The sequence below is a fragment of the uncultured Arthrobacter sp. genome (assembly GCF_902805515.1).
Lineage (GTDB): Bacteria > Actinomycetota > Actinomycetes > Actinomycetales > Micrococcaceae > Arthrobacter_D.
This window is the reverse complement of sequence record NZ_CADCTE010000039.1, coordinates 1-50,664: the sequence shown is the minus strand read 5'-3', so window position 1 is coordinate 50,664 and position 50,664 is coordinate 1. Positions and strand designations below refer to the sequence as shown.

The following is a 50,664-nucleotide window of genomic DNA, read 5'->3' as shown; positions in this document are numbered from 1 at the left end:
TCCGCCGCCGGACCCGCCGCCGGATCGGCCGTCCGGTCCCTGGCCGCGGGGCGCGCGGCACGCCGGCGGGCCCGGAGCGTGCGGGCCGGTGCGCTGGGGCTGGCCGTCGTCGTCCTGTTCGCCGTCTCGGTGCTCCTTGGCTCCTACACGGTCACCGTGCCCGACTTCTTCAGCATCCTCGGCGGGGCGCAGATCCCCGGAGCCAGCTTCATCGTGCTCGAGAACAAGCTGCCGCGTGCCCTGATGGCCGTACTCGTGGGGATCGGCTTCGGCATGGCCGGAACGATCTGCCAGACTCTGCTCCGCAACCCCCTGGCCAGCCCCGACGTCATCGGCATCAGTTACGGGGCCAGCGCGAGTGCGGTGACGGCCATCGTTCTCTTCGGAGCCTCCGGGGCGGCGGTGTCCTTCGCCGCGGTGGCGGGTGGCCTGGGGGTGGCTGCCGCCATCTACCTGACCGCACGGCGAGGTGGCCTCGGCGGGTACCGGCTGATCCTCGTGGGCATCGCCTTCGCCGCTGTCCTCCATGCCCTGGTGAACTTCCTGCTGACCCGCGCCGATCTCCGGACGGCCGCCGAGGCGCTGGTCTGGCTCACCGGATCCCTGAATTCAAGCAACTGGGACCGGGCCGTCCTGCTCGGGGGCGCCCTGGTGCTCCTCGTCCCCGCCGCCCTGGTGCTCTCGCGCCTCCTGCGGCTCCTTGAGCTTGGCGACGACGCCGCCGCCGGGCTTGGTGTGCGGGTGGAGGTTTCCCGGGCCGCCCTGATCCTCACCGGCGCCTGCCTCGCCGCCGTGTCCACCGCCGCGGCCGGCCCGGTGGCTGCCGTTGCCTTCCTCTGCGGGCCCATCGCCCGGCGCCTCGTCGGCGGGCCGCCCTCCCTCGCCCTTGCCGGCCTGGTGGGCGCCGTCCTCGTTTTGGCGGCCGACTTCGCCGCAGCCAACCTGATCCCCGGCACCTCCCTTCCGGTGGGTGTCCTCACCGGGGCCCTCGGGGCGCCGGTCCTGCTCTGGCTGCTGATATCCGTAAACCGATCCGGCCAGGGAGGCTGACATGGCTGATACCCCGCGAGAACCCTCCACCCTTGAGGCGCGCTCCATCACGCTCGGCTATGACGAGCGGACGGTGGTGGACGGGCTCACCGTGGCGCTGCCTCCGGGCAGGGTCAGCGTCATCGTCGGCGCCAACGGCAGCGGAAAATCGACGCTGCTGCGGGGCCTGGCCCGGCTGCTCAAGCCCTCGGGCGGGTCGGTGCTGCTCGACGGGCAGGACATCCGCTCCCTTCCCTCCCGTGCCGTGGCCCGCACCATCGGGCTGCTGCCCCAGGCGCCCGTGCCCCCTGGTGGGATCACCGTCGCGGAACTCGTCGGCCGCGGCCGCTACCCCCACCAGGGCTGGTTCCGTCGGTGGACCCCCGGGGACGACGCCGCCGTGGCCGAGGCCCTGCGGGTGACGGACACGCTCTCCTTTGCGGACCGCTCCGTTGAGGAGCTGTCCGGGGGCCAGCGGCAGCGCGTCTGGATCGCCCTGGCACTGGCCCAGCAGACCGACATCCTGCTCCTTGACGAGCCGACCACCTTCCTTGACGTCGCCCACCAGATCGAAGTGCTCGACCTGATCACCGACCTCAACCGGGGCTCCGGCACCACCGTGGCCATGGTGCTCCACGACCTCAACCTCGCGGCCCGCTATGCCCACCATCTGATCGTGCTCAAGGACGGGCGCCTCGCGGCGCAGGGCCCGCCGGCCGCCGTCGTCACGCCCGGGCTGGTGCACGAGGTCTTCGGCCTGCAGTGCACCGTCATCGCCGACCCCGTTGCGGGGACCCCCCTCGTGGTCCCGGTGGGCCGCCACCACACCGCGCCCGTGCCCGCCGGGGCCGGCGCCGGGGCGGCGTCATGACCGAAACCACGCGGCGCCCGGCCCGGACCGCGCCCGCGGTTCCCCCGGTGCTCGCCTTCGACGTCGAGGTGAAGAAGGTCCAGAGGATCGGCGCGAACTTCCAGCGCGTCACCTTCGGCGGAGAGAGCCTGCGGGACTTCGGCGTGAACGGGCCGACCTGCGACCTGCGGATCAAGGTGATCGTCCCGCCGCCCGGCGGCGGCACCGTCGACCTCCCCGGCGAACTTCTGCGCGGGGCCGGCGACGGCTGGTACCAGCGCTGGCTCGGCCTTGACCCGGCCGAGCGCGGCGTCATGCGCACCTACACCGTTCGGGAGTCCCGCTGTCAGGGCGCCTCACCGGAAATCGACGTTGACTTCGTCCTGCACTTCGACGCGGATGGCAGCGCCGGGCCGGCCGCGCTGTGGGCGGCCGGTGCGGTTCCCGGGGCGACGCTGTGCCTGATCGGTCCGAACGCGGCGGCCGCCCGGTGCGCGACCGCCGGAGCGTACGGCGGCATCGAGTGGCGGCCCGGACTGGCGGGCTCGGTCCTCCTGGCCGGGGACGAGACCGCGGTCCCGGCCATCAGTGCAATCCTCGAATCCCTGCCGCCCGAGCTGGGCGGGCAGGCCTTCCTCGAAGTCGCCGACGCGGCGGACATCCAGCCGCTTGTCACCCCGTCCTCGGTGAAGGTCACCTGGCTCGTGCGCGGGCGCGCAGAGCACGGCGGGCTCCTGGCGCAGGCCGTGCGCCGTGCCCTTCCCCCGCCCGGGTGGGCCGTCCTGGCCGGGTCCGCCCCGGATCGGCGGGGCGCCCCCGGGCCCGAACCCGAGGAGGTGGACGTCGACCGCACCATCCTTTGGGAAACCCCGCAGGCGCTCTCCGCCGCGGCCACCTCGACCACCGAACGCCCCCCGGGATCCCAGCCCTTCTACGCGTGGATTGCGGGGGAGGCCTCGATGGTGCGGGAACTGCGCCGGTACCTGGTCCGCGACGTGGGCATCGACCGGAAGCAGGTCGCCTTCATGGGCTACTGGCGCCGCGGCCGGTCCGAATCCGCGTAGCGGCACGGCGCGTCGCCGCCGACACGCCCGTTCGAAGATAACGGAATTGTAACTTCCGGTAAAAAGAGTAAGCTTGCGTGAAGTCTCAACACCGTGTATTCCCCCTGGTCCGTACGCCGAGCCCTGTCAGCGGACCGCTCTGACCCACCTCATGACAGGGGCGGAGGACCCACTTCCCGGCAGCGCACCGCTGCCTTCGGGGTGAAGCCTCACTGCATTGAACTGTCCGCACACAGCGGACCGGATGCCCGCGTGCCCGCTTAGGGAGCATGCAGGGAGCCGGCCCTGTGCAGTGGGGCCGAGTCGACTCTTGCTCGAACCCGACAGCTAACTTCGCAGGCGTCGCAGAGAGGCATCGAACTTGACCAACCCGGCCCTGCCCGGACGCCGCCGCGCGTCCGCAGCTGTCCCCAGCGCCACTTCAGCAACACCGGCTCCCGCCGCGCGGGAAGCCGTCTCCGATTTCCCCACGCGCCGCTCTCTCCGGCCCGAGCCGCTGCCGGCCCGTCGGCGCGAACTGCGCCGCACGGAGGCCTCCGGCACCAAGCCGGCGGGCCTCCTTCCGCGGATGCGCGCCGGAGCCCTCGTCGTAGGCCTGGCCGCCGTCGGCGCGGGCCTGGTCATGGGCGCCGTCCCGGCCCCCGCCTCGATGGACACCAAGACCTCGACGGTCCAGGCCGCCCCTGCTGCGTCCCTGCCGCAGATCACTGCCGACGCCGCCGCCGACATCGACTTCAGCCGCCAGAAGGTGGCCGGCGTAGCCATGGCCAAGTCCGGCGCCAAGGCCAAGACCCTCTCCACCGGGATCGCCCGGACCGGCGACAAGCCCACCCTCGCGGCGCCCCTCGCCAACCTGAGCGTCGCCTCGACCTTCGGCTACCGTGTGAACCCGCTCGGCGGTTACGCGCCCGAACTCCACACGGGCATCGACTACGCCGGAGCGTGCGGAACCCCCGTCAAGGCCTCGGACAAGGGAGTTGTCGTCGACGCCGGCTGGCACGCCTACGGCGGCGGGCAGCGGATCGTGATCGACCACGGCAAGGGGCTCAAGTCGACCTACAACCACCTCAGCTCGATCGGCGTCAGCACTGGCCAGACCATCGCCCGCGGCGCACTGATCGGGGCCGTCGGCACCACCGGAAACTCCACCGGGTGCCACCTTCACTTCGAAGTGCTCATCAATGACGAGAAGGTCGACCCGCTGCCCTGGCTCTAGGCCGGATCAGGCCCTCCGCCGGAGGGCGCTCCGGCCGGGTGCCGGCGCGGGACGGCCCGGTTGTCCCGCCGGAGCCCGCCCCCGCTACTGCCGGCCGCCTACGGCAGGGGATTGCTGAGGATCGCCGGGTCCTTGCGGCCGTAGGGCATACGCAGCCGGAGCGATTCGGGCTTCATCTCGAAGGACATGTGCGTCGCCTTGCCCAGCGGGTCGCCGTCGAGCTGCACCTCGAGCGGCTCGTGGAGCTGCACCTCGGCCCGGCTGCACTGGTAGTACTCCAGCGAAGGGTCCTTGCCCTTGCCCTTCGCGAAGAGCTTGCCTGCCACGTTCAGCCAGCCGAACCGCCCCCGCGGCGCGACGGTCATCAGGTCAAGCAGCCCGTCATCGATCTTGGCCCCGGGGAAGATCTCGAGGCCACCCATGATCTTGCCGCAGTTGCCGCCCATCACACTGCGCAGCCGCCGGTCGAAGGGGCGTCCGCCGTCGATCGTGATGGTGGTCCGGGCCGGCTTGCCCGGAAGGTTCCGGATTCCGGCATCGACGTAGGCCAGCCAGCCCACCTTGTCCTTGAGGTCGTCACGGGTGTCCGACATGATCGCGGCGTCGTAGCCGAGGCCGGCCATGACGAGGAAGACGTGGGCCTTCTGCGCGCGGTCCACCGTGACGTGCACGACGTCGATCCTCCGTTCGGTTCCGTGGAACGCCGTATCGACGGCCTCTTCCGGGTTGTCCACGGCAATATCGAGGTTCCTCGCCAGCAGGTTGCCCGTGCCCAAAGGCACCAGGGCCATCGCGGTCCCGGTCCCCGACAGTTCCTCGGCCACGCACCGCACCGTGCCGTCGCCGCCGGCCGCGATGACGACATCGACTCCCGCGCGCAGCGCCTCCTGCGCCTGCCCGTGGCCCGGGTCCTCGACCGTTGTTTCAAGCACCAGGGGCGCCTCCCAGCCCTCTTCGGAGGAAACCCGCTCCACAATCTCCCGGGCATCCGCGCCGGTGCTCTTGATCGGATTGAGGATCAGCGCGGCCCGCTTGCCGGCACGGTCGGTGGTCGTCATGGATTCCTTTCCAGTCGCCTGTTGAGTCCCGCCTGTCACGGGTTGGCACGAGCCTACCCGGGCTGTGCCGCCGTTGGCAGACGCGATAGCCTTTGCTGATGGATTTTTCCCAGCGGTATGTTGCACTCGGCGATTCCTTCACCGAAGGGGTCGGAGACCCCGACCCGGGAAGCCCCAACGGGGTGCGCGGCTGGGCCGATCGGGTCGCGCAGCAGCTCATCCTGGCCGACGGCTCCTGGGGCTACGCCAACCTCGCCATCCGGGGCAAGCGGATGCGCCAGATCCTCGAGGAGCAGATCGACGCGGCCGTGGCGCTGCAGCCGACCCTCGTGACGGTCTACGCCGGCGCCAACGACATCCTGCGCCCGCGCGTCGACATCGACGCGTTGATGGAGCGCTACGACGCCGGAATCGCCCGGCTCGCCGCCGCCGGCGCGGCGGTCGTCGTCTTCACCGGGTTCGACTCCTCCGCCTCGGCCGTCTTTGGCCGGACCCGCGGCCGCACCGCCGTCTACAACGAACTGCTCCGCGAAATCGCCGACCAGCGCGGCGCCGACATCGTCGACTACTGGCGGATGCGCGAGTTCCGGAACTGGTCCTACTGGGACACCGACCGGCTGCACATGGCCACCGCGGGCCACCTGCTCATGGCCCGGAAGGTCCTCGAAACCCTCAAGGCCTCCCACAGCATCGACCTCCCGGAGCTCGACGCCCGGCCCGCGCTGACCCGGCTCAACCAGCTCCGGGCCGACGCCCAGTGGGCGCGCGACCACCTCTCCCCATGGGTCGGGCGGCGGCTGCGGGGAGTCTCCTCGGGTGATGGCCTCACGGCGAAGTACCCTGCGCTGAGCCAGCCCGACTGGTCCGGGGCACCTGTCCGGTGAGCCGGGTTCCGCCGCCGGCGGCGGGAGCGGGGCCGTTCCCCGGGATGTGTCAGGATGGGCCCATGGCACCGCCCCGATGGCTCACCCCCGACGAACGCCGGGCGTGGCTTGCGCTGTACGCCGTGTCGACGCTGCTGCCCGGAACCCTGGACGCCCACCTGTTCCGTGAGGCCCGCATCACCCTGTTCGACTACCACGTCCTGGCGATGCTCTCCGAGTCCGAGGAGGGAAGCCTTCCGATGAGTGAGCTCGCCGCCCGCTCCAACGCCTCCCTGTCCCGCCTCAGCCATGTGGCCAAGAAGCTCGAGGCGCGCGGCTGGCTCTCGCGCAGCCCCTCGACCCACGACGGAAGGGTCACCACCGCGGTCCTGACCGACGAGGGCATGGATGCGGTCCAGCGCCTGGCGGTGAAGCACGTCGACAAGGTCCGCGAGCTGGTCTTCGACTCCCTGGACAAGCGCGACACCGCCGACCTTGAGCGGGTGGGACGGAAAATCCTCGCCGCCATCCAGGCCGACCACTGGATCCTCGGCGAGGACGGGCGCACCTGAGGACTCCTTCCGGAGGCGGGCAGGGCGGGGGCGCCGGGCGCGCACGGCAGGAAAAAGGGTCCGCCCGCCGGTTTGGCGCTGAGCCGGACGGCACGTAGTATGGTATGGCGTTTGGTTGAGTCGCCCCCGCTCCGGCGGAAGTGACGCAGCTACCCGTAACCACCTGGAATATTAGGCCGCCGCCGGGACATCGACCCGCGGCGCCGAATCTTCACCGTCTTCCCCGCGGCGAGGCGCCTCGGCAGGTTCTCACCCTGCCAGGTCCACCTCCGGAAAGCTGCAGTAATAACGGTGTCATTACTGGTGGCGGGACGCTTCACAAGTGATTCCGTCACGATCATCTAACTGGAGGAGAGTTATGGCAGCCCACTGCCAAGTGACCGGAGCCGAGCCCGGCTTTGGACACAGCATTTCGCACTCGCACCGCCGCACGAAGCGCCGGTTCGACCCGAACATTCAGAAGAAGCGCTACTGGGTTCCGTCCCTGCGCCGCAATGTCACGCTGCAGGTTTCTGCGCGCGGCATCAAGACCATCGACGTGCGGGGCATTGACGCCGTCGTCGCCGAGATCCAGGCGAGGGGAGTGAAGCTCTAATGGCAAAGGATAAGGACGTACGTCCCATCATTAAGCTGAAGTCCACCGCCGGCACCGGCTACACCTACGTGACCCGGAAGAACCGTCGTAACGATCCCGACCGCATGGTCCTGATGAAGTACGACCCCAAGATCCGCAAGCACGTCGAATTCCGAGAGGAGCGCTAAAGAATGGCAAAGAAGTCAAAGATTGCCCGCAACGAGCAGCGCAAGCTGATCGTTGAGCGCTACGCTGCGAAGCGCCTCGAGCTCAAGAAGACCCTTGTCGACGAAAACGCTTCGGACGACGCCCGCGAAGCCGCACGCCTCGGCCTGCAGAAGCTTCCGCGCAACGCTTCCCCCGTGCGCCTCCGCAACCGCGACCAGATCGACGGCCGCCCCCGCGGAACGCTCCAGAAGTTCGGCATCTCGCGTGTGCGTTTCCGCGACATGGCCCACCGCGGCGAGCTGCCCGGTGTGACCAAGTCCAGCTGGTAACCAGCACGCAGCATCAGCAGAAGAAGCCGGTGGCCCTCGGGCCGCCGGCTTCTTTTGCGTTAATGGCCGGAATTTCAGCCAGGCCTCCCGGCAGCGCCGGTCACCCTCCAAGACGGCCCACGGGTCCCTGCAGGAGCCTTTCGGGGCCGGAATGGCCGTAAATTGGCTTAGATAAAGGCGCCGGAGCGGCGCAGTTCAGGGTTTTTTCCGCCCAAGCTGGTAAGTTTTCCGACAGGGGCTTTCCGAATACCCCGAAAGCTCGTTTCAATAACCATGTCCAGGAGGACCTAAATTGGCTAAAAACCGTAGTGAACTTGTTGCCGAGGTAGCTGCCAAGGCTGACACCAGCCAGGCTGCAGTCAACAGCGTGCTTGACGCCCTGTTCGACGTCTTCGCAGAGTCCGTTGCCAAGGACGAGAAGATCAGCATCCCGGGCTGGCTCGCCGTCGAGCGCACGAGCCGTGCCGCCCGCACCGGCCGCAACCCCCAGACCGGCGAAACCATCCAGATTGCTGCCGGCCACGGCGTCAAGCTGACCGCGGGTTCGAAGCTGAAGGCCTCCGCCAAGTAGCCTCCGCAGGATTCAGGACCGCTGCCGGACACCGGCAGCGGTCCTTTCTGATTTAAACGGGCCCGCGATTGGCCCTTGTTCTACCGGGGGTAGACAATGGAACACGTGTCAACACTTGCGAAGGACCCCCGGAAGAGCGCGGAGTCCACGGAGAGCGGAACCGGCCCGGGCTTCCTCGCGGCGGCCGGAGTCCTCGTCGTCCTGGCCCTGCTGGCCGCGCTGCTGTTCTCCGGCGCCGCCGCCGCCCGCCAGCTGGGCGACCCTGGCGCGTTAACCCGCTGGGGGCTGCCCTTCGCCAAGGCGGCGAACAACCTTGGAGCCGCCGGAACCATCGGTGCCCTCGTCTTCGCCGTCGTGATCCTGCCCCGGACCCTTGGCGGCGGCCGGCCCGGCCGCAGCGGCGCCGCCCGGGCCGAGCATCCCGCGTTCACCCGGGCCCTGGTGCTCGCCTCGGCTGCGGCGGTGCTGTGGACCCTGGGCGCCCTCGGGGTGCTTGTGTTCACCTACTCCGACGCCGCAGGGCTCCCTCTGAGCTCCGGAGAGACCTTCACCCAGGGCCTCGGCTCCTTCATCACAGACTTTGCGGCCGGCCGGGCGTGGACCGTCACCACTATTGTCGCCGCGGTGGTGGCTACGCTGACCTTCGGCGTGCGCTCCTCCGCCGGGCTCGGGGTGGCTGCCGTCCTGGCGCTGCTCGGGCTGCTTCCCGCAGCGCTCGTCGGACACGCGGCCAGCGGCGACGACCACAACGCCGCCGTGAACTCCATCGCCCTGCACCTCGTCGGGGTGTGCCTGTGGTTCGGCGGCATCATCGTCCTCGCCGTCGTCGGCGGGCGCCTCGGCGGCTCCACCCTGCCGGTCCTCAAGCGGTTCTCGGCGCTGGCCGGCTTCGCCTTCGCCCTGGTGTTCCTCTCCGGGGTCGTCAATGCCAGCCTGCGCATCACCGAACTGTCCCAGCTGAGCTCGGAGTGGGGGCTGCTCGTCACCTTCAAGGCCGTCGCCACGCTCCTGCTCGGGGGCATCGGCTGGATGCACCGGCAGTGGGTCATCCCGCAGCTCGAGGACCGGACCGGTTCGGCAGGGGCCCGGCTGAGCGCACGCCGGGTCCTGTGGCAGCTGGTCACCGTCGAACTGCTCATCATGGCTGCGGTGTCCGGCGTGGCCGCGGCCCTGGGCCGGACCGCCCCGCCCCGCGGGGAGGAACTCGAGCCCAACGCCTCACCGGCGCGCATCCTCACCGGCTACGACCTGCCGCCCGCCCCGACGGTGGCCCGCTGGTTCACCGAGTGGAGGCCGGACTGGCTGTGGATCGCCGTCGCCCTCACCCTCGCCACGGCCTACGTGCTCGGGATGGCCAAGCTGCGCCGCCGCGGGGACCGGTGGCCCGCGCTGCGGCTCGCCTGCTGGCTGACGGGCCTTCTCCTTTTGACCTACTTCACCTCCGGCGCGCCGGCGGTCTACGGCATGGTGCTCTTCAGCGCCCACATGGTCGACCACATGGCCCTGACCATGGTGGTTCCGCTGTTCCTGGTGCTCGGGTCGCCGGTCACCCTGGCCCTGAAGGCCCTGACCCCGCGCGGGGACGGCAGCCGTGGCATCCGGGAGTGGACCCTCGTCCTGATCCACTCGCGCTTCTCGCAGCTCGTCACCCACCCGCTGTTCGCCGCGGCGAACTTCGCCGGGTCGATTGTGATCTTCTACTACTCGCCGCTGTTCGGATTCGCCCTGCGCGAGCACGTCGGCCACGAGCTGATGATCACCCACTTCCTCATCACCGGGTACATCTTCGTCCTGACGATGGTGGGCACCGACCCCCTGCCCCGGCGGGCACCCTTCCCGCTGCGACTGCTGCTCCTGTTCGCCACGATGGCCTTCCACGCCTTCTTCGGCGTCGCGCTCACGGGCTCGGACTCGCTGCTCCAGGCGTCGTGGTTCGGCAGCATGGGCCGGGACTGGGGCCCCTCGGCCCTCGAGGACCAGGCGATCGGAGGAGCGGTGACCTGGGGCATCGGGGAGGTGCCGACACTGCTGCTTGCCATCGGCGTCGCGATCATGTGGTCACGGACCGATGCGCGCGACACCCGGCGCAAGGACCGGGCGGCCGACCGGAATAACGACGCCGACCTCGCCGCTTATAACAGTATGTTCGCCGACCTCGCGGCGCGCGACAATGACGGGCGTGCCGCCGGCACCCCCACTCCCACTCCCTCCAGCCCCGCATCCCGACCGACGCCAGGAGCCTCTGAATGACCGAAACCCCGATCCGTACTTCCTACCGCGTGCGGGCCTCGGAACTGGCCGGCCGCAACTGGCTCAACACCGGAGGCAGGCAGCTGCGGCTTGAGGACCTGCGCGGCAAGATCGTCCTGCTCGACTTCTGGACCTTCTGCTGCATCAACTGCCTCCACGTCATCGACGAGCTGCGGCCCCTTGAGGAACGGTATTCCGATGTCCTCGTCACGGTGGGCGTGCACTCCCCGAAATTCGAGCATGAGGCCGATCCGGTGGCACTGGCCGCGGCCGTTGAGCGCTACGACATCCACCACCCGATCCTCGACGACCCGGACCTGCTCACCTGGCAGGCCTACACCGCCCGCGCCTGGCCCACCCTCGTTGTGATCGACCCCGAGGGCTACATCGTCGCCCACCTCTCCGGCGAGGGGCATGCGGCGGGCCTCGACTCGCTCGTCAGCGAACTGGTCGAAGAACACACGGCCAAGGGAACCCTGCACCGCGGCGACGGGCCCTACGTGCCCGCCGAAAGCACCGCGGGCACCCTGAAGTTCCCGGGCAAGCTCCTCCCGCTGCCCGCCAGCGGTACCTACCTCGCCGCGGACACCGGGCACCACCGCCTCGTCGAGCTCGAAGCGGACCTCACGACGGTGCGCCGCGTCATCGGCGCCGGCACCCGGGGCGCCGCTGACGGCGACGCCGACACCGCCCGGTTCAACGAACCGCAGGGCCTGGCCCTCCTGCCCGCGGACGCCGCCGAGCGCGCCGGCTACGACGTGGTCGTAGCCGACACCGTCAACCACCGCCTCCGCGGTCTCTCCCTCAGCGACGGGACGGTCCGCACCCTGGCCGGGAACGGCGTGCAGCGGCTCCTCGACTCCGGAAACCACACGAAGCCGGGCCCGGAGCACGCGGCCGCCGAAGCGGACCAGAACGACACGCCGCGGCTGCTCGACGCCCACCTCGGCACCGACGCCCTGAACATCTCCCTGTCCTCCCCCTGGGACGTCGTCTACTCCAGCGTCCTGGGCAGGGTGGTCATCGCGATGGCCGGCACCCACCAGATCTTCACCTTCGACCCGGTCACCTCCAGCGTCGACATCCTCGCCGGCACCGGTCTTGAAGGCCTGCTCGACGGCGACGGGTCCACCGCCTGGTTCGCCCAGTCCTCCGGGCTGGCCGAGGACCGCGACGGCAACCTCTGGGTGGCCGACTCGGAAACCTCCTCCCTGCGCCGGCTGAGCGTCAGCCTGACCGGCAGCCGGTCCGCGGTCACGGTCGACACCCCCATCGGCACCGGCCTGTTCGACTTCGGGTTCCGGGACGGCGACGCCGCCCAGGCACGCCTGCAGCACCCCCTTGGCGTGACGGCCCTTCCCGACGGCTCGGTGGCCATCGCCGACACCTACAACGGTGCCGTGCGCCGGTACGACCCGGCGACCGGGACGGTTTCCACCCTCGCCCGCGGGCTGGCCGAACCGTCCGACGTCGTTCTCGACGCCGCCCCCGACGGCGGCGAGCCGCTGCTGCTCGTGGTCGAGTCAAATAAGCACCAGCTGGTGCGGCTGCCCATCCCGAAGGAGGCCCTGGCCGTCAACGAGGGCGCCTCGCAGAGTCAGCGACCCAAGACCGCCGTCTCCAGCGGGCCGCTGGCACTCACCGTCCGCTTCGCCGCGCCCAAGGGTCAGAAGCTCGACGACCGATGGGGGGATCCCTCCCAGCTGAAGATCTCCGCCTCGCCCGAGAACCTCCTGGTGGCCGGGGCCGGAACGTCGGCGGGACTGACCCGGGAACTGCGCTTCTCGGAGGAGGTCCGGGAAGGGGTGCTCCACATCAGTGCCCGGGCGGCCGCGTGCGACGGCGAGCCCGGCGGAACGATCCCGGACCACGCCGCCTGCCACCTGTACCAGCAGGACTGGGGCATCCCGGTGGTGCTCGACGCCGCCGGTGGGGCCGAACTGGTGCTGGACCTGCGCGGGGTCAACTGAGCGGAGCCTCCGGCGGGCCCTCCCGGGCCGCCGGAGGCCTCAGTACTCGATCACGGGGGTGACGGTGACCATCGAGCCGTCGATCCGCAGCCGGGCCAGGAACTCGAACGGCCGCTTTTCCCTGACCTCGGAGATGGCGCCGCTGAACAGGTCCTGCAGCCGGGTCGACAGGGTGGCCGAGCCGGCGAGGGGCGCGATGACCCACTCGCCGTCGTGCGGGTCGATCCGGACCGCCGGATAGTCGGTGATCGACCAGGAGATCTCCCCGGCCAGCCGCTGGCTGGTCTGGAAGTTGAACGGGCAGTTCGTGGGCTGGAAGACGGTCTGGGCCGCGCAGGCATCCAAAAAGGCCCGGATCTCGGCGTCCACCGCCTTCACGAGCTTCTCCGTCGCCGCAGCCGGAAGTGCCAGCTTCGGTGCCGCGGCCCGGTCGGTCACCGCGACGGCCTTCGCCGGCGCGGTGAAGAACTCGCCCTCGAAGCCCCCTTCGACCCGCACCGGGTACAGGGACGCGAAGCTCCCTCGGCCCTCGGGCAGCGCCACCCGGGCACCGTTCAGCTTGGCCTCGTTGAGGTTGGCCATCGAAAGATCGACGGTGGGAAGGGTCGACGGAACGAACTCCCAGGTCGAGAAGAAGAACCACTGTGTCCCGGTCTTCTCAAGGGGGAACCGGGTGGTGTGGTCGGTTCCGTCGATGCTGTAGATCACCGGCACCTCGACATGCCCGTTCGTGGTCTCCACCGGCTCCTGCACCCGCACGTCTTCCACCGCCGCGGCGCCGCGGGCCAGGGCCGGGCCGTCGAGCAGTGCCGCATCGGCCTTGGGCACCGACCCGTTGAGGATGCCCAGGGCCAGGCCGCCGTCGCCCTCCTTGAGCGCCGCGAGGTAGTCCCTCACCTGCTGCTGCGGCCCGTACACCCCGGCGTTGAGCACCACCACGGCCACGAAAAAGCCCGCAACCGTCAGCAGGAGCGCCAGCAGCCAGGCTGACAGCACTCGGACGACGCGGGGGGTTTGCACGCTACAACGTTACCCGCTGCCGGTGCGGGACCCCGCGGCGGTTAAGGGGTTGCGGACGCCAGAACGCCGCCCCACCGGTGGTGGGGCGGCGTCCTGGCGTGCTTCGGCGGCCGGGCCGGCCCGGCTCAGCCGGTGGTGTGCTTGCCGCCCGCCGCAGTGGCGCCGCCGCGGGAGCTGCCGCCGGCGGACGCCCCCGCCGGGGCGCCTCCGCCGGTGTTGCTGCTGGCGAAGCCGGAGGCAGTGCTGTGCCCGTCGCCCTGGGCATTGGCGATTTCCTCGGCGCGCTCCTGGTTGGCCTCCTCGGTCAGAGCCGCACCGGCCTCGACGTCCCGGGTGAGGTTGTCCCCGGTCTCGGGGTCGAACAGGTGCAGCTTCCGGGTGTCGAGCCAGATCTCCGCCTCCCGGCCGCCGCGGATCCGGCTCGCGGCGTCGAGGGTGACGACCACCTGGGGCCGCAGTTCATCGGCGTCCATCTCCCTGGCCAGGTTGTTGAGCAGTTCCCGCACCTCGGGGGCGGGGTCGAAGTTGATGTACCCGTACTGCTCGTTGCCCAGCCACTCCGTATGGGACAGGGTGGCCCGGAAGGTGGAGCCGTGGGCCCGCTTGGACTCCTCAACGAGTTTGGCGTCCTCGAAGAACTCCGGCCGCACCCCGACCAGGACGACCTTCTTACCGGCGGCCTTGGCTGCCTTGTCTGCGGGGATCGCGAGGTCGCCCAGCGCGGTGCGCAGCACGTTGCCTTCGATGGTGGCGGGCAGGAAGTTCATCGACGGGGAGCCGATGAATCCGGCGACGAACAGGTTGCGGGGCTGCTCGTAGAGTTCCCGGGGCGAGGCAATCTGCTGCAGCTCGCCCTTCTTCAGCACCGCGACGCGGTCGCCGAGGGTCATGGCCTCCGTCTGGTCGTGCGTGACATAGACGGAGGTGACCCCGAGCCGGCGCTGCATCTGGGAGATTTCCGAACGCATCTGCCCGCGCAGCTTGGCGTCGAGGTTCGACAGCGGCTCGTCGAAGAGGAACGCGTCCGCCTGGCGCACAATCGCCCGGCCCATGGCCACGCGCTGCCTCTGGCCGCCTGAGAGGTTCGCCGGCTTGCGCTGCAGGTGGTCGGTGAGTTCCAGCGTTCCGGCCGCCTCGGTGACCAGGCGGTCGATCTCCTCGTCGGTGTGCTTGCCCTTGGCCAGACGGAGCGGGAAGGCGATGTTTTCATAGACCGTCAGGTGGGGGTACAGGGCGTAGTTCTGGAACACCATGGCCAGGTTGCGGTCACGGGGGGCCTTGTCGTTGACCCGGGTGCCGTTGATGAGCAGGTCGCCGTCGGTGATGTCCTCAAGGCCGACGATCATGCGCAGCAGCGTCGATTTTCCACAGCCCGACGGACCGACGAGGATGATGAACTCGCCGTCTGCGATGTCGATACTGACGTCGTTGACGGCGGGGAAGCCGTCGCCGTACTTCTTGACGAGGTGGTTGAGGGTAATTGAAGCCATTTTCTTGGAATCCTTTTCTTGATCCGGGCGTCAGCCCTTGACGGCGCCCTGAGTCAGGCCTGAAACAATCTGACGCTGGAACGCCAGTACCAGCACGACGACCGGGATGGTGACGATGATCGCTGCCGCGGAGATCGCCCCGGTCGGCGCTTCGAACTGCGATGCGCCGGTGAAGAAGGCCAGGGCCGCCGGCACCGGCCGGGCCGCTTCGGTGGAGGTGAGTGAGATGCCGTAGACGAAGTCGTTCCAGGCGATGAAGAAGGCGATGATCGCCGTGGTGAAGACGCCGGGCGCGGCCAGCGGAACGATCGCCTTGCGGAACGCCTGCCAGGTCGTGGCGCCGTCGACCTGGGCCGCCTGCTCAAGTTCCCAGGGGATCTGCCGGAAGAACGCGGCGAGCGTCCAGATGGAGATCGGGAGGGTCAGGGACAGGTACGGAATGATGAGCCCCGGCCAGGTATCGTACAGCCCGATGGAGCGCCACAGGTTGAACAGCGGTGTGACGATCGAGATAACCGGGAAGATGGAGACCGCCAGTGCGGTGGTCAGCACCAGCTTCTTGCCGGGGAAGTCCAGCCGGGCGATCGCATAGGCGCACAGGGTGGCCAGGACGACGGCAATGAACGTCGCGATGAGGCAGATGCCGATCGAGTTGCGCAGCGCCGTGAGGAACAGTCCCTGCGCGTCTCCGACGAGGATCTGCTCGTAGTTTCCGGTGGTCGCCTGCCCCGGTGAGGGAAGGAACCTCTGGTTGGTCAGGTCGCTGGGGGCCTTGAACGAGGTGGAGAGGATCGAGGCCACGGGGAAGAGCGCGTACACCAGCACCAGCACGGTGACGATGCCCCACAGGACCTTGGACTTAGTACTTGTCATCACTTACCTCCCTGGGCCCCGGCGAGGTCCACCTTGAACAGCTTGATGGCGACGAAGCAGATGATCAGCACGCAGAGGAACAGCAGCACCGAGACCGCCGAGCCCAGGCCGATCTCAAGCCTGCTGATCGACTGGCGGTAGGCCAGCAGCGAGAGCACCTCGGTGCCGTACGCGCCGTTGGTCATGATGAACACATTGTCGAAAATCCGGAAGGCGTCCAGCGCCCGAAAGAGCACCGCGACCATGATCGCGGCCTTCATGTTCGGGATGATGACCTTGCGCATCTGCTGCCACCAGGTGGCGCCGTCGACCTTGGCGGCCTCGGTCAGCTCATCCGGCACCTGCGCCAGGCCCGCCAGCAGCAGCAGCGAGATGAACGGCGTGGTCTTCCAGATCTCCGAGGCCATGATGACGAACAGGGCCGTGCCGCCCTGGGCGAACCAGTTCAGGTCGGAGTCGATGCCGGGAAGCCAGGCGAACCAGCTGTTCACGTACCCGGAGTTGATGTCGAAGGCGTAGAACCAGGCGAAGGCGGAGACCACGGTGATGATGCCGTAGGGGACGAGGATGGCCGTGCGCAGCGGTCCGCGGACCGCCTTGAGGGCCTTGTGCATCACCAGCGCGAGCGCGAACCCAAGGACGAGCTCGACCGCGACGGTGATCACGGTGATCAGCAGGGTGGTTCCGAGGTCCTTCCACCAGACGTTGTCGGTCAGGATGACCAGGTAGTTGCCCAGACCGATGAACTCCCGTTCATCCGGGGCGGTGAGCCGGAACTGGAACAGGGACTCGTAGATGGCCTGAAGGATCGGATACAGGGTCACCGCCAGCATGATGATGAAGGCGGGGCCGGCGAGGATCCAGCCGAGCCGGCGCTCGGCGCGGACGCGTTCGCTGTATTGGGCGACGGCTTTCTTATCGGAGGGGCCCCCGGGCCCGACGCTCGGCGCTGTCTCCGCCTCGAGGTCGGGGCTGACGGGTTTTGCCGGTATTGCGGAAGTCACAACAGTTGCTCCCCTCGGAGGACGGAGATGATGAATTCGGTTGAATTTTCCGGTGTCGTCTCAGGATTGACACCGGCCGGCGGGGCCCAGGTCTGCTGGATGCCCGTGGAGACCTCGTTGTAGAACGGGGTCTGAGGGCGCGGGGCCGACTGCTCAAGCGACTCCCGAATGGTGTCGGCCATGGGGAAGGCTTCCTCGATCCGTGGATCCTCATAGGCCTCGGTGTTGGCCGGCGGGTTGCCGTTACTGACGAAGTACTCGGCTTGGTTCTCCGGCGACACGATGCATTCGATCGCCTCGTAGGCGAGGTCCGGGCTGTCGCTGGCGGCCCCGACGCCGAGGCTGATGCCGCCCAGCGGCGGAGCGGATTCCTCGCCCTCGGTGACCTGGGGGTAGATGCCCCAGCCGATGTCCTCGATCAGTGACGCATCGAGGGTCCCGGCCTCGACCGCACCGTTGGTGGCGGGCCAGACGAAGGGCCAGTTCACCATGAACGATCCGTTGTCTCCCTGGAAGTTGATCATCGAGGTGTTCTCGTCCTGGGTGGCCAGGCCGGGACCGCCGAGTCCCTCATCGCCGATCGTGGAGACGATCCGGGCCGCTTCGAGCCCCGCGGGAGACTCGAGCGCCAGTTCAATCTCGTCGGACGTCGCCTCCGGGTCCACGATGATCGACTCGCCGCCCGATTCGACCAGGGCGTTCACCCAGACGGTCATCGACTCGGCCTGGGCGCCCTGGACGCCGAGGTACTTGTCCTGCTCCGCGGCGGCGTCGATCAGCTGATCCCAGGTGACCGGCTTGGACATGTCCAGCCCGGCCGCCTCGGCCACCGACTTGCGGTACCAGAGGATCTGCGTGTTGGCCCAGAAGGGGATAGTGACCAGCTCGTCCTTCCAGGTCGCCCCCGCCAGGGCCCCCTCGACAACGTTCTGCGTGGTGCTCTCGGCGACGTCGTCGGGCACAGGAGCGAGAAAACCCGGCTCCGCGAGTTCGGGGATGAACGGCGGGTCCAGGCTCATGATATCGAGGGAGGAGTCTCCGGCTGCCAGGCGCCGGGCGAGCTGTTCGCGCTGGGAGGCGGCGTCGCTGGGGAGGAGGGAGGTCTCGATCCGGTAGGCGCCCCCGGCCTCTTCGGTGCAGCGCTCCGCGATGTCGGCCTGACCGCCGGCGTCCGGGTTGATGTACCAGGTCAGGGTTTCGGTGCCGTCCGCCGGTCCGCATCCGCTCATAAGCAGCGTGCCTGCCAGCACCGATGCCACGGTGCCGGCGCGCGATCGATTGCGGGTGGAATTTCGTTTCCTTGTCGGCATACCTACCGAGCCTCCACATCTTTGTAGACAACCCAGCCGACGCTTCGAGCGAGGCGCCAGCCCAGACAACCTGCGTGCTTTTTGACCATAAGCCCAGAGCGCGGAATGCGCTAGACAGGAGGCTTACTAATCAGATGCAGGTGTGGCGGATGTGCCGGGAGAGGCAGAAGGCGTTTATCCACGACGGACGCATGACGGAGGCCGGTTTGAGGGTGGCCGGCCGGTGCCTGCGGGCTTAGCGGGCCGCGGCGTCCACGGCGTGCGGCGGGCGCTGCAGGTCCGCGGTCACGGCCTCGGCAGGGTCGGTGCCCTGCTGGAGGATCCGGTTGCCGGCGTCCACGTGGACCACCGACGGGACGTAGGCCCGGGCTTCCTCGTCCGTCATTGACGCGTAGGTGATGAGGATGACCAGGTCGCCGCGGTGAACCAGGTGGGCCGCGGCCCCGTTGATGCCGATTACTCCGGAACCGCGCTCGCCGGCGATGGTGTAGGTCTCAAGGCGTGCACCGTTGGTGATGTCGACGATCGACACGAGCTCGCCGGGGAGGATATCGGCGGCATCGAGGAGATCGAGGTCGACGGTGACCGAGCCGACGTAGTGGAGGTCGGCGTGGGTCACCGTGGCCCGGTGGATCTTGGATTTAAACATTGTCCGGTTCATCAGGATCAAGGATACTGCCGCCGGTGAGGCGGAAAGGACGGGATCGCTCACAGCGCACAGGGCCCGGGCCGCGGAGAGCCGCGGCCGGGGAAAGTGAGCGGGCGACGGGAATCGAACCCGCGTATCGAGCTTGGGAAGCTAGCGCTCTACCATTGAGCTACGCCCGCACTGCGGTTGAACCGCTCCATAACCCTACAACATTTCGGCCGGGCGGGCCGCGACCGCCGCACTACGGCGCGGCAGGGACGGTTCCGGCGGGGGATCGGGCGCTGCCCGAGCCTGCGCCGGGTGGTGCCTGCGCCGGGGCGGGCCTGCCGTCAGCGCGGTCAGCCGGTCGACCCGCGCCGGGCGCGTTCGATCAGTTCCTTCCACGGCTCGTCGAGCCGGCTCTCCGGCAGGGTCACCTCCTGGTAGCCGATCACGATGTGATAGACGTAACGGTCGCGCTGGTCCCGCTCCCGCCGGGATTCCTCCTCCTGGGGCGCTTCCGCCGCCCGGTCCGCCAGCGGAAGCCACCTCTCCTCGGCCTCGGCGGGGCTCACCTCAAGGCTCCAGGTCCGGGTCATGCCGGCGAAGCCCCCCGACCGGGAGATTTCGACCCTCACCCGGTCACCTCGACCTTCGCCCACGCCTGCCTCACCGCTTCGTGCTCCGCCGAGTCCTGCCCGAACCGGGCTCGAGCAGCCTCCTGCGTCACGTCGGCGAAGAGGCGGAATCCGCTGTTGGCCTGGATGCCGCCGCCGACCGCGGCGTCGAACCAGATCCTGCCCGCCCGCTCCCAGGCATAGCCGCCCAGGTGCAGCGCCGTGAGGTAGAAGGCATGGTTGGGGATGCCGGAGTTGATGTGGACGCCGCCGTTGTCGGAGGTGGTGATCACGAAGTCCGACATGGTCGCGGGCTGGGGATCCCGGCCCAGCACATCGTCGTCGTAGGCGGTTCCCGGGGCGGCCAGCGACCGCAGGGCCCGGCCCTGCACCTGATCGGTGAACACTCCCTCGCCCACGAGCCAGCTGGCCTGGTCAACAGTCTGCCCGAGGTGGTGCTGTTCGACGAGCACGCCGAAGACGTCCGAGAGGGATTCGTTGAGCGCACCCGACTGACCCTCGTAGACCAGATTGGTCGAATACTGGGTGAAACCGTGGGTCAGTTCATGGCTGATCACAGTCAGGGACCGGGTGAAACGGCCGAAGACATCGCCGTCGCCGTCGCCGAACACCATGCGTTCGCCGTCCCAGAACGCGTTGTCGTACAGCTCCCCGTAGTGCACGGTCGCCGCGAGTGGCAGGCCGGCGCCGTCGATGGACGCCCTTCCGTACACCTGGCGGAAGAGGGCATCGGTGGCGCCCAGGCCGTCGTAGGCCTCATCGGTGGCCGCATCCCCGGTCGCGGCGTCGCCCTCGCCCCGGACCAGCGTGCCGGGCAGGATTTCCTGCCCTCCGGCGTCGGAGATCCTCCGCTCCAGCGGCCGGCCCACCGCGGTGCGTGGCGGCACCGGCGCCGCGAAGGCCTCCTCCCGGCCGGCCAGCAGGGGGTCGAGCTGCACGAGGGCCCTGCGGGCGGCCCGGGCCGCCACCGCATGCCGGGGGTCATCCACCGCCGCCAGATGGGCCAGCAGGTGGGGCGGGACGATGCTGCAGTGCGGGTGCATGGGCCTCCTCGGTTGGTCCCAACCTAAACCCCGGCACCGACACCCATCAATGACCCGCCGCCGCGACACCCGCTGCCGTGGCGGTGGACCCCGGTGGAGCTGGTCGTACTGTTGAGCCATGAGTGTCGAGAAGAACACCCGCAGCCTCGAGGCCGGGATCGAACGGGATTTTGCGGACAAGATGAGCTACGGCTCCTACCTGCGCCTTGACCTGCTGCTCGCCGCGCAGCAGCCGGTCAGCCGGCCCGAGCACCACGACGAAATGCTCTTCATCATCCAGCACCAGACCTCGGAACTGTGGCTAAAGCTCGTTCTTCACGAACTCGGCGGGGTCCGCCGGTTCCTGCGCGCCGACGACCTGCGCGCCGCCATGAAGGGCATCGCCCGGATCAAGCACATCCAGCGCTCGCTCACCGAACAGTGGTCGGTGCTGGCCACCCTCACGCCGTCGGAGTATGCCGAATTCCGTGGCGACCTCGGCTCGGCGAGCGGTTTCCAGTCCTACCAGTACCGGGCGGTGGAGTTCCTGCTCGGCAACAAGAACGAGGCGATGCTGGCGGTATTCGCCGACGACGAGGCCGCGCACTCACTGCTCTCGGGCCTGCTTACCGAAAGCAGCATCTACGACGAGTTCATCGCCTACCTCGCCCGGCGCGGCTACGCGGTCCCCGAGGAGCTGCTGAACCGCGACGTGAGCACCGCGCACGTCTTCACCCCCGCGCTCGTCCAGGTGTACAAGGAGGTGTACGAGAACGCCGCGGCCAACTGGGATGTCTACGAGGCCTGCGAGGAGCTCGTCGACCTTGAGGACAATTTCCAGCTGTGGCGGTTCCGGCACCTGAAGACCGTTGCCCGCACCATCGGCTTCAAGCAGGGCACCGGCGGCTCTTCCGGCGTCGGCTTCCTGCAGCGGGCGCTCGAGCTGACCTTCTTCCCGGAGCTGTTCGCCGTGCGCACCGAGATCGGCCGCTGACTCCTGTAGTTTTGTAGCGTGCTGTTCTCTGACCGTGATATCCGTGCCGAAATTTCCGCCTCCCGCATCGAGCTGGATCCCTACGACCCGGCGATGGTCCAGCCGTCCAGCGTCGACGTGCGGATCGATCGGTACTTCCGGTTGTTCGACAACCACAAGTACGCCCACATCGACCCGGCCGAGGACCAGCCGGACCTGACCAGGCTCGTCGAGGTGGCCCCGGATGAGCCGTTCATCCTCCACCCGGGGGAGTTCGTGCTGGGGTCGACCTACGAAGCGGTGACCCTGCCCGACGACGTCGCGGCGCGGCTCGAGGGCAAGTCCTCACTGGGGCGCCTGGGCCTGCTCACCCACTCCACCGCCGGGTTCATCGATCCGGGGTTCTCCGGCCATGTCACCCTTGAGCTCTCCAATATGGCGACCCTGCCGATCAAGCTCTGGCCGGGCTCGAAGATCGGCCAGCTGTGCTTCTTCCGGCTGACCTCGCCGGCGGAGCACGCGTACGGTTCGGGCGAGTACGGCAACCGGTATCAGGGCCAGCGCGGCCCCACCGCCTCCCGCAGCCACCTGAACTTCCACAGGACCTCGATCTAGGTCCCGCGCTCCAAGCGCCGGTGTGCACCCCCGAGCGCCGAGTGTGCCCTCCATGCGCCGAGTGCGCAGATAACCACCTTCCGGGGCGCGTGAAGCGTGGTGATCTGCAGTTTCGCCAGAGGCTCGCGTGGCCGGCTTCGCCCTCTATGCGCCGAGTGTGCAGCTAACCACCTTCCGGGGCGCGTGAAGCGTGGTGATCTGCAGTTTCGGTGGTGAGCACGGGCGTTTGGCGAGTCTGGCGCGCAGGTCCAATCGGCGAGTGTGCAGCTAACCACCTTTCGGGGCGCGTGAAGCGTGGTGATCTGCAGTTTCGGTGGATGACGGGCGGTGGTGCTCCTGCCCCTCATCCACATAGAGCGGATCCGACGCCAATGGCCCGGGCATCTTCCCGACACTGGCCGCATGCGCTCTCCACAACCCCTGCCGCGGGCCCTCGCCGGCCGTTCCTTCACCCTTGAGGAGGCGAGGTTTACCGGTGTTTCCCGACGGCGGACGGAATCGTCTGATCTCACGACGCCGAGCCGGGGAATACGGGTGCCGTGGGGCGCAGCACAGGCGCTCGCCGACTCCTTGCGCCCGCTGCTTAGAGTGACCCCGGGGGCGGTTGTTGGTTTCTCGACGGCCGCAAGCCTGTGGGCGATCCCCCTGCCGGGTGACCTTGGGCCCGGTTTTGCCGTGCATCTCATCTGTCCGCACGGGACGTCGGCCCCTCGCCGCAAGGGCGTGCGGGGCCATTCGATGAAGCTTCCGCCGACGGAGACGACAACCCTCGATGGTATTCCGGTCACCACCCCGGCGCGGACCTGGTTCGACCTTGCACAGCTCATCTCAGTCGATGCCCTGGTGGCGGCCGGGGATCACGTAGTGAACCGAAACCACAGGATTTTCGCGGAAAAGCGGGAGGCCTTGGCATCGGTCGAGGAGCTGTCGCAGATGCTGACGACCCACCTCCGGTCACGGGGAGTGCGCACTGCGCGGGAGGCATTGCCGCTGGTCCGCGTGGGATGTGATTCGGCATCAGAGACAATGCTCCGTCTCGCCCTCGTCCGGGCGGGTCTCCCAGAACCCGTGCTGGGGTGGGTCATCACCGACGAAGCCGGCGGTCACGTCGTATGGCCAGATCTCGCGTACCCGAGTTACAAGGTCGCCATCCAGTACGACGGCGTACACCACTTCGAGCGGGGGCGGCAGGAGCTGGACATTGCGCGCAATGAAGCAACCGTGCGCGCGGGATGGACACAGGTCATCATCACCGCTCGCTTCATGGACGCGTTCGGTTCAGCAGCGGCAGTGGTGAAGGTGCGGGATGCCCTGATGCGGAACGGCTGGGACGGCCGCTCAGACGGGTAAGCCAAGATCCACGGCGGCCATTCGATGGGCGCGCGCGGCGCTGTCGCCGCCGTCCTTCTCGGTTGATTCGGCAGATCACCACGTCATGGGCGCTTCAATGCGTGGTGTGCTGCAGTTTCGGCGGAGGGGTGTGCCGCGGAAGGTGGTGTGCTGCTGTTTCGCGGAGATGGAGTGGTACAGGGCCGGGGTCATTGTCGTTGAAACCGCAGATCACCACGTTATGGGCGCTTCAAAGCGTGGTGTGCTGCAATTTCGGCGAAGGAGCGTGCCACGGAAGGCGCTGGGGTGCTGTTTCGGCCGGTCTAGGGGGCGGAAGGAGCGGCGAGCGAAGGTTCCGGGCCGGGCGCCTCAGGCCGCCGGGACGACGGCCGGAGCCACCTGTGCCGGAGGCTTCACCGGCAGCAGCAGGAGCAGCCCCGCCAGCAGCACGACCAGGATCCCCAGGATGCCGTACCGCTGCGCGCCGAAGATACCGATCGACAGGGCGAACAGGGTCGGGGCGAGGAAACTGACGGCGCGCCCGGTGGTGGCGTACAGCCCGAACAGTTCGCCCTCGCCTCCCTCCGGGGCCAGCCGGGCCAGGTACGCCCGCGAGGACGCCTGGGCGGGACCGACGAACAGGGTCAGCAGAAGGCCGAACACCCAGAAGGTGGTGGAGCCCGTCCATTCCATGCCGAAGAAGGAATACCTCTCGGCGCCGAGGATCAGGACCGCCGAGCCTGCGACCAGCAGGCCAATCAGCGAGGCCGCGATCACCCGCTTGGGCCCGACCCGGTCATCGAAGTACCCGCCGACGACGGCGCCCAGCGCAGCGATCACGTTGCCGGCGATGGCGAAGACAATCACCTGGCTCAGCTCGAAGCCAAAGGTGCCGGCCGCGATGATGCCGCCGAAGGTGAAGACGGCGGCCAGGCCGTCGCGGAAGACCGCGCTGGCCAGCAGGAAGAAAATGGTGTGAGGGCTGGTCCGGTAGATGGCCTTCACCCGGCGGATCAGGAGCCCGTAGGAGGCGAAGAAGCCGAGCTGCGCCGCTTTCGGCTGCCGGGGCACCTCGGGCACTGCGAACATGACGGGCAGGGCGAAGGCGAGGAACCACAGGGCGGAGAAGACCGCCACCAGGCGGATGTTCAGCGCCTCCTCGGTCGAGGACCCGGCCCAGTCCACCACCGGCTGGACGAAGGCCACGAGGACGATGACCAGGGCGATGATGCCGCCCACGTACCCCATGGCCCAGCCGAAGCCGCTGATCCGGCCGACGCTTGACGGAGTGGAGATCTGGGAGAGCATGGCGTTGTAGTTCACGCCGGCGAACTCGAAGAAGATATTCGCGGCGGCGATCAGGGCCACGCCGAGGAGCAGCAGTTCGGGCCGGGGGAAGACGAAGAAGCACAGCCCGGTGAGCAGGGCCACGGTCAGGCTGTTCACACCCAGCCAGAGCTTCCGGCGGCCCCCGTTGTCCGACCGCTGGCCGGTGACCGGCGCGAGGAGGGCGATCAGCAGGCCGGCGGCGGCGAGGCCCCAGCCCAGGGTCGAGGAGGCGCGTTCCTCCCCGCCGAATGCGTCGGAGGTGAGGTACACGGTGAACACGAACGTGGTCATCACCGCGTTGAAGGCCGCCGACCCCCAGTCCCACGAAGCCCAGGACAGGACCTGCCGCGAGAGAATGGGGGTGGGCCGGGTCGACGGCGCCGGAGCAGCACTCTTCGCGGGCATCGGCAGCTGCTGGTCCTTGGTCATAGGGTGAATGCTACCGGCGCCCCGACCCGCCGCCCGGGCGGCGCGTTGGGCGCGTTTCGGCGCCGTTCAGCGACGGCTCAGGTGAGGTCGCGGGTCTTCTCGAACCGCTCGATCGCCCTCTGCATGCCGCGGTTGGTGAACACCTGGATGGTGGTCCGGATCGCACCGGAGATCAGGGCGAAAGCCAGCGCGGACCGGACCGTGTTCTCAAGTCCCTCGGTGCCCTTGGGCGAGGCCTCCCCGGTGATCTTCTCCCACAGGAAGTCGACTAGCTTGCTGGCAACAATCCCAGCGCCGAGGCCCATTCCGGTACCGAGCAGCTTAATCAGCAGGTGCATTGGATCTCCTTCGGTTGACTGAATCTCAAACAAGCCTAGCGGTGCCGGGCCCGGGCGGCACCGCGGCGGAGAACCGCACGGGCGCCGCCGCCGGGACCAGGTGTAGACTCGGTCGCGCAAACATACGACAGGGGAGCGCCGACCGGACGCAGCAGGGCTGCCGACGGAACCGGGCGCTGAGAGTGCGGACCACCGCAGACCCTCGAACCTGATCCGGTTAGTACCGGCGAAGGGAGTCGAGTTCTCAGGGCGAACGCCACCGGCACGCGTGCCGTGGGCGGGGTGCCCTCCCCTCCTGTACCTCAGGAGGATTCCACCATGGCTCTCACCAAAGCCACCCCCCGCACGGGCACGTCCCCGCGCCGCTTCCAATGGCGCGTCGTCGACATCGTCGTCGCGTCGGTCCTCGCCGTCGCCGTCGGCGTCATTTTCTTCGCCTGGTCCGCCGGCTACAGCGGCGTCCAACTGCTGACCGGCGCGTTCCCGCCGCTGCTGGGCCTCTACACCGGCGGCTGGCTGATCGCCGGGGTGCTCGGCGGCCTGATCATCCGCAAGCCGGGCGCCGCCATCTACTGCGAGGTCCTCGCCGCCGCCGTTTCGGCCCTGCTCGGCACCCAGTTCGGCTTGTTGGTGCTGCTGTCGGGCTTTATCCAGGGCCTCGGGGCGGAACTGGTGTTCCTGCTCTTCCTGTACCGGAAGTGGAACGTTGGGGTCGCGCTGCTGGCCGGGCTCGGAGCCGGCATCTCCCTGGCCGTGAGCGAGAACATTCTCTACAACGCCCTCTGGTCCGTTGAGTATCAGCTGCTGTACGTGCTGTTCGCCTCGGTCTCGGGCGTTCTCATTGCCGGGCTGCTGTCCTGGCTTGCCGTGCGCGGGCTGGCGAAGACCGGGGTGCTCTCCTCCTTCGCCGCCGGACGCACGGCGGACCGGTGACCGCGGGCTCCACCCGCCCGGTTGCCGCCACCGCCGAGGGGTGGGGGTGGCGGCACGCCGGGCGGCCGGGCTTCGCGGTGCGGGGCGTCGACCTGCACATCGAACCCGGCGAGCGGGTGCTGCTGCTGGGCGCTTCGGGCTCGGGCAAGTCGACCCTGCTCTCCGCGCTCGCCGGCGTCCTGGGCGACGCCGAGGAGGGCGAGCAGGAGGGCAGGATCCTGCTCGACGGCGAACCCCCCGCGGCCCGCCGCGGCCGGGCCGGGCTCGTGCTGCAGGACCCGGACTCCCAGATCGTGCTCGCCCGGGTCGGCGACGAGGTGGCCTTCGGGGCCGAGAACCTTTCGGTGCCGCGCCCGGAGATCTGGCGGCGCGTCCGGGAGTCCCTCGACGACGTCGGCCTCGACGTTCCGCTCGACCGCTCCACCTCCGCGCTCTCCGGCGGCCAGAAACAGCGGCTCGCCCTCGCGGCGGTGCTTGCCATGCGCCCGGGGCTGCTGCTGCTCGACGAGCCGACGGCCAACCTGGACCCGCAGGGCGTCATCGAGGTGCGCGACGCGGTGGTGCGCACCCTCGACCGGACGAACGCGACCCTCGTCGTCGTCGAACACCGGGTGGCGGTATGGGCCGACGTCGTCGACCGGGTTGTGGTCCTCGGCGCGGGCGGGGGCATCCTCGCCGACGGCCCGCCCGCAGCGGTGCTGGGAGACCCGGCCACCCGTTCGGTGCTCGCCGGGGCCGGGGTGTGGATTCCCGGCTGGCGTCCGCCGCTGGCGGAGGCACCGGGAACCCGGACGCCGGGACCGGAACTGCTGGCCGCCGGCGGGCTCTCCGTGGCGCGCACCGGGCGGGCCCCGGCCGTCCTTGAGGGCGTCGAGCTGTCCCTGCCGGAGGGCTCGGTGCTCAGCATTGTCGGGGCGAACGGGTCGGGCAAGTCGACGCTGGCGCTGACCCTCGCCGGCCTGCTGCGCGCCCGCGCTGGAACCGTCACGGCCGCCGACACACTGGCCCGCGGCGCCGGGGCGGACCCGGCGCGGTGGAAGTCCGCCCAGCTGGTACAGCGCATCGGTTCCGTCTTCCAGGACCCCGAGCACCAGTTCCTCACGGGCACCGTCGCGCAGGAGCTGGAGTTCGGGCCGCGTTCGGCCCGGATCCCCGCCGCCGAGTACGGTCCCCGGATCGAGGCCCTGGCCGAGCGGCTGCGGCTGACCCACCTGCTGCACGCCAACCCGTTCACGCTCTCCGGCGGGGAGAAACGGAGGCTGTCGGTGGCGACCGTGCTCGCCACCCGGCCCGCTGTCCTGGTGCTCGATGAGCCGACCTTCGGCCAGGACGCCGGAACCTGGGCCGAACTCGTGGGCCTGCTGCGCGGGCTCGTCGCGGACGGACGCAGCGTGGTGTCGGTGACCCACGACGATGACTTCACCCGCGCCCTCGGCGGCGGCATCCTCGAAGTGCGGGCCGGCAGCGCCGCCCTGACGGCGGCGGCATGAGCACGGACCTGTCGGCGCCCGTTCTCAGCGGGGCGGTGCTGCTGCGCGCCAACCCGCTCTCGAAGCTGTTCGCCGCGGGAATCGTGACGGTGGCCGTCATGCTCAGCATCGACTGGGTCAGTGCCGCCGTCGTGCTCTCCGGGGAACTGCTGCTGATGCCCCTGCTGGGGATCAGTGCCCGCAGACTTCTGCTGAGGATCTGGCCGCTGGTGGCGGCGGCGGCGGTGGGCGGGTACGGCACGGCGCTGCTGGCCGAGAAGACGGGACGGGTGTTGCTTGACGCCGGGCCCTTCCTCTTCACCGAGGGCTCGGTCGGCGCCGGCATCGCGGTGGCCCTGCGCGGGCTGGCCGTGGCCCTGCCCGGCATCTTCCTCATGATCTCGACCGATCCGACCGACCTCGCCGATGCCCTGGGGCAGAAGCTGCGCCTGCCGCACCGGTTCGTCTTGAGCGCGCTGGCCGCGATGCGGCTCGCCGGTCTGCTGCTCGACCAGTGGCGCACGCTCGGTCTGGCCCGCCACGCCCGCGGCGCCGGACCGGATGGGAGCCCCCTCGCCCGCGTGCGGGACTTCCTGGGGCAGTCATTCGGGCTCCTCGTCCAGGCGATCCGCCGGGCCACCCGGCTGGCCGTGGCCATGGAGGCCCGCGGCTTCGGCGCCGGGCCGCGGACCTGGGCACGGGAGAGCACCTTCAGTGGCGTCGATTTCTGGGTTGCCGCCGCAGGCGCCGCACTCGCCGCGGCCGCGGTGACCGCCGCGGTGGCGGCCGGGACCTGGAACCTCATCCTGTCCTAAGGCGTACCGCAGGCGATCTTCCTCGAGGCGGGCCGGCGGCAGAACCCGCCGACTTCAGCCGTTCAGGGTCCGCTCGGTGAGCAGGTCCAAACTCGCCGGCGATGCAAGCAGTTCGACGCCGCCCCGATTCGTACCCAGCGTGACGGCGTTCCCGCCGGGAAACACCCACCATGAGGCCTCTGCCGTCCGGCCGACGAGCCGGGGCTCCAGGTAAACCTTCACCGGGCCGGCAACGGGCCCGTTGGTACCGGTCTTCGCCTGAAACAACAGCGCGCCCGGCTCTGCCTTCGCGTACCCCGGCGCCCATTTTCCCGTGCGCACCGATCCTTTCTCACGGTGGGCGCATTCGAACAGCCCCCGCTCCGCGTCCAGCGCAGTCCGTTTTCTCCTCGCCGGCCGCAGGAGCACCTCGGCGAGCACGATTGTCGCGAGACTGCCCACAATGACGATGGCCAGGGCAGACCAGAGTCCGGCCGATTCCCGCAGGGGCGAAAACGCCGATACCGAAAGGACGATCGGGATGCAGAGGGGGGCGCCGGCGTCCGCCAGTTTCTCGGGCCACCCTTTGGGCGCGGGATCCAGGTCCTGGTGTCCCACACCCACGGTCAGAGGAACCGGTCGACGAGCGCGGCGAGTTCCGCCGTGAGTTCCGGCGCCGTGGGGATGGCCGCACCGTCGATCGCCGTCACCGGCGTCAGCAGCCGGATGCTCGAGATCAGCCAGACGGCGTCGGCCTCCAGCAGGTCCTTGGGCTCCAGCGGGCCGTAGCCGAGCTGCCAGCCGGCCTCAGCGGCCGCCTTGAACAGTGCGCCCTGGGAGGTCCCGGGCAGGATTCCGCTCTCAAGCTGGGGCGTCACGAGCGTCTTGACGCCGTCGCGGTGGCGGGCGGTCAGCACGGTGGAGGTAGGTCCCTCAAGGACTTTCCCGTCGGAGGAGGTGAAGATGACGTCGTCGGCGCCGTGTTCCTTCGCGTGGCGGATGGCGGCCATGTTCACCGCGTAGGAGAGGGTCTTGGCACCCAGCAGCAGCCAGGGTGCCCGCTGGGCGACGGTGCTGTCGTAGCCGCGGTCGAGCAGCAGCACCGAAACGCCGGTCTCCCGCTGCCGGCGCGTGGCGGCGGGGACGGGGGAGACCGCGACCCAGGCCGTGGGCCCCGCGCCCTCGACCCCGCGGGTGGCGATCAGCTTCACCACGGCCTCGGGCTGGCCGGGGGTTGAGGCGGCGTACTCGGTGAGCGCGGTGCGGATGGCCCGGCCCCACGCTTCCGCGTCAGGAATCTCCAGGCGCAGGGCCGCCGCCGACGACGCCAGCCGTGCCAGGTGGGCCCGTTCCTTGCGGACGCCTCCGTCGACGGCGAGCAGGGATTCGAAGACGCCGTCGCCGCGGGTGGCACCCTGGTCGGTGGCCATGAGCTGGGGCTGGGACGCATCGACCACGCGGCCGTGCTCGAAGGCTGAATCAAGGAACACCAGAACTGTCATGCCGCCAGCATAACGACCGCGACCGGCCTCAGTCGGGGAAGCGCGACCCGAGGGCCGACAGCACGCCGAAGGCCTTGGTGCGCACTTCCTCCCATTCCTCCTCCGGCACGGAGTCGGCGGTGATCGCCCCGCCGACGCCGAGCGAGACCCGGGTGGCCCCGCCGTCGTCCTCGAGGACCAGGGTGCGGATGACGACGGCGAGGTCGGCCGCGCCGGTCAGGGAGAAGTAGCCGGCCGCCCCGGAATAGGCGCCCCGCGGAGCCTCCTCGAGGCGGTCGAGCAGGGCCATGGTGCTGATCTTCGGCGCCCCGGTCATCGATCCGGCGGGGAAGGCCGCCGAGACGGCCTCCGCCCGTGAGGATCCCGGCCGCAGCCGGGCGTCGATGGTGCTGACCATCTGGTGCACGGTGGCGTAGCTTTCGATGGCACACAGCCGGCTGACCGTCACGGAGCCCGGGACGGCGAAGTGCGAGAGGTCGTTGCGCAGCAGGTCAACGATCATGATGTTCTCCGCGCGGTCCTTCAGCGACGCCCCGAGGTCCCGCCGGAGGGCCTCGTCCTCCACCGGGTCGGCGGAGCGGCGCCGGGTGCCCTTGATGGGCTCGGCACGCAGGAACCCGTCGGCGTCGAGCCGCAGGAACCGCTCGGGGGAGGTGCTGGCGAGCGCGGCGCCGGGGAAGCGCATCAGGTGGGCGAAGGGCGCGGGGTTGGCTTCCCGCAGCGCCAGGTACAGCGGCAGCGGGTCGACGGCGCCCTCGAGCCTGGCCTCCAGCGCCGTGGTCAGGCAGACCTCGTAGGTGTTGCCCTCCCCGATCTCCGCCTGCGATTCCTTGATCTTGCCGAGGTACCCGGCCCGGCTGTCGCGGGCGGTGAAGACGGGGGCCGGTCCGGCCGGCGCGGGGTTCCGGGTGATGCGGCTTCCCGGCGCCGGGGCGCCGAGCACCGTGGCCCGTGCGGCCTCGAGCCAGCGTCCGCACTCCGGGTCCGCCGTGCCGTCACCGAGGGTGAGCAGGAAGGTGCACCGCTGCTGATGGTCGACGACGACGGCGCGCCCGGCGAAGATCAGGGCCGCGTCGGGAAGCGGAACCGCCGGCAGGGACGCCCCTCCGGTCTCCCGCTTCAGTTCGTAGCCGAGGTAGCCCAGCCAGCCGAGGGCGAAGCCGCACTCATAGCCGGCGGGGGCACGCATGCTGCCGCGGCCCCAGACGCCGTCGAGCCAGCGGAAGAACTGACCGGAGATGCGGGCGGTGACGGCGCCCGCGGTGACCTCGGTGAGGCCGGCGCGGTGGCGGACCGACTGGCCGTACCGGCCGCCGTCGTCGGCCAGGATGGTGAACCGGCTGCGCTCCGGGGCGTTGCTCTCTCCGGCGTCGGAGCTGTCGAGCCACACCGCCGAGGGTGAGGAGCCGTACAGTCCGGCGAACACCTCAGGGGTCGAGGGCTCATGCTCAAGGCGCTCGGCATGGACCCGCAGGCCGCGGCGCCCTGCGCGCTCGGGTGACATGGGGGCGGCCCACCGCGGCAGCCCGGACAGGGCCAGCCGGACCTCGTGCGGGGTGCCCAGGCCGCGGTGGCCCTGGACGATGAGGTCCGCGTTTCCCGCCGGGTCGTCCTGGGCGAGCCAGGCGAGTTCCTGGTCGGCCCAGCGCTGCCAGAACGGAGCGAACGTGTCGCCGTCCCGGGTGAGGGCGCTGGTGCGGCGGACGTCGTCGGGCGCTTCGACCCACAGGGCGGCATCGAGGTAGGGCCGGGCGGCGGCGCAGGAGGCCCCGACGCCCTCCATAATCACAATCTCGGCCGGTTCGGTCCGCCGCAGCGGACCGTCGGTTCCGCGCTCCCAGTCCCAGGCGTGCCAGCTGGCCGTGCCCCCGGCGGCCAGGGGGCGCAGGACCGACTCGACGTAGCGGGCCAAACCTCCGGCGAGTCCGTCCCAGCCGGGATAGATTTCCTCGAGATGGAACAGGCTCACGCGGTGGTGTTCGCGCAGCAGCGCCGCCAGTTCCACGGCCAGGGTGGTCTTGCCCGCGCCGGAACGCCCGTCCACTGCGAGGATGAGGGGGACGCCGGCCCGGCCGGAATAGGCTTCCATAGCTACTTCCACAGGGTGGCGGGGAGCCGGCGGGTGCGGGGCCGGGAGAGGATGACCGCAGGGGTATCAGGCGAAGGCAAGGAGCACCCCCACGGTGACGAAGAGGGAGCCGAAGACCCGGTTGAGGGCCTTCTGCCCGCGGTGGCTGCGCGTGTAGCGCTGGAAGGAGCGTGCCGCGGCTGCATAGAAGAACCACATCACCAGCACGTCGATCGCCACCACTGTTCCCGCCAGCACGCCGTACTGGCCCAGCAGGGGCTTCTCGGGTTCGATGAACTGCGGAATGAACGCCAGGAAGAAGACGACCGCCTTCGGGTTGAGCAGATTCACCCACAGCCCGCGCCGGAACATGGAGAGCGGGCCCTCGAGACGGCGGATGGAGGCGGCTTCCTCGGGCTCCGGTGCCGCCAGGAACTTCCGGACGCCCAGATAGATCAGATAGGCGGCGCCCGAATAGCGGATGATGCTGAAGGCCACCGGGGAGCTGGCGACGAGCAGCCCGACCCCGGCCGCCACAACCAGAATGTGGATCAGGAGTGCGGCCTGCTGGCCGGCGATGCCCCAGATCGCCCGGCGGAAGCCGACGGTGAGCGCGTTGCTCATGGTGTTCACCGCGCCGGCGCCGGGGGTGAAGCTGATAAGGGTGCCGGCGCCCAGGAGCGCGAGCCAGACCGAGGGGTTCACCTGTTCATAGTAATTCCTGGCCGCTGCCGGCCCCGCCTTGCGGCCGTCGGGTCAGGGACGGGCGCGGATCTCCGTGCTCGGCATCAGGAAGGTGGCCTCCGGCGCGCGCCCCCAGGCAAGCCAGCCGGCCGAGATGCGTTCGAGGTCGTCCCGGTCCGCAAGCCCCCGTTCCAGCGCCTGATCGGCGAACGCCGAGTGAAGCACCCGTGCGGCCCAGGACTCCGAGTGCGCCCGGCGGCGTTCGTCCGTGGCGTAGAGCCAGTTCGAGGAGGAAACCTCGATGTCCTGAAACCCGGCGTCCTGCGCCCAGCCGAGCAGGCGGCGCCCGGCATCGGGTTCGGCGCCGTTGCCGCGGGCGATCCGCTGGTAGAGCTCCATCCACTCGTCCAGCTCGGGAAGCCGGGGGTACCAGCTCATGGCGGCGTAGTCTGCGTCGCGCACCGCCACGAACCCGCCGGGGCGGGCGACCCGGCGCATCTCGCGCAGGGCCGCCACCGGATCGGCAAGGTGGTGCAGGACCTGGTGGGCGTGGACCACGTCGAAGCTCTCATCGGGGAAGTCGAGGTCGTAGACGTTCCCGGCCTGGAAGCGCACGTTGGGCAGGTCCGCGGCGAGGTCGGCGGCCTCGGCCACCACCTCCGGCGAGCGGTCGAGGCCCGTCACGGTGCCCGGGGCGACGGCGCGCGCCAGATCGGCGGTGATGCTCCCGGGTCCGCAGCCCACATCGAGCACGTCCATGCCGGGCCGCAGGTGCCCGATCAGGTAGGCGCCGGAATCCGCGAGGGTGCGGGCGGCGTGTGCCTGGGTGACGCTGGGATGGTGGCCGTGGGAGTACACCTCGCTGTTCATGGTCCGAGGGTAGCGCCCGGTCCCGGTCCGGGCAGTCTTCCGGCGTCATTCTTCGCAGTAATCGTCGCCGCCGTGATGCGCTCCAGCATGGTGGCGAGCAGGGCGAGTTCGTCGTCGCTGAACTGGTCGAGCGCCGCCGAGATGTGCTGGGCGAGGGGGGCGAAGAGCCGTGACCCGGCCGCCTGCGCCTTCTCGGTCATCTCCAGGTGCACCTGCCGGCGGTCGATGTCGCTGCGGGCGCGGGTGACGTGCCCGGCGGTGGTGAGCCGGTCGATCAGGGCCGTCGTCGCCGGCGAGCTGAGGTTCAGTTCCTCGCGGAGCCTGCCCGGGGTGACGGTCGTGCCCGATTGGGCCGCCCCGACGAGGATTCCCAGGGCGTGCAGGTCGGTCCGGTGCAGGGCGTCCTTGGTGCTCACCACGTCGACATACCGTTCGGTCTCGGCGGTGAACTGCTGCAGGAGCCTCAGAATGGCCGCGCGGTTGTCCTTGCCCACTGTTACCCCTTCCTTCCCTTTTCCTACTCTAGGCCCCCTCCCCAAATATCTCCATCATGGATATACTCGACCGCAGAGACAATTCTTTCGGAAGGCCCCACCATGAAAAGCACCTGGCTGCGCGTTCTGCTCCCGGCCCTCATCGTCCTGGTCTGGCTGGTCGGCGCCGGCTTCGGCGGCCCCACCTTCGGCCGGCTCGAGGAGGTCTCGAGCAACGACCAGGCGTCTTTCCTGCCCGCAAGCGCCGAGTCCACGGCCGCCGGCGAGTTCGAGGAGCAGTTCCGGGACTCCGACGCGGTGCCGGCCGTCATCGTCGCCGAGTCCACGGAGGACATCGCGCCCGGTGAGCTCGGAGCCTACGCCGCCGTCGCGGGGCAGCTCGCCGAGGTCGAGGGCCTCGCGGCGCCGGCCGGCGGCGGCCCCACCGTCGTCGGGCCCATCCCGGCGGAGGACCTCGGCGCCGTGCAGTACCTCGCCTTCGTCTCGGCCGACGCCGAACTCGGCGAGGTGGTCGCCGAGCTTCGGGAGGTGCTCAACGCGGAACTGCCCGACGGCGCCACCGGCTACGTCACCGGGCCGGCGGGGTTCACCGCCGACCTGGTCAGCGCCTTCGGCGGCATCGACGGAATCCTGCTCGGCGTGGCACTGGGCTGCGTGTTCCTCATCCTGCTCGGGGTCTACCGCTCCCTGGTGCTGCCGTTCCTTGTCCTGCTGACCTCGGTGTTCGCCCTGGCCACCTCCATCCTCGTGGTGTTCGCCTTCGCCAAGTGGGACTGGATCCAGCTCAGCGGGCAGAGCCAGGGCATCCTCTCGATCCTCGTGATCGGCGCCGCGACCGACTACGCGCTGCTGCTGGTGGCCCGTTTCCGGGAGAGCCTGGGGGAGGTGCAGTCCACCTGGGAGGCGATGAAACGGGCCTACCGCGGATCGGTTGAGCCCATCGCGGCCTCGGCGGCCACGGTGATCCTGGGGCTGCTGTGCCTTCTCTTCTCCGACCTCAACTCGAACCGCAGCCTCGGGCCCATCGCGGCCATCGGCATCGTCTTCTCCCTGGCGGCCGCGCTGAGCCTGCTCCCGGCCCTGCTGCTGATCTTCGGCCGCGCCGCCTTCTGGCCGCTGCGGCCGAAGGTGGGCGCCAGCGCCCGGAACGCCTCCACCGGCGGACCCGCGGGCACCGAGGGCCTGCGCGGGCTGTGGCGGGCGGTCGCCGTCCTGGTGGCCCGCCGGTACCGTGCGGTCTGGATCGGCTCGCTGGTCATCCTGGGGGCCGGAGCGCTCGGCCTCACCCAGTTGCAGGCCAGCGGTGTGCCGCAGTCGGAGGTGATCCTGAGCTCCTCCAACGCCGTCGACGGGCAGGAGGCGCTCGGCCGCCACTTCGACGCCGGCGCCGGCAGTCCGATCGCCGTCATCGCTCCCGAGGAGGACCGGGACCGCGTCCTGGACCTCGTCGGGGACACCCCGGGCATCTCCGAGGCCGCCCTCGCCACCGACCCTGCCGGAGCCGTCGAGGTCAACGACGGCCGGGTGCTGATCAGCGGCACGCTGCAGTTCCAGGCCGACTCCGAGGACGCCGAGAACGTCGTGCGGGACCTCCGCGCCGACCTCGAGCAGCAGAGCCCTGACTCGCTGGTCGGAGGCGTGACGGCGATCGCCGTGGACACCAACGACACCGCGGTGGCCGACCTGGGCAAGATCATCCCCATCGTCCTCGCGGTCATCCTGGTGGTCCTGATGCTCCTGCTGCGCGCGGTCGTGGCGCCGGTGCTGCTGATCCTGAGCGTCGTGCTTTCCTACGCGACGGCCCTGGGCGTCTCGGCGCTGGTCTTCAACAACCTGCTCGGCTTCGAGGGGGCCGATGCCTCCGTTCCCCTGTTCGGCTTCGTGTTCCTCGTGGCACTGGGGGTGGATTACAACATCTTCCTGATGACCCGGGTCCGCGAGGAGTCACTGCGGCTGGGCACCCGGCCCGGAATCCTGCGCGGGCTGGGCGTGACGGGCGGCGTGATCACCTCCGCGGGCGTGGTGCTGGCGGCGACCTTCGCCGCCCTGGGCGTCATTCCGATCCTCTTCCTCGCGCAGATCGCCTTCATCGTCGCGTTCGGCGTGCTGCTCGACACCATCCTGGTGCGGTCGTTGCTGGTGCCGGCGCTGGCCTACGATCTGGGCCCGCGCATCTGGTGGCCCTCCGCCCTGGCCAAGGGCCAGGTGCCGGCCCACCGCGCCGCCGGGCCCGACGCTGAGGACCACGAGCACCGCGAGGTGGCGGCCCACCGCGCTTGAGACCGGCCGCACCGGTGCTTCTGCCCACCGACCGGCCCCGGTCGGTGGGCAGGTTGGAGCAGGCCGGTGCTCCTGCCCAGTGGCGGCCCCTGATCGGTGGGCATATCCGGACATGCCCACCGATCACGGCGGGTCGGTGGGCGGAAAGATCGCGGGTGTAAGACGTGGCGGGCAGTCCGCTGGCAGGCGGCATGAGCGGTTTCCCGGAGCCATTGCCCAAACTGCTAAGTACGCTTAGCGTTGACGGGGTCCAATGCCCCTGCGGGCCCGTGCCGATACGAAGAGGTCCTCCGCCATGTCCTTCCGCTTCCGAACCGCCCTGGCCGCCGTCGCCCTCGCCGCCACCAGCCTCGCCGGGGGAGCACCCGCGTCGGCCGACACTACGGACATCGCCCCGCCCGGAGCCAATGACTGGTCGTGCAGGCCCAGCGCCGAGCACCCGCGGCCCGTGGTGCTGGTGCCCGGCACCTTCGAGAGCATGGCGAAGAACTGGTCGACGCTCTCACCCCGCCTGGCAGCCGAGGGCTACTGCGTCTTCGCCCTCAACTACGGAACCACCAACGGCGTCGACGCCACCGGCCCCATCGCCGAGTCCGCCGGGGAGCTCGCCTCCTTCGTCGACGGGGTGCTGGGCGCCACCGGGGCGCAGAAAGTGGACATCGTCGGGCACAGCCAGGGCGGAATGATGCCCCGGTACTACCTCGGGTTCCTCGGCGGAGCGAAAGAGGTCAACCACCTCGTCGGGATTGCGCCATCCAATCACGGCACCGAAGGTGTGATTGCGCCGACGCCGGACCAGGTTCCCCTGGGCACCGGCGACCCGGGTTTCCTCTGCCAGGCCTGCGCCGACCAGGAGGCTGGATCGGCCTTCCTGGCGAAGCTGAACGCGATCGGCGACACGGTCAACGGGCCGTCCTACACCGTGCTCTCCACGAAGTACGACGAGGTCGTCACCCCCTACCCGAGCCAGTTCCTCAGCGGGCCGGCCCGGCAGGTCACCAACATCACCCTGCAGGACAAGTGCCCGCTCGACCCGATCGAGCACGACCAGGCGCCCAACGACCCGGTGGTGCACCAGCTGGTCAGCCACGCCCTGGCCTCCAAGGGCCCGGCGAGCCCGGCGTACCAGCCGGAATGTTTGTGAGTGTTACGAAGTTGAGTATGGCAGGCTCAACTTTGTTTTGACTCTCGATGAGGGCGGAGTACAGTTGAGTGCAGAACGCTCAATCTACGTGCCCGGCGGTTGAGCGGCCAGCACATCACCGGGCTGTCGAAAGGAAACTTGCATGTCACGTGCAGTAGGCATTGACCTCGGAACCACCAACTCAGTTGTTTCAGTCCTCGAAGGCGGCGAGCCCACCGTTATTGCGAACGCCGAGGGCGCGCGCACCACGCCCTCCATCGTTGCGTTCTCCAAGGCCGGTGAGGTGCTGGTCGGCGAGATCGCCAAGCGCCAGGCCGTCAACAACATCGACCGCACCATCGCGTCGGTCAAGCGCCACATGGGCACCGACTGGTCCATCCCCGTCGATGACAAGAAGTACACCGCCCAGGAGATTTCCGCCCGCATCCTTCAGAAGCTGAAGACCGACGCGGAGTCCTACCTCGGCGAGAAGGTGACCGACGCCGTCATCACCGTTCCCGCGTACTTCAACGACGCCGAGCGCCAGGCCACCAAGGAAGCCGGCGAGATCGCCGGCCTGAAGGTGCTGCGCATCGTCAACGAGCCCACCGCCGCGGCCCTGGCCTACGGCCTGGACAAGGGCAAGGAAGACGAGCTCATCCTCGTGTTCGACCTCGGCGGCGGAACCTTCGACGTCTCCCTGCTCGAAGTCGGCAAGGACGAGGACCAGTTCTCCACCATCCAGGTCCGCTCCACCGCAGGCGACAACCGCCTCGGCGGCGACGACTGGGACCAGCGCGTCGTCGACTTCCTGCTCGCGCAGGCCAAGGCCAAGGGTGCCGACCTGTCGAAGGACAAGATCGCCCTGCAGCGCCTGAAGGAAGCCGCGGAGCAGGCCAAGAAGGAACTGTCCTCGGCCACCTCCACCAACATCTCGCTGCAGTACCTCTCCGTCACCCCGGAGGGCCCGGTGCACCTGGACGAGCACCTCTCCCGTGCCAAGTTCCAGGACCTCACCAAGGACCTGCTGGACCGCACGAAGAAGCCGTTCCACGATGTGATCTCCGAGGCCGGCATCAAGGTCTCCGACATCAACCACATCATCCTGGTCGGCGGCTCGACCCGCATGCCCGCGGTGTCCGAGCTGGTCAAGGAGCTCGCCGGCGGCAAGGAGCCCAACAAGGGCGTCAACCCCGATGAGGTCGTCGCCGTCGGCGCCGCACTGCAGGCCGGTGTGCTGAAGGGCGAGCGCAAGGACGTCCTGCTGATCGACGTCACCCCGCTCTCCCTCGGCATCGAAACCAAGGGCGGCATGATGACCAAGCTCATCGAGCGCAACACCGCCATCCCGACCAAGCGGTCCGAGACCTTCACCACCGCCGACGACAACCAGCCGTCCGTGGCGATCCAGGTCTTCCAGGGCGAGCGCGAGTTCACCCGGGACAACAAGCCGCTGGGCACCTTCGAGCTGACCGGCATCGCGCCGGCCCCGCGCGGCGTGCCGCAGGTCGAGGTGACCTTCGACATCGACGCCAACGGCATCGTGCACGTGTCCGCCAAGGACAAGGGCACCGGCACCGAGCAGTCGATGACCATCACCGGTGGATCCTCCCTCTCCAAGGAGGACATCGACCGCATGGTCCGCGAGGCCGAGGAGCACGCAGCCGAGGACAAGGCCCGCCGCGAGGCGGCCGACACCCGCAACGCCGCCGAGCAGCTCGCCTACTCGGTCGACAAGCTCATCGCTGACAACTCGGACAAGCTGCCCGAAGAGGTCAAGACCGAGGTCCAGGCCGACGTCGACGCCCTCAAGAAGGCGCTCGAGTCCCAGGACAACGACGACGAGGTGAAGACCGCGTTCGAGAAGCTGCAGGCCTCCCAGTCCAAGCTCGGCGAGGCAATCTACGCCTCCGCCCAGCAGGACGGACAGAGCGGCCCCGGCGCATCGGCCGACGGATCCGGCCCCGCCCCGGCGGACGACGACGACATCGTCGACGCCGAGGTTGTCGACGAAGAAAAGAAGTAATCATGCCGCACCACGGAAATGAAGAAGAGCACCAGTCAGAGCCAGTGAGCTTCCGGGACAACCGCAAGATCGACCCTGAAACGGGCGCCGTCCGTGGGCAGCAGAACGACGCCGGCGACCCGGCACCGGCCCGGCCGGTGTCCGGGGAGTCCGCCGGGGCGGAGGAGTCTGCAGGGCAGGCGCCTCCGGCGCCGGCCGCCGCGGATTCCGCCGACGGCGACGCGCTCGCCCAGGCCGAAGCCATCCTCAACGAGGCCGGCGAGGGCGAGGACGCGCCGGTGACGGAGGTCATCGCCGAACTGCGCAACGACCTGCTCCGGCTGCAGGCCGAGTACGTCAACTACCGGCGCCGCGTCGAGCGGGACCGCGACGTTGCACGCGACCAGGCCGTCATCGGGGTCATCAACTCCCTGATGCCGGTCCTCGACGACATCGACGCCGCGCGCCAGCACGGCGACCTCGCCGACGGGCCGTTCGCGGCGATCGCGGGCAAGTTCGAAAACGCCCTCAAGGCGTATGAGCTGACCCGCATCGACGAGACCGGTGTGGCCTTCGACCCGAACATCCACGAGGCGCTCATCCAGCAGCCCAGCGCGGACGTCCAGGCCGACAGCGTCAGCCAGGTCCTCCGCGCCGGCTACCGCAAGGGCGACCGCGTCCTTCGGGCGGCCCAAGTGATCGTCGCAGTACCGGAGTAGCGTTACTGTCCCGGGCGGGGCGGTCTTGCCGGGCCAACGAAATTCCAGCGCTCGTAGAGCTCGCTTGGAATATTGAAGGCCCTACACAAGACCGCTCCGCCCGGGACGATCCGTACCCGGTACATTTCAGGTTTCAAGCAGAAGCAGTGAAAGGAGACTCCAATTGGCTAGTCAGGATTGGGTCGATAAGGATTTTTACAAGATCCTCGGTGTCTCCAAGGACGCAACGGACGCCGACATCAAAAAGGCGTACCGCAAACTCGCCCGCAAGCACCACCCTGACCAGAACCAGGGCGACGCAGGGTCCGAACGCATGTTCAAGGACGTCTCCGAGGCCTACTCCGTGCTGTCCGACTCCGAGCAGCGCCAGCAGTACGACGCCATCCGCGCCATGGGCGGCGGCGCCCGATTCACCGCCGCCGGTGCCGGGGCGCCGGGCGGCAGCGCCGGCTTCGAGGACATCTTCGGGAACCTCTTCGGCCAGGGCGCCGGACCCCGCACCCGCGGCGGCAACAGCTACAGCAACCTCCCGCCCGAGTTCGCCGACCTCTTCGGCGGCGGCGGCGGATTCGGCGGCGGCTTCGACGCGCCGCCGCGCAAGGGCGCCGACCGGACCGCCAGCACCACCATCTCCTTCGCCGGTTCCATCAAGGGCACCACCATCGGGCTGCGCGAGCCCTCCGGGGAGGTCATCGACGTCCGCATCCCCGCCGGCATCAAGGACGGGCAGAAGGTGCGGGTGCGCGGGCGCGGCCAGTCGGGGCCGGCGGGCAGCGGCGACCTCATGGTCACCGTGCACGTGAAGGACCACCCGATCTTCCAGCGCGACGGCGACAACATCAAGGTCCACGTCCCCGTGACCTTCCCCGAGGCCGCACTCGGCGCGCAGATCGAGGTGCCGACCATCACCGGCGAACTGGTCAAGATGAAAGTCCCGCCGGGAACGCCCTCGGGCAGGACGCTGAGGCTCAAGGGCCGGGGGGTGTCCACGCCGAAGGTGACCGGGGACCTGCTGGTGACCATCGACGTCGTCGTGCCCCAAAACCTCTCCAAGGAGGCCGCCGCCGCGGTCGAGGCGTTCGCCGCGGCGACCGCCGACGCCAACCCCCGCGCCGGCCTGGCAGCCAAGGCCCGGCTCTAACCGCACACCCGTCCGCCCCGCGCGGAACCGGAAGGAGGCAACCGCACGATGGATACCACGATGCCCATCTACGTCATCTCGGTCGCCGCCGAGCTGGCCGACATGCACCCGCAGACGCTGCGCCAGTACGACCGGCTCGGGCTCGTCACGCCGAGCCGGGCGCCCGGGCGCGCCCGGCGGTACTCCCAGAAAGACGTCAGCACCCTCCGCGAGATCCAGCGGCTGTCCCAGGAAGGGGTTTCCCTCGAAGGGATCCGCCGCATCCTCCAGCTCGAGAACCAGGTGTCGGCGCTGCAGCAGCGGGTCCGGGAACTGAACTCCGAACTGGCGCAGCGCCGCGGCCAGCCCGATCCCAGCCGGGTGTTCGCCGCCGGGCTGGCCGGCGACGTCGTCACCCTGGCCCGGGGCCAGCGCCCGCGGGCCCGCAGCCAGGCCGTCATGGTCTGGCGCCCGGACACCGCCGGCAACTGAGCAGGCGGCACGGCCCGGTGGATTCCCGCAGCCAAAATCTGGAAATCGCCGCACCCGCAGGGCACACTAGAGGAATGCTCCGCTCCCGCTTCCGCTCCCCGAGGACCCTGTACTGATGGACGCATTTCTTCAGCTGCTGATGGTGTTCGGCATCATCCTGCTCCTCATGGGCCTGACCTCCACCGCGCTGCTCTGGCTGGCCGTGCGGCGGATCCGGCGCTCAGGACTCATGCGGCGCGCGGCCGACAACGGCGTCCTGACCCTTCACTCTCTCGCCATGGACCGGACCGTGCGGGAGCCGGCCCGGCTGGCCCTGGAGCTCCGCCGCTCCAACCAGGCCAACCGGCGGGCCCTCGCCGAGGCTGTGCAGCGCGGCTGGCCGGTGGGCAACCTGCCCGCCGCCGCCGAAGAGCTCGAGCGGGCCGCCGCCTCCGTTGGCGACCACCTGCGCATGGCCGACCGGGAGCCGAACCGGGCCCTGAAGCGGGAACTGACGGCGGACCTCGCCCGCCATGTGCGCTCGCTCGAGGGACTCTCGGTCGACCTCCGGCGCTGCCTGCTGCGGGGTTCAGGCTCCATGGACCGGCTCGAGCTGGAACGCAGCGGCGCCCGGCTGACCATGGAGATCAGCGCCATGCATTCGTGGCTCACCGCCTACGGGGTCCGGAGGGCGTCATGACGGCACCGCTCCGCCGCTCCTAGGCCCCGGCAGGGCAGTAATGTCCCTTTCCCGGCGCCTCTCGCGGATCATCCGCGCCAACAAGGCCGCTGCCCAGCCCGTCGAGGACCCACGGGTGACCGCCGCCAACGCACAGCGGGCGCAGCACGCGGCCCTGGACCAGGCGCGGCGGGGAGCCGCCGATGTCGCCGCACACCGGCGCCGCCTCGAAATTCTGGCCGGTGAGGCCTCCGCGCGGGTGCGCCACTTCGAGGCGCATGCCGCCGCCGCGGTCGCCCGCGGCGATGACAACGCCGCCCGGGAGGCCCTGCGCGCCCAGCTGGGGGCCGCAAAGCACCTGCAGACCCTCAGCGGGCAGCTCCAGGAGATCGATGCGCAGGCCCGGCGGCTCGCCGCCGACGTCGCGCGGCTCGAGGAACGGATGTCCGACAGCTGGCTCCGGCACCAGGCCCTGCTGGCCCAGCAGGCCGCGGCCGAGGCGTCGATGCGGGCCCAGGAGGCGCTGCGCTCCTCGGCGGGCCCGATCGGGGGAGGGGAGCTCGCCGCCCGGGAAGCCGAGCGGGAGGTGCGCCGCCTGCAGGCACTCGCCGCCGCCCGTGAAGAACTGGCCTGGTCGGATCCGTCCTCGCAGCGCGTCCAGGAGGCGCTCGAGGAGCTCGAGGCCGACTCCGCCGCGCGCCTGGAGCTGGCCCGCCTGAAGGAACAGCGGGCTAGAGGCTCTCGTCCCGGGCCGCAGTAAGGGCCTGCAGCACCGCGTCGTCGATATCGTCGACTGTCTTCAGGCGGATCCGCCAGCGGAACGGATCGTCCTTCGCCGCCCGCGCCGGCTCGGCGCGCGGATCGTCCGGGCGGGCGAAGCGCAGGAACACGTCGACGGCGGACTTCGTCGCCGGGGTGACCTGCGCGAACTTCCGGCGCTCCGTCTGCAGTGAGATGTAGGTCTTGCGCATCTGCACCTCGACGCCGTCGGCTTCGAGCGCCCAGGCGAGGAGCCGGTCCCCGATGGGGCGCAGCGACTGCCGGTCCGCGTACTGGCCCTCGTACAGTTCGTCCACGGAACTCAGAATGAAATCCGGGTAGCCGAACATCGCCCAGTCCACGCTCATCAGACTGTAGCCGGTCACACCCTGGGGTTTCAGCCAGGCCGCCAGCGCCGCCCGGGAGCCGACGCCGGCGCCGCGGGCGGCCTCCACCCACTCCTCGACGCTGCGGCCCGTGGTGCGCTGGAGCCGTTCGGCATTCGTGTCGGCCATCGCCTGCCAGGTCTTAATCTCGCCCATTGCTCCAGCGTAGCCGGACCGCCCTCCCGCCTGCGTTGGTACACTCGCCGCATGGAGCTGAACGGATCCCACTTCCTTGTCGTCGGTGCCACCGGAGTGCTGGGATCCGCGCTCGCGCGCGGCCTTGCCGCCCGGGGCGCCCTGCTGACCCTGAGCGGGCGGTCGGAGGCCAAGCTGGCCGCCCTGGCCGGCGAGCTGGGCGGTGCCGCCGCCGGCACCGTCGCGGCCGACCTCGGCCGGCTCAGCGCTCCCTCGGACATCGCGGCGGCCGCCTACGGCCGGGAGTTGAACGGCATCATCTTCGCCGCCGGCGTCGTTGCCTTCGGGCCGGCCGCGGAGGTCGACGACGACACCCTGGACGAGTTGATGCTGGTGAATCTGCTCGGGTACATGCGCCTGATGCGCGAGCTGGCGCCGCGGCTGGCCGAAGACTCCGTCGTCGTCCAGCTCAGCGCCGTCGTCGCCGAGCGGCCCACCGCAGGCATGGCCGCCTACTCCGCCACCAAGGCGGCACTGAGCGCCTACGGCAAGGCACTCAACCTCGAACTGCGCCGCCAGGGATCCCGGGTGCTGGACGTGCGCCCCCCGCACACGGAGACCGGCCTGACCGAACGGACCCTCGCGGGCACCGCCCCGCGGCTGCCGCAGGGCAAGGACCCGCAGGCCGTTGCCGAGCGCATCATCGCCGCTCTGGCGGAGGGCGAGAAGGACCTGGCCTCCACGGCGTTCTGAACCGGCGGTTCCGGACGCCGCCCAGGCTCAGGCATCACGGGGCGCCACTTGAGGCAGGCGCCCCGGGTCTGTCTCGAGGGTGGAGCGGTCCCAGCCGGCGCCGTCGGCGGCCGCTTCATACGTTGACCTGAGGAATTCAAGGAGGACGGCGTCCGGATCTTCCGAGCGCCTCACGGCGTCGTAGGGGAGCATGAACAGGCCCAGGTCCTCCCGGTAGGAGGCCTCCGGGGGCCCGGCGGGAGCGGCCGGGTAGCCCTCCGGCTCGGGATACGCATAAGAGTAGAAGGATCCCTCGGGGGAGCCGCCGGCCCAAAAGCCGCTGCTCCACAGTTCGTGGGAGTAGCCCTCCACCATGACCCAGTCGGGGCAGTTCGGCACGCCGCCCGGGTGCGGGGGAGCCGGCCGCCCCGAGAACCGGGTGCAGGCCAGGTCCATCCCGCCCCAGAAGAAGTGCACCGGGCTCGACTTGCCCGCGAAGGAGGCTCGAAACATCTGCAGCACCCTCGCGGCCTGGGTGAGCTGCTGCCAGAACCGGTGCACGGCGTCGTGGTCGTAGGACCGGTTCCCATGGTCGTCAGCGAAGGGAACCGCTGGGTCCACCTCGTTGGGGACGGCGCGGATCGCCGCGGGGATCCCCAGCTCCGCCAGCACCACGGTGAGCTCGCCGTAGAACTGCGACACGGGCTTGGGCTCCAGCGCCACCATGCCTTCCCCGCCGCCGCTGTGGCGGACCCGGAGGACGTCGGTGACGACATCGAACTCGATGTCGAAGGTCGACTGCCCGCAGGGCACCGTGGAGGTGCCCAGGCCCCGCGGGGTCACATACAGCGGCACCTGCCACCAGTGGTTGACCAGCGGGGCGTGGGCCATCCGGATCTTGCCCACAATCTGGAGCCACATGTGGAGGGTGGCGCGGGTGTCATCCCAGTTATCCACTAGCAGCGCCGGCCAGCGGCTCACGCCACGACCTTGATGTTGACGGACCCGGTGTTCAGGGACGACATCAGGTTGAACGCCAGGAAGGAGTAGTGCTCGGCGCTGCGGGCGGTCGAGATGTCGCCGAGGTCGAGCTGGTTCTCCCGGCTCCAGCCGAGGTCCTTGAGGAGTCCGGCGACCGTCTCCTTCGCCGCTTTGTCATTGCCGGAAAGGAACACCGTGCTCTCCGCGGCCCGCGATTCGGATCCGGTCATGGCCGCCACCGGCATGGTGTTCAGGGTCTTCACCACCCGGGTGTCGGGGAACTGCGCTTGAAGCGCGGCGCCCAGGCTGGCATTGGGGTAGACGAGTTCGAAGGCCGGGGAGAACGCATTGCCCACATCGATCAGGAGCTTCCCGGCGAGGACGCCGCCGAACGGCCGGAGGATGTCCTGGGCCGCATTGCCGGGAAGGGCCGAGACGACGACGTCGCCGGATTCGATCGCCTCCTGCATCCCCACCACCTTTGGGGCGAAGCCATCCTTTCCCGCGGGGTCACGGGCGCCCAGGACGACATCGTGGCCCGCATCGAGCAGGCCGTCGGCGAGGGCCGTGCCGACATTTCCTGTTCCAAGGACTGCAATTTTCATGGGTTCTCCTAGCCCCGAAGAATCGAAGGACGGCCGGGACGGGGTCGGGAGTATCCGCGGCGACAGCGTCCAAAGGATGACCTGAATGTATGTTCGATGCCCGGCTCGGTAAAGGATGCGCGGATCATTACGCGCGGAAAACCGCGCCGCGGCCCGGCCGCGTCCCGGGGGTATGGTCCCGGCGGCGGCAGGGGTGTAGAACTAGACGCGCCGGGGATTCACTGCGCACACTCGGCGCCGGCAGCGCCCGGCGGGAAGGAACTGCAATGAGCGATGTCCACGCGATCGTTCCCACGGCGGCGCCCTCGGGCGCCGGCTGCGTCGAGTGCCTCGACAGTCAGGGGTGGTGGCTGCACCTGCGGCGGTGCGCCCAGTGCGGGCACATCGGGTGCTGCGACTCCTCGCCGAGCCAGCATGCGAGCCGGCATGCGGCGGAGTCCGGCCATCCCATCATCGCCTCCTTCGAGCCCGGGGAGGACTGGTTCTGGAACTATGAGACCGGTTCCTACACAAAGGGCATGAAGCTTGCGCCGCCCCAGCACCGCCCGTTGAAACAGAGCTCGCCGGGGCCGGCAGGGGCCGTCCCCCGCGACTGGGTCACGAAGCTGCACTGAACCGCTGCACTAAACCGCTGCACGAAATCACTCCAGGGAGGCGCCCCGGGCTGTGCCCGGGCCTATCCGGTGGGCCGGTCCGTGCGGCGGTAGGTGAGGTCGAAGACCATGCGGCCGGCCTCCAGCGCCTTGTTCTCGAAGCTGGTCAGCGGGCGGCCCTCGAACCGCGGAGCCCAGCCGCCCAGGGTGTCGGTGCCCTCGTTGATTCCGGTATTGCCGGTGCTGACAGGGTCCCTGCCTTCACGGACCGGGGCACCGCCGACCACCGATTCCACCCCGCTCTCCCACACCTGGGTCAGGGGGCTCATCTCGCCGGTGCGCTCGCCGGCGTGGAGGTTGGCGAACATCGGTGAGGCGTCGAGGACCGAGCGCATCTGTACGGCGTAGTCGGACCAGTCGGTGGCCAGCCGGAACAGTCCGCCGGGTTCGAGCACCCGGGCGGCGAGTTCGACGAAGCTTTCTTTCACCAGGCGCCGCTTCCGGTGGCGCACCTTGTGCCAGGGGTCCGGGAAGTAGACCCAGAGCTCGCTGAGCGAGGCCGGCCCGAGCATTCCCGCCAGCGCCTCGGGGGCGTTGACCTGGGCCACCCGGACGTTGGACAGGCCCTTCTGGCTGATCCGCAGCATCGTCTGGGCCAGCCCGGGGCGGTACACCTCGAGGGCCAGGAAGTCGCGGTCGGGGTCAAGCTCCGCGGCGTGGGTGATCGCCTCACCGAGCCCGGAGCCGACCTCCACCACGAGCGGGGCATGCCGGCCGAAGGCGGCGGCGGCGTCGAACCGGTAGTCCGGGTCCACCGACGTGTCGGCGGACACGCGCGGGACGTCGATCAGGTAGTCCCCGGCGAGCTCGGCCCACGCCTCGCGCCGGCGGCCCTGGAGCCGGGACCCGCGTCGAACGAAGGACACGGGGTGGCCGCGGGGCGGTGCGGGAGCTTCGGGTGTTTCGGGATCTGCCGGGGTGGTTGCCGGGGTGTTGGGCTCGGTGCTCATCACCCTCAAGGCTACCGTCCGGTGTGCCCGGCGCGGGGCCGCCGGGCCCTCAGCCGATGCCCGCCGCGGCGAGGGACGCCAGCCGGGACAGTGCCAGCTGGGCGTACAGGGCGGCGCCGTCGGCCAGGACGTTGTCGTCGAACACAGCCAGGGGCGAGTGGTTGAACGGTGCCGACCGCGGGTCGGCGCCCGGGGGAGTGGCGGCGAGGAAGACGAAGCTGCCCGGGACCGCCTCCAGGATGCGCGAGAAGTCCTCTGAACCGCTCAGGGGCTGCTGCATCTCCGTGTACCGGCCGGGGCCGAAGAGCGCGTCAACCTGTTCCTGCGCATGGAGTGTCTCCGAGAAATTAGTCACCGTCAGCGGGTACTCGGTCTCGTAGTCGACGTCGGCCTCCAGCCCGTGCGCCTCGGCGATGCCGCGCACCAGGCGCGGGGCGATCGCGGCCATCTTCTCCCGGTTCTCCGCCGAGAAGGTCCGCACGGTGGCCTCGATGCGGGCGGTGTCGGGAATGATGTTCCGCTTCGTGCCCGCCCGAAGCACGCCCACGGAGATCACCACCGGGTCGAACATGTTGAACTGCCGGGTCACCATCACCTGCAGCTGCGTGACGATTTCGGCGGCCACGGTGACGGGGTCCTTCGCGGTGTGCGGGGCCGAGCCGTGGCCGCCGGCGCCGCGGATCGTCACCATAAGCCCATCCGAAGCCGACATCAGCGTACCGCCCCTGCTGGCGAAGATGCCGTTGGGCAGCAGCGAGGAGGTCACATGGAGCCCGTAGGCCGCGTCGGGCAACCGGCCGGAAGCCTCGAGGATGCCCTCGCGGATCATCACCGCCGCGCCGTCGTACCCCTCCTCCCCGGGCTGGAACATGAGCACGACGTCGCCGGCCAGCTCATCCCGGTGGGCGGCGAGCAGGCCGGCGGCGCCGGCGAGCATCGAAGTGTGCAGGTCGTGCCCGCAGGCGTGCATCACGCCGTCGACGGTGGAGGAGAACTGCTCCCCGGTGCGTTCCTGCACCGGGAGGGCGTCCATGTCCCCGCGCAGCAGCACCGTGGGCCGGCGCCCGGCCGAGGCGGCGGTGCCGCGCAGCACGGCGGTGACGGAGGTGGTCTCCGTGCCGAGGGTCACCTCGTACGGCAGGCCCTCAAGGGCTTCGAGGACCTTCTGCTGGGTCCGGGGCAGGGTCAGCCCGATCTCGGGTTCCCGGTGGAGGCGGTGCCGCAGATCGGTCAGGCCGCCGTGGAGCCGGCGTGCCTCCTCGAGCAGGCTGGCGGGGGTGGCGGTCATGGAGGTCCTCCCGGTGGATTCGGTCGATGGTTCCCCTGGTGTGGGTTCTCACACCCTCCCAGACAGTGCCGGAAAACGGGAGGGGTGAGGCGCCTCCGGGACGGTGCGCGTCAGGCGGAGGCCGTTCCGGCTGGTAGGGTGGAAGGACATGCCTGCGTATCCCGGAGGCCGGAGACGGCCCCGACACCCGCAGCCTGCGTCGATGAGCGCTTTCTTTTGTCCCGCATCCAGCTTCCCGTATGGAAGCGCGGTGGACACTGTCTGACTTTTCTTCGGCGAACCCCTGTGCCAACCGGCGCCGGGGAAGATGAGAAGAAAGTTCGTGTATATACATGACTACTTTTGCCGCCCTTGGTGTGCCCAAAGCGCTGGTTTCGAACCTGACCGCGCAGGGAATCACCGAACCTTTCCCCATCCAGGTCAAGACCCTCCCCGACACCCTCGCGGGACGCGACGTCCTCGGCCGTGGCCGCACCGGCTCGGGAAAGACCCTCGCTTTTGCCCTTCCCATGGTGTCCCGGCTCGCCGAGCAGGAGGCCGCCTACCGGCGCAAGCCCGGACGCCCGCTGGCCCTGATCCTCGCCCCGACCCGCGAGCTGGCCACCCAGATCAACAACACCGTCGAGCCCCTGGCCAACGAGCTGGGCCTGAACACCACCGTCATCTACGGCGGGGTTTCCCAGCAGCGCCAGGAAAAGGCCCTGCGGGCCGGCGTCGACATCGTCATCGCGTGCCCCGGCCGCCTCGAGGACCTGATGCGCCAGAAGCTCATCACCCTTGAATCGGTGGAGATCACCATCCTCGACGAGGCCGACCACATGGCCGACCTGGGCTTCCTGCCCGTCGTGAAGAAGATCATGGACACCACGCCCACCGAGGGCCAGCGCCTGCTGTTCTCGGCGACCCTCGACAACGGCGTGGACAAGCTCGTCAACCGGTACCTGAGCAAGCCCGTCACCCACTCGGTCGACGATCCCCAGGCCGCGGTGACCACCATGGAGCACCACGTGCTGCTCATCGGCGACCAGACCCAGAAGAAGCAGCTGATCGTTCAGCTTGCCTCCGGCACCGGGCGCCGCCTGCTCTTCATGCGCACCAAGCACCACGCCCGGAAGCTTGCCAAGACCCTGACCGACGCCGGCATCCCCGCCGTCGACCTTCACGGCAACCTCTCGCAGAACGCCCGTGACCGTAACCTTGCGGAGTTCTCCAGCGGTGATGTGCGCGTCCTCGTGGCGACCGACGTCGCCGCCCGCGGCGTCCACGTCGACGACGTCGCGCTCGTCGTCCACGTCGACCCGCCCACCGAGCACAAGGCATACCTCCACCGTTCGGGCCGGACCGCCCGCGCCGGGTCCTCGGGCACCGTCGTGACGATCACCCTGCCGGAGCAGAAGTCGGAGGTGCAGAAGCTGATGCGCGCCGCCGGCGTCGACGTCGCCTTCGAGAACG

At 69.7% G+C, this 50,664-nt stretch carries 51 protein-coding genes, 1 tRNA gene and 2 riboswitches; of the genes, 29 read left to right on the top strand and 23 right to left on the bottom strand.

From position 1 onward, the window contains the following. Positions 1–78: 78 nt before the first annotated feature. The 4 genes from QZX79_RS03415 to QZX79_RS03400 all read left to right on the top strand — a co-directional run bounded on the left by QZX79_RS03415 (position 79) and on the right by QZX79_RS03400 (position 4,159). A complete protein-coding gene (locus QZX79_RS03415; RefSeq protein ID WP_294564666.1) occupies positions 79–1,050 on the top strand; it encodes an iron chelate uptake ABC transporter family permease subunit in 972 nt (323 codons plus the stop codon). A 1-nt stretch (position 1,051) separates the two neighbouring features. Then, positions 1,052–1,900, top strand: a complete 849-nt coding sequence (locus QZX79_RS03410) for an ABC transporter ATP-binding protein (protein ID WP_294564658.1) — start codon at positions 1,052–1,054, stop codon at positions 1,898–1,900. Then, positions 1,897–2,943 (top strand): siderophore-interacting protein, encoded by a 1,047-nt coding sequence (locus QZX79_RS03405; RefSeq protein ID WP_294564655.1) that lies wholly within the window; start codon positions 1,897–1,899, stop codon positions 2,941–2,943. The genes QZX79_RS03410 and QZX79_RS03405 overlap by 4 nt, the downstream gene beginning before the upstream one ends. 131 nt (positions 2,944–3,074) lie before the next feature. Further along, positions 3,075–3,300, top strand: a riboswitch (cyclic di-AMP (ydaO/yuaA leader). A gap of 4 nt (positions 3,301–3,304) precedes the next feature. Beyond that, the gene (locus tag QZX79_RS03400) at positions 3,305–4,159 is read left to right on the top strand and encodes a M23 family metallopeptidase (RefSeq protein WP_294564653.1); all 855 of its coding nucleotides are present in this window, start codon (positions 3,305–3,307) and stop codon (positions 4,157–4,159) included. 98 nt (positions 4,160–4,257) lie between these two features. Here QZX79_RS03400 and QZX79_RS03395 read toward each other — a convergent pair whose 3' ends face one another. Continuing rightward, complete coding sequence (locus tag QZX79_RS03395; RefSeq protein WP_294564650.1) at positions 4,258–5,217, bottom strand: diacylglycerol kinase family protein; 960 nt, start codon at positions 5,215–5,217, stop codon at positions 4,258–4,260. Between the two features lie 98 nt (positions 5,218–5,315). On the opposite strand from QZX79_RS03395, the gene QZX79_RS03390 reads away from it, so the two are divergent. The 8 genes from QZX79_RS03390 (at position 5,316) to QZX79_RS03355 (ending at position 12,514) form a co-directional block, all read left to right on the top strand. Next, positions 5,316–6,101: an SGNH/GDSL hydrolase family protein gene (locus QZX79_RS03390; protein WP_294564648.1), complete on the top strand. Its 786-nt coding sequence runs from the start codon at positions 5,316–5,318 to the stop codon at positions 6,099–6,101. Positions 6,102–6,163: 62 nt separating this feature from the next. Continuing rightward, positions 6,164–6,652 carry a MarR family winged helix-turn-helix transcriptional regulator gene (locus tag QZX79_RS03385; protein ID WP_294564645.1) on the top strand — a complete coding sequence of 163 codons (489 nt, stop codon included), beginning with the start codon at positions 6,164–6,166 and terminating at the stop codon, positions 6,650–6,652. 358 nt (positions 6,653–7,010) lie between these two features. After that, positions 7,011–7,247, top strand: coding sequence for a 50S ribosomal protein L28 (gene rpmB / locus QZX79_RS03380; protein ID WP_026545364.1), 237 nt, complete (start codon positions 7,011–7,013; stop codon positions 7,245–7,247). Further along, the gene (rpmG, locus tag QZX79_RS03375; RefSeq protein WP_019481734.1) at positions 7,247–7,414 is read left to right on the top strand and encodes a 50S ribosomal protein L33; all 168 of its coding nucleotides are present in this window, start codon (positions 7,247–7,249) and stop codon (positions 7,412–7,414) included. Before rpmB ends, rpmG begins: the two co-directional genes overlap by 1 nt. 3 nt (positions 7,415–7,417) lie before the next feature. Next, positions 7,418–7,723, top strand: a complete 306-nt coding sequence (rpsN, locus tag QZX79_RS03370; RefSeq protein ID WP_120167570.1) for a 30S ribosomal protein S14 — start codon at positions 7,418–7,420, stop codon at positions 7,721–7,723. A gap of 292 nt (positions 7,724–8,015) precedes the next feature. Next, positions 8,016–8,294 (top strand): HU family DNA-binding protein, encoded by a 279-nt coding sequence (locus QZX79_RS03365; protein ID WP_120167571.1) that lies wholly within the window; start codon positions 8,016–8,018, stop codon positions 8,292–8,294. A 210-nt stretch (positions 8,295–8,504) separates the two neighbouring features. Further along, on the top strand, positions 8,505–10,544 hold the full coding sequence (locus QZX79_RS03360; RefSeq protein WP_294564664.1) for a cytochrome c oxidase assembly protein: 2,040 nt from the start codon (positions 8,505–8,507) through the stop codon (positions 10,542–10,544). Then, the gene (locus tag QZX79_RS03355; RefSeq protein WP_294564621.1) at positions 10,541–12,514 is read left to right on the top strand and encodes an NHL domain-containing thioredoxin family protein; all 1,974 of its coding nucleotides are present in this window, start codon (positions 10,541–10,543) and stop codon (positions 12,512–12,514) included. Before QZX79_RS03360 ends, QZX79_RS03355 begins: the two co-directional genes overlap by 4 nt. A gap of 39 nt (positions 12,515–12,553) precedes the next feature. Here QZX79_RS03355 and QZX79_RS03350 read toward each other — a convergent pair whose 3' ends face one another. The 9 genes from QZX79_RS03350 to QZX79_RS03310 form a co-directional block, all read right to left on the bottom strand. Then, positions 12,554–13,534, bottom strand: a complete 981-nt coding sequence (locus QZX79_RS03350; protein WP_294564618.1) for a hypothetical protein — start codon at positions 13,532–13,534, stop codon at positions 12,554–12,556. A gap of 125 nt (positions 13,535–13,659) precedes the next feature. Continuing rightward, a complete protein-coding gene (gene ugpC, locus QZX79_RS03345; protein ID WP_294564615.1) occupies positions 13,660–15,024 on the bottom strand; it encodes an ABC transporter ATP-binding protein in 1,365 nt (454 codons plus the stop codon). A gap of 30 nt (positions 15,025–15,054) precedes the next feature. Beyond that, on the bottom strand, positions 15,055–15,897 hold the full coding sequence (locus QZX79_RS03340; RefSeq protein ID WP_294564612.1) for a carbohydrate ABC transporter permease: 843 nt from the start codon (positions 15,895–15,897) through the stop codon (positions 15,055–15,057). Beyond that, positions 15,897–16,901 carry a carbohydrate ABC transporter permease gene (locus QZX79_RS03335; RefSeq protein WP_294564610.1) on the bottom strand — a complete coding sequence of 335 codons (1,005 nt, stop codon included), beginning with the start codon at positions 16,899–16,901 and terminating at the stop codon, positions 15,897–15,899. Before QZX79_RS03335 ends, QZX79_RS03340 begins: the two co-directional genes overlap by 1 nt. After that, the gene (locus QZX79_RS03330; protein ID WP_294564607.1) at positions 16,898–18,130 is read right to left on the bottom strand and encodes an extracellular solute-binding protein; all 1,233 of its coding nucleotides are present in this window, start codon (positions 18,128–18,130) and stop codon (positions 16,898–16,900) included. The genes QZX79_RS03335 and QZX79_RS03330 overlap by 4 nt, the downstream gene beginning before the upstream one ends. 316 nt (positions 18,131–18,446) lie before the next feature. Then, positions 18,447–18,872, bottom strand: a complete 426-nt coding sequence (panD, locus tag QZX79_RS03325; protein WP_294564605.1) for an aspartate 1-decarboxylase — start codon at positions 18,870–18,872, stop codon at positions 18,447–18,449. 96 nt (positions 18,873–18,968) lie between these two features. After that, positions 18,969–19,039 (bottom strand) — tRNA-Gly (locus QZX79_RS03320). A 159-nt stretch (positions 19,040–19,198) separates the two neighbouring features. Then, positions 19,199–19,477, bottom strand: a complete 279-nt coding sequence (locus QZX79_RS03315) for a protealysin inhibitor emfourin (protein WP_294564602.1) — start codon at positions 19,475–19,477, stop codon at positions 19,199–19,201. After that, positions 19,474–20,520, bottom strand: coding sequence for a M4 family metallopeptidase (locus QZX79_RS03310; RefSeq protein ID WP_294564599.1), 1,047 nt, complete (start codon positions 20,518–20,520; stop codon positions 19,474–19,476). The genes QZX79_RS03315 and QZX79_RS03310 overlap by 4 nt, the downstream gene beginning before the upstream one ends. A gap of 118 nt (positions 20,521–20,638) precedes the next feature. Here QZX79_RS03310 and QZX79_RS03305 point away from each other — a divergent pair, with 118 nt between their 5' ends. The 3 genes from QZX79_RS03305 (at position 20,639) to QZX79_RS03295 (ending at position 23,437) form a co-directional block, all read left to right on the top strand. Then, on the top strand, positions 20,639–21,493 hold the full coding sequence (locus QZX79_RS03305) for a tryptophan 2,3-dioxygenase (RefSeq protein WP_294564596.1): 855 nt from the start codon (positions 20,639–20,641) through the stop codon (positions 21,491–21,493). An 18-nt stretch (positions 21,494–21,511) separates the two neighbouring features. Next, positions 21,512–22,087: a dCTP deaminase gene (dcd, locus tag QZX79_RS03300; RefSeq protein WP_120167593.1), complete on the top strand. Its 576-nt coding sequence runs from the start codon at positions 21,512–21,514 to the stop codon at positions 22,085–22,087. Positions 22,088–22,825: 738 nt separating this feature from the next. Next, on the top strand, positions 22,826–23,437 hold the full coding sequence (locus QZX79_RS03295) for a hypothetical protein (RefSeq protein WP_294564581.1): 612 nt from the start codon (positions 22,826–22,828) through the stop codon (positions 23,435–23,437). Between the two features lie 348 nt (positions 23,438–23,785). On the opposite strand, the gene QZX79_RS03290 is transcribed toward QZX79_RS03295, so the two are convergent. After that, positions 23,786–25,150: an MFS transporter gene (locus QZX79_RS03290; RefSeq protein WP_294564661.1), complete on the bottom strand. Its 1,365-nt coding sequence runs from the start codon at positions 25,148–25,150 to the stop codon at positions 23,786–23,788. Between the two features lie 101 nt (positions 25,151–25,251). After that, complete coding sequence (locus QZX79_RS03285) at positions 25,252–25,512, bottom strand: DUF4235 domain-containing protein (RefSeq protein ID WP_120167599.1); 261 nt, start codon at positions 25,510–25,512, stop codon at positions 25,252–25,254. A 119-nt stretch (positions 25,513–25,631) separates the two neighbouring features. Beyond that, positions 25,632–25,764, top strand: a riboswitch (TPP riboswitch). Between the two features lie 66 nt (positions 25,765–25,830). On the opposite strand from QZX79_RS03285, the gene QZX79_RS03280 reads away from it, so the two are divergent. From QZX79_RS03280 to QZX79_RS03270, 3 genes are read left to right on the top strand one after another with little or no spacing between them, the layout of a single operon-like run. Continuing rightward, positions 25,831–26,445 carry an ECF transporter S component gene (locus QZX79_RS03280; RefSeq protein ID WP_294564576.1) on the top strand — a complete coding sequence of 205 codons (615 nt, stop codon included), beginning with the start codon at positions 25,831–25,833 and terminating at the stop codon, positions 26,443–26,445. Further along, positions 26,442–27,935: an ABC transporter ATP-binding protein gene (locus tag QZX79_RS03275; RefSeq protein ID WP_294564574.1), complete on the top strand. Its 1,494-nt coding sequence runs from the start codon at positions 26,442–26,444 to the stop codon at positions 27,933–27,935. The genes QZX79_RS03280 and QZX79_RS03275 overlap by 4 nt, the downstream gene beginning before the upstream one ends. After that, on the top strand, positions 27,932–28,729 hold the full coding sequence (locus QZX79_RS03270; protein WP_294564572.1) for an energy-coupling factor transporter transmembrane protein EcfT: 798 nt from the start codon (positions 27,932–27,934) through the stop codon (positions 28,727–28,729). The genes QZX79_RS03275 and QZX79_RS03270 overlap by 4 nt, the downstream gene beginning before the upstream one ends. Positions 28,730–28,783: 54 nt before the next feature. Here QZX79_RS03270 and QZX79_RS03265 read toward each other — a convergent pair whose 3' ends face one another. The 6 genes from QZX79_RS03265 to QZX79_RS03240 form a co-directional block, all read right to left on the bottom strand. Continuing rightward, entirely contained in the window at positions 28,784–29,326 is a 543-nt protein-coding gene (locus QZX79_RS03265) for a hypothetical protein (protein WP_294564570.1), read from the bottom strand. 8 nt (positions 29,327–29,334) lie between these two features. Further along, positions 29,335–30,210 carry an aminodeoxychorismate lyase gene (locus tag QZX79_RS03260; protein ID WP_294564568.1) on the bottom strand — a complete coding sequence of 292 codons (876 nt, stop codon included), beginning with the start codon at positions 30,208–30,210 and terminating at the stop codon, positions 29,335–29,337. 28 nt (positions 30,211–30,238) lie between these two features. Continuing rightward, complete coding sequence (pabB, locus tag QZX79_RS03255) at positions 30,239–32,299, bottom strand: aminodeoxychorismate synthase component I (RefSeq protein ID WP_294564565.1); 2,061 nt, start codon at positions 32,297–32,299, stop codon at positions 30,239–30,241. Positions 32,300–32,365: 66 nt separating this feature from the next. After that, positions 32,366–32,983, bottom strand: coding sequence for a LysE family transporter (locus QZX79_RS03250; protein ID WP_294564562.1), 618 nt, complete (start codon positions 32,981–32,983; stop codon positions 32,366–32,368). Between the two features lie 51 nt (positions 32,984–33,034). After that, complete coding sequence (locus QZX79_RS03245; protein WP_294564559.1) at positions 33,035–33,832, bottom strand: methyltransferase domain-containing protein; 798 nt, start codon at positions 33,830–33,832, stop codon at positions 33,035–33,037. Continuing rightward, positions 33,829–34,326, bottom strand: coding sequence for a MarR family winged helix-turn-helix transcriptional regulator (locus tag QZX79_RS03240; protein WP_294564556.1), 498 nt, complete (start codon positions 34,324–34,326; stop codon positions 33,829–33,831). Before QZX79_RS03240 ends, QZX79_RS03245 begins: the two co-directional genes overlap by 4 nt. A 102-nt stretch (positions 34,327–34,428) precedes the next feature. Here QZX79_RS03240 and QZX79_RS03235 point away from each other — a divergent pair, with 102 nt between their 5' ends. The 8 genes from QZX79_RS03235 to QZX79_RS03200 all read left to right on the top strand — a co-directional run bounded on the left by QZX79_RS03235 (position 34,429) and on the right by QZX79_RS03200 (position 43,483). Then, the gene (locus tag QZX79_RS03235; protein ID WP_294564553.1) at positions 34,429–36,606 is read left to right on the top strand and encodes an efflux RND transporter permease subunit; all 2,178 of its coding nucleotides are present in this window, start codon (positions 34,429–34,431) and stop codon (positions 36,604–36,606) included. A gap of 295 nt (positions 36,607–36,901) precedes the next feature. Further along, positions 36,902–37,750, top strand: coding sequence for a triacylglycerol lipase (locus QZX79_RS03230; RefSeq protein ID WP_294564551.1), 849 nt, complete (start codon positions 36,902–36,904; stop codon positions 37,748–37,750). A 142-nt stretch (positions 37,751–37,892) separates the two neighbouring features. Then, on the top strand, positions 37,893–39,755 hold the full coding sequence (gene dnaK, locus QZX79_RS03225; protein WP_120167619.1) for a molecular chaperone DnaK: 1,863 nt from the start codon (positions 37,893–37,895) through the stop codon (positions 39,753–39,755). 2 nt (positions 39,756–39,757) lie between these two features. Continuing rightward, positions 39,758–40,453: a nucleotide exchange factor GrpE gene (locus QZX79_RS03220; protein ID WP_294564549.1), complete on the top strand. Its 696-nt coding sequence runs from the start codon at positions 39,758–39,760 to the stop codon at positions 40,451–40,453. A 163-nt stretch (positions 40,454–40,616) separates the two neighbouring features. After that, positions 40,617–41,594, top strand: coding sequence for a DnaJ C-terminal domain-containing protein (locus QZX79_RS03215; protein WP_294564546.1), 978 nt, complete (start codon positions 40,617–40,619; stop codon positions 41,592–41,594). A 48-nt stretch (positions 41,595–41,642) separates the two neighbouring features. After that, positions 41,643–42,065, top strand: coding sequence for a heat shock protein transcriptional repressor HspR (locus tag QZX79_RS03210; protein WP_294564544.1), 423 nt, complete (start codon positions 41,643–41,645; stop codon positions 42,063–42,065). 115 nt (positions 42,066–42,180) lie between these two features. Continuing rightward, positions 42,181–42,744, top strand: coding sequence for a hypothetical protein (locus tag QZX79_RS03205; protein ID WP_294564541.1), 564 nt, complete (start codon positions 42,181–42,183; stop codon positions 42,742–42,744). 40 nt (positions 42,745–42,784) lie between these two features. Next, positions 42,785–43,483, top strand: a complete 699-nt coding sequence (locus QZX79_RS03200) for a PspA/IM30 family protein (RefSeq protein ID WP_294564538.1) — start codon at positions 42,785–42,787, stop codon at positions 43,481–43,483. Here QZX79_RS03200 and QZX79_RS03195 read toward each other — a convergent pair. Beyond that, complete coding sequence (locus QZX79_RS03195; protein ID WP_294564535.1) at positions 43,455–44,024, bottom strand: DUF5655 domain-containing protein; 570 nt, start codon at positions 44,022–44,024, stop codon at positions 43,455–43,457. The genes QZX79_RS03200 and QZX79_RS03195 overlap by 29 nt on opposite strands. Positions 44,025–44,075: 51 nt before the next feature. Here QZX79_RS03195 and QZX79_RS03190 point away from each other — a divergent pair, with 51 nt between their 5' ends. Further along, positions 44,076–44,756 (top strand): SDR family oxidoreductase, encoded by a 681-nt coding sequence (locus QZX79_RS03190; RefSeq protein ID WP_294564532.1) that lies wholly within the window; start codon positions 44,076–44,078, stop codon positions 44,754–44,756. Positions 44,757–44,783: 27 nt separating this feature from the next. Here the strand turns inward: QZX79_RS03190 and QZX79_RS03185 are convergent, their stop codons facing one another. Together QZX79_RS03185 and QZX79_RS03180 are read right to left on the bottom strand one after the other, a co-directional pair. Further along, complete coding sequence (locus QZX79_RS03185) at positions 44,784–45,716, bottom strand: DUF5996 family protein (protein WP_294564529.1); 933 nt, start codon at positions 45,714–45,716, stop codon at positions 44,784–44,786. Continuing rightward, positions 45,713–46,321 carry an NADPH-dependent F420 reductase gene (locus QZX79_RS03180; RefSeq protein WP_294564526.1) on the bottom strand — a complete coding sequence of 203 codons (609 nt, stop codon included), beginning with the start codon at positions 46,319–46,321 and terminating at the stop codon, positions 45,713–45,715. Before QZX79_RS03180 ends, QZX79_RS03185 begins: the two co-directional genes overlap by 4 nt. A 266-nt stretch (positions 46,322–46,587) precedes the next feature. Here QZX79_RS03180 and QZX79_RS03175 point away from each other — a divergent pair, with 266 nt between their 5' ends. After that, the gene (locus QZX79_RS03175; protein WP_294564523.1) at positions 46,588–46,935 is read left to right on the top strand and encodes a UBP-type zinc finger domain-containing protein; all 348 of its coding nucleotides are present in this window, start codon (positions 46,588–46,590) and stop codon (positions 46,933–46,935) included. A gap of 62 nt (positions 46,936–46,997) precedes the next feature. On the opposite strand, the gene trmB is transcribed toward QZX79_RS03175, so the two are convergent. Together trmB and QZX79_RS03165 are read right to left on the bottom strand one after the other, a co-directional pair. After that, complete coding sequence (trmB, locus tag QZX79_RS03170) at positions 46,998–47,924, bottom strand: tRNA (guanosine(46)-N7)-methyltransferase TrmB (RefSeq protein ID WP_294564520.1); 927 nt, start codon at positions 47,922–47,924, stop codon at positions 46,998–47,000. A gap of 49 nt (positions 47,925–47,973) precedes the next feature. Then, positions 47,974–49,212: a M20 family metallopeptidase gene (locus tag QZX79_RS03165; RefSeq protein WP_294564518.1), complete on the bottom strand. Its 1,239-nt coding sequence runs from the start codon at positions 49,210–49,212 to the stop codon at positions 47,974–47,976. Positions 49,213–49,544: 332 nt separating this feature from the next. Here QZX79_RS03165 and QZX79_RS03160 point away from each other — a divergent pair. Next, on the top strand, positions 49,545–50,664 hold a 1,120-nt coding region (locus QZX79_RS03160), incomplete at its 3' end, for a DEAD/DEAH box helicase (protein ID WP_294564515.1).

Excerpts from the sequence above, each read along its gene's own strand:
- QZX79_RS03330 (WP_294564607.1), bottom strand. The coding sequence starts at position 18,130 with ATGAGCGGATGCGGACCGGCGGACGGCACCGAAACCCTGACCTGGTAC.
- QZX79_RS03245 (WP_294564559.1), bottom strand. The coding sequence starts at position 33,832 with ATGAACAGCGAGGTGTACTCCCACGGCCACCATCCCAGCGTCACCCAG.
- QZX79_RS03190 (WP_294564532.1), top strand. The coding sequence starts at position 44,076 with ATGGAGCTGAACGGATCCCACTTCCTTGTCGTCGGTGCCACCGGAGTG.
- QZX79_RS03195 (WP_294564535.1), bottom strand. The coding sequence starts at position 44,024 with ATGGGCGAGATTAAGACCTGGCAGGCGATGGCCGACACGAATGCCGAA.
- QZX79_RS03180 (WP_294564526.1), bottom strand. The coding sequence starts at position 46,321 with ATGAAAATTGCAGTCCTTGGAACAGGAAATGTCGGCACGGCCCTCGCC.
- rpmG (WP_019481734.1), top strand. The coding sequence starts at position 7,247 with ATGGCAAAGGATAAGGACGTACGTCCCATCATTAAGCTGAAGTCCACC.
- ugpC (WP_294564615.1), bottom strand. The coding sequence starts at position 15,024 with ATGGCTTCAATTACCCTCAACCACCTCGTCAAGAAGTACGGCGACGGC.
- pabB (WP_294564565.1), bottom strand. The coding sequence starts at position 32,299 with ATGGAAGCCTATTCCGGCCGGGCCGGCGTCCCCCTCATCCTCGCAGTG.
- QZX79_RS03175 (WP_294564523.1), top strand. The coding sequence starts at position 46,588 with ATGAGCGATGTCCACGCGATCGTTCCCACGGCGGCGCCCTCGGGCGCC.
- QZX79_RS03280 (WP_294564576.1), top strand. The coding sequence starts at position 25,831 with ATGGCTCTCACCAAAGCCACCCCCCGCACGGGCACGTCCCCGCGCCGC.
- QZX79_RS03285 (WP_120167599.1), bottom strand. The coding sequence starts at position 25,512 with ATGCACCTGCTGATTAAGCTGCTCGGTACCGGAATGGGCCTCGGCGCT.
- QZX79_RS03230 (WP_294564551.1), top strand. The coding sequence starts at position 36,902 with ATGTCCTTCCGCTTCCGAACCGCCCTGGCCGCCGTCGCCCTCGCCGCC.
- QZX79_RS03200 (WP_294564538.1), top strand. The coding sequence starts at position 42,785 with ATGTCCCTTTCCCGGCGCCTCTCGCGGATCATCCGCGCCAACAAGGCC.
- QZX79_RS03205 (WP_294564541.1), top strand. The coding sequence starts at position 42,181 with ATGGACGCATTTCTTCAGCTGCTGATGGTGTTCGGCATCATCCTGCTC.
- QZX79_RS03295 (WP_294564581.1), top strand. The coding sequence starts at position 22,826 with ATGAAGCTTCCGCCGACGGAGACGACAACCCTCGATGGTATTCCGGTC.
- panD (WP_294564605.1), bottom strand. The coding sequence starts at position 18,872 with ATGAACCGGACAATGTTTAAATCCAAGATCCACCGGGCCACGGTGACC.
- QZX79_RS03340 (WP_294564612.1), bottom strand. The coding sequence starts at position 15,897 with ATGACAAGTACTAAGTCCAAGGTCCTGTGGGGCATCGTCACCGTGCTG.
- trmB (WP_294564520.1), bottom strand. The coding sequence starts at position 47,924 with ATGAGCACCGAGCCCAACACCCCGGCAACCACCCCGGCAGATCCCGAA.
- QZX79_RS03310 (WP_294564599.1), bottom strand. The coding sequence starts at position 20,520 with ATGCACCCGCACTGCAGCATCGTCCCGCCCCACCTGCTGGCCCATCTG.
- rpmB (WP_026545364.1), top strand. The coding sequence starts at position 7,011 with ATGGCAGCCCACTGCCAAGTGACCGGAGCCGAGCCCGGCTTTGGACAC.
- QZX79_RS03305 (WP_294564596.1), top strand. The coding sequence starts at position 20,639 with ATGAGTGTCGAGAAGAACACCCGCAGCCTCGAGGCCGGGATCGAACGG.
- QZX79_RS03405 (WP_294564655.1), top strand. The coding sequence starts at position 1,897 with ATGACCGAAACCACGCGGCGCCCGGCCCGGACCGCGCCCGCGGTTCCC.
- QZX79_RS03355 (WP_294564621.1), top strand. The coding sequence starts at position 10,541 with ATGACCGAAACCCCGATCCGTACTTCCTACCGCGTGCGGGCCTCGGAA.
- QZX79_RS03395 (WP_294564650.1), bottom strand. The coding sequence starts at position 5,217 with ATGACGACCACCGACCGTGCCGGCAAGCGGGCCGCGCTGATCCTCAAT.
- QZX79_RS03260 (WP_294564568.1), bottom strand. The coding sequence starts at position 30,210 with ATGACAGTTCTGGTGTTCCTTGATTCAGCCTTCGAGCACGGCCGCGTG.
- QZX79_RS03410 (WP_294564658.1), top strand. The coding sequence starts at position 1,052 with ATGGCTGATACCCCGCGAGAACCCTCCACCCTTGAGGCGCGCTCCATC.
- rpsN (WP_120167570.1), top strand. The coding sequence starts at position 7,418 with ATGGCAAAGAAGTCAAAGATTGCCCGCAACGAGCAGCGCAAGCTGATC.
- QZX79_RS03220 (WP_294564549.1), top strand. The coding sequence starts at position 39,758 with ATGCCGCACCACGGAAATGAAGAAGAGCACCAGTCAGAGCCAGTGAGC.
- dnaK (WP_120167619.1), top strand. The coding sequence starts at position 37,893 with ATGTCACGTGCAGTAGGCATTGACCTCGGAACCACCAACTCAGTTGTT.
- QZX79_RS03235 (WP_294564553.1), top strand. The coding sequence starts at position 34,429 with ATGAAAAGCACCTGGCTGCGCGTTCTGCTCCCGGCCCTCATCGTCCTG.
- QZX79_RS03385 (WP_294564645.1), top strand. The coding sequence starts at position 6,164 with ATGGCACCGCCCCGATGGCTCACCCCCGACGAACGCCGGGCGTGGCTT.
- QZX79_RS03165 (WP_294564518.1), bottom strand. The coding sequence starts at position 49,212 with ATGACCGCCACCCCCGCCAGCCTGCTCGAGGAGGCACGCCGGCTCCAC.
- QZX79_RS03390 (WP_294564648.1), top strand. The coding sequence starts at position 5,316 with ATGGATTTTTCCCAGCGGTATGTTGCACTCGGCGATTCCTTCACCGAA.
- QZX79_RS03270 (WP_294564572.1), top strand. The coding sequence starts at position 27,932 with ATGAGCACGGACCTGTCGGCGCCCGTTCTCAGCGGGGCGGTGCTGCTG.
- QZX79_RS03290 (WP_294564661.1), bottom strand. The coding sequence starts at position 25,150 with ATGCCCGCGAAGAGTGCTGCTCCGGCGCCGTCGACCCGGCCCACCCCC.
- QZX79_RS03210 (WP_294564544.1), top strand. The coding sequence starts at position 41,643 with ATGGATACCACGATGCCCATCTACGTCATCTCGGTCGCCGCCGAGCTG.